The organism is Pseudomonas sp. PS1(2021) (genome assembly GCF_020405165.1).
Lineage (GTDB): Bacteria > Pseudomonadota > Gammaproteobacteria > Pseudomonadales > Pseudomonadaceae > Pseudomonas > Pseudomonas aeruginosa.
The window spans coordinates 7,693,139-7,749,883 of the sequence record NZ_CP084484.1 but is presented as its reverse complement, the minus strand read 5'-3'; the positions used below and the strand labels follow the sequence as shown (position 1 = coordinate 7,749,883).

General features: G+C 65.5%; 45 protein-coding genes and 14 pseudogenes (1 of these 59 running past the window's edge). 20 read left to right on the top strand and 39 right to left on the bottom strand.

Going from position 1 to position 56,745, the window contains the following annotated elements; genetic code table 11:
* The first annotated feature begins 48 nt into the window (after nucleotides 1–48).
* The 7 genes and pseudogenes from LE197_RS36725 to fdxA all read left to right on the top strand — a co-directional run.
* A complete protein-coding gene (locus tag LE197_RS36725) occupies nucleotides 49–357 on the top strand; it encodes a hypothetical protein (protein ID WP_226033845.1) in 309 nt (102 codons plus the stop codon).
* Nucleotides 354–605, top strand: a complete 252-nt coding sequence (locus LE197_RS36720; protein WP_226033844.1) for a hypothetical protein — start codon at nucleotides 354–356, stop codon at nucleotides 603–605. The genes LE197_RS36725 and LE197_RS36720 overlap by 4 nt, the downstream gene beginning before the upstream one ends.
* 523 nt (nucleotides 606–1,128) lie before the next feature.
* Nucleotides 1,129–1,257: a hypothetical protein gene (locus LE197_RS37010; RefSeq protein WP_264086460.1), complete on the top strand. Its 129-nt coding sequence runs from the start codon at nucleotides 1,129–1,131 to the stop codon at nucleotides 1,255–1,257.
* Nucleotides 1,258–1,325: 68 nt separating this feature from the next.
* Nucleotides 1,326–1,457, top strand: a pseudogene (locus tag LE197_RS36715) (hypothetical protein); the annotation flags it as partial.
* A 112-nt stretch (nucleotides 1,458–1,569) separates the two neighbouring features.
* Nucleotides 1,570–1,860, top strand: a complete 291-nt coding sequence (locus LE197_RS36710; RefSeq protein WP_226033843.1) for a hypothetical protein — start codon at nucleotides 1,570–1,572, stop codon at nucleotides 1,858–1,860.
* Nucleotides 1,842–2,222: a MutS-related protein gene (locus LE197_RS36705; RefSeq protein ID WP_226033842.1), complete on the top strand. Its 381-nt coding sequence runs from the start codon at nucleotides 1,842–1,844 to the stop codon at nucleotides 2,220–2,222. The genes LE197_RS36710 and LE197_RS36705 overlap by 19 nt, the downstream gene beginning before the upstream one ends.
* A 390-nt stretch (nucleotides 2,223–2,612) precedes the next feature.
* A pseudogene (gene fdxA / locus LE197_RS36700) lies at nucleotides 2,613–2,932 on the top strand (ferredoxin FdxA); the annotation flags it as partial.
* A gap of 428 nt (nucleotides 2,933–3,360) precedes the next feature.
* Here the strand turns inward: fdxA and LE197_RS37415 are convergent.
* The 9 genes and pseudogenes from LE197_RS37415 to LE197_RS36660 all read right to left on the bottom strand — a co-directional run bounded on the left by LE197_RS37415 (nucleotide 3,361) and on the right by LE197_RS36660 (nucleotide 10,429).
* Nucleotides 3,361–3,849, bottom strand: a complete 489-nt coding sequence (locus LE197_RS37415; protein ID WP_413247419.1) for a sigma-70 family RNA polymerase sigma factor — start codon at nucleotides 3,847–3,849, stop codon at nucleotides 3,361–3,363.
* A 79-nt stretch (nucleotides 3,850–3,928) separates the two neighbouring features.
* Nucleotides 3,929–4,138, bottom strand: a pseudogene (locus LE197_RS37410) (sigma-70 family RNA polymerase sigma factor); the annotation flags it as partial.
* A 328-nt stretch (nucleotides 4,139–4,466) separates the two neighbouring features.
* Nucleotides 4,467–5,342, bottom strand: a pseudogene (locus tag LE197_RS36690) (peptidoglycan DD-metalloendopeptidase family protein).
* A gap of 62 nt (nucleotides 5,343–5,404) precedes the next feature.
* Nucleotides 5,405–6,038: pseudogene (locus LE197_RS36685) on the bottom strand (protein-L-isoaspartate(D-aspartate) O-methyltransferase).
* Nucleotides 6,039–6,070: 32 nt separating this feature from the next.
* Nucleotides 6,071–6,820: a 5'/3'-nucleotidase SurE gene (surE, locus tag LE197_RS36680; RefSeq protein ID WP_226033840.1), complete on the bottom strand. Its 750-nt coding sequence runs from the start codon at nucleotides 6,818–6,820 to the stop codon at nucleotides 6,071–6,073.
* Nucleotides 6,808–7,875 (bottom strand): tRNA pseudouridine(13) synthase TruD, encoded by a 1,068-nt coding sequence (gene truD / locus LE197_RS36675; RefSeq protein WP_226033839.1) that lies wholly within the window; start codon nucleotides 7,873–7,875, stop codon nucleotides 6,808–6,810. The genes surE and truD overlap by 13 nt, the downstream gene beginning before the upstream one ends.
* On the bottom strand, nucleotides 7,872–8,345 hold the full coding sequence (ispF, locus tag LE197_RS36670) for a 2-C-methyl-D-erythritol 2,4-cyclodiphosphate synthase (protein ID WP_003098560.1): 474 nt from the start codon (nucleotides 8,343–8,345) through the stop codon (nucleotides 7,872–7,874). The genes truD and ispF overlap by 4 nt, the downstream gene beginning before the upstream one ends.
* 69 nt (nucleotides 8,346–8,414) lie before the next feature.
* A complete protein-coding gene (gene fghA, locus LE197_RS36665) occupies nucleotides 8,415–9,266 on the bottom strand; it encodes an S-formylglutathione hydrolase (protein ID WP_003113869.1) in 852 nt (283 codons plus the stop codon).
* Nucleotides 9,267–9,319: 53 nt separating this feature from the next.
* Nucleotides 9,320–10,429: pseudogene (locus LE197_RS36660) on the bottom strand (S-(hydroxymethyl)glutathione dehydrogenase/class III alcohol dehydrogenase).
* Between the two features lie 131 nt (nucleotides 10,430–10,560).
* Between LE197_RS36660 and gfnR the strand changes: the two are divergent.
* From gfnR to yedF, 3 genes and pseudogenes are all read left to right on the top strand, one after another.
* Nucleotides 10,561–11,469, top strand: a complete 909-nt coding sequence (gfnR, locus tag LE197_RS36655) for a glutathione-dependent formaldehyde neutralization regulator (protein ID WP_003098564.1) — start codon at nucleotides 10,561–10,563, stop codon at nucleotides 11,467–11,469.
* 75 nt (nucleotides 11,470–11,544) lie between these two features.
* A pseudogene (gene yedE / locus LE197_RS36650) lies at nucleotides 11,545–12,772 on the top strand (selenium metabolism membrane protein YedE/FdhT).
* Nucleotides 12,738–12,986, top strand: coding sequence for a sulfurtransferase-like selenium metabolism protein YedF (yedF, locus tag LE197_RS36645; RefSeq protein WP_003092358.1), 249 nt, complete (start codon nucleotides 12,738–12,740; stop codon nucleotides 12,984–12,986). The pseudogene yedE and the gene yedF overlap by 35 nt, the downstream one beginning before the upstream one ends.
* Nucleotides 12,987–13,046: 60 nt before the next feature.
* On the opposite strand, the pseudogene ispD reads toward yedF, so the two are convergent.
* The 24 genes and pseudogenes from ispD to rpsB all read right to left on the bottom strand — a co-directional run bounded on the left by ispD (nucleotide 13,047) and on the right by rpsB (nucleotide 40,335).
* Nucleotides 13,047–13,746, bottom strand: a pseudogene (gene ispD / locus LE197_RS36640) (2-C-methyl-D-erythritol 4-phosphate cytidylyltransferase).
* Between the two features lie 19 nt (nucleotides 13,747–13,765).
* Nucleotides 13,766–14,049, bottom strand: a pseudogene (ftsB, locus tag LE197_RS36635) (cell division protein FtsB).
* Between the two features lie 64 nt (nucleotides 14,050–14,113).
* A complete protein-coding gene (gene eno / locus LE197_RS36630) occupies nucleotides 14,114–15,403 on the bottom strand; it encodes a phosphopyruvate hydratase (RefSeq protein WP_003092364.1) in 1,290 nt (429 codons plus the stop codon).
* Between the two features lie 45 nt (nucleotides 15,404–15,448).
* Nucleotides 15,449–16,294 (bottom strand): 3-deoxy-8-phosphooctulonate synthase, encoded by an 846-nt coding sequence (gene kdsA, locus LE197_RS36625; RefSeq protein WP_226033838.1) that lies wholly within the window; start codon nucleotides 16,292–16,294, stop codon nucleotides 15,449–15,451.
* A gap of 2 nt (nucleotides 16,295–16,296) precedes the next feature.
* Nucleotides 16,297–17,925 carry a CTP synthase gene (locus LE197_RS36620; protein ID WP_003092366.1) on the bottom strand — a complete coding sequence of 543 codons (1,629 nt, stop codon included), beginning with the start codon at nucleotides 17,923–17,925 and terminating at the stop codon, nucleotides 16,297–16,299.
* A gap of 167 nt (nucleotides 17,926–18,092) precedes the next feature.
* A pseudogene (gene tilS / locus LE197_RS36615) lies at nucleotides 18,093–19,419 on the bottom strand (tRNA lysidine(34) synthetase TilS).
* Between the two features lie 69 nt (nucleotides 19,420–19,488).
* Nucleotides 19,489–20,439 (bottom strand): acetyl-CoA carboxylase carboxyl transferase subunit alpha, encoded by a 951-nt coding sequence (accA, locus tag LE197_RS36610; protein WP_003109333.1) that lies wholly within the window; start codon nucleotides 20,437–20,439, stop codon nucleotides 19,489–19,491.
* A 149-nt stretch (nucleotides 20,440–20,588) separates the two neighbouring features.
* Nucleotides 20,589–24,108, bottom strand: a pseudogene (gene dnaE, locus LE197_RS36605) (DNA polymerase III subunit alpha).
* A 129-nt stretch (nucleotides 24,109–24,237) separates the two neighbouring features.
* Nucleotides 24,238–25,654: pseudogene (locus LE197_RS36600) on the bottom strand (alanine/glycine:cation symporter family protein).
* 215 nt (nucleotides 25,655–25,869) lie between these two features.
* Nucleotides 25,870–26,475 (bottom strand): ribonuclease HII, encoded by a 606-nt coding sequence (rnhB, locus tag LE197_RS36595; protein WP_003098580.1) that lies wholly within the window; start codon nucleotides 26,473–26,475, stop codon nucleotides 25,870–25,872.
* A pseudogene (lpxB, locus tag LE197_RS36590) lies at nucleotides 26,475–27,609 on the bottom strand (lipid-A-disaccharide synthase). Before lpxB ends, rnhB begins: the two are co-directional and overlap by 1 nt.
* Before the next feature lie 3 nt (nucleotides 27,610–27,612).
* Nucleotides 27,613–28,389, bottom strand: a complete 777-nt coding sequence (gene lpxA / locus LE197_RS36585; RefSeq protein ID WP_003092373.1) for an acyl-ACP--UDP-N-acetylglucosamine O-acyltransferase — start codon at nucleotides 28,387–28,389, stop codon at nucleotides 27,613–27,615.
* Nucleotides 28,386–28,826 (bottom strand): 3-hydroxyacyl-ACP dehydratase FabZ, encoded by a 441-nt coding sequence (gene fabZ / locus LE197_RS36580; RefSeq protein WP_003092375.1) that lies wholly within the window; start codon nucleotides 28,824–28,826, stop codon nucleotides 28,386–28,388. Before fabZ ends, lpxA begins: the two co-directional genes overlap by 4 nt.
* A 46-nt stretch (nucleotides 28,827–28,872) precedes the next feature.
* Nucleotides 28,873–29,934, bottom strand: coding sequence for a UDP-3-O-(3-hydroxymyristoyl)glucosamine N-acyltransferase (gene lpxD, locus LE197_RS36575; protein WP_003117487.1), 1,062 nt, complete (start codon nucleotides 29,932–29,934; stop codon nucleotides 28,873–28,875).
* On the bottom strand, nucleotides 29,934–30,440 hold the full coding sequence (locus tag LE197_RS36570; RefSeq protein WP_003098586.1) for an OmpH family outer membrane protein: 507 nt from the start codon (nucleotides 30,438–30,440) through the stop codon (nucleotides 29,934–29,936). The genes lpxD and LE197_RS36570 overlap by 1 nt, the downstream gene beginning before the upstream one ends.
* 50 nt (nucleotides 30,441–30,490) lie before the next feature.
* Nucleotides 30,491–32,844 (bottom strand): annotated as a pseudogene (bamA, locus tag LE197_RS36565) (outer membrane protein assembly factor BamA).
* A 109-nt stretch (nucleotides 32,845–32,953) separates the two neighbouring features.
* Nucleotides 32,954–34,306: a sigma E protease regulator RseP gene (gene rseP / locus LE197_RS36560; RefSeq protein WP_003098594.1), complete on the bottom strand. Its 1,353-nt coding sequence runs from the start codon at nucleotides 34,304–34,306 to the stop codon at nucleotides 32,954–32,956.
* Between the two features lie 25 nt (nucleotides 34,307–34,331).
* On the bottom strand, nucleotides 34,332–35,522 hold the full coding sequence (gene ispC, locus LE197_RS36555) for a 1-deoxy-D-xylulose-5-phosphate reductoisomerase (protein WP_003113864.1): 1,191 nt from the start codon (nucleotides 35,520–35,522) through the stop codon (nucleotides 34,332–34,334).
* Nucleotides 35,519–36,334, bottom strand: coding sequence for a phosphatidate cytidylyltransferase (cdsA, locus tag LE197_RS36550; RefSeq protein ID WP_003092388.1), 816 nt, complete (start codon nucleotides 36,332–36,334; stop codon nucleotides 35,519–35,521). Before cdsA ends, ispC begins: the two co-directional genes overlap by 4 nt.
* Nucleotides 36,328–37,083, bottom strand: a complete 756-nt coding sequence (uppS, locus tag LE197_RS36545; protein WP_003113863.1) for a polyprenyl diphosphate synthase — start codon at nucleotides 37,081–37,083, stop codon at nucleotides 36,328–36,330. The genes cdsA and uppS overlap by 7 nt, the downstream gene beginning before the upstream one ends.
* A 15-nt stretch (nucleotides 37,084–37,098) precedes the next feature.
* Nucleotides 37,099–37,656, bottom strand: a complete 558-nt coding sequence (frr, locus tag LE197_RS36540; RefSeq protein WP_003092390.1) for a ribosome recycling factor — start codon at nucleotides 37,654–37,656, stop codon at nucleotides 37,099–37,101.
* Nucleotides 37,657–37,658: 2 nt separating this feature from the next.
* The gene (pyrH, locus tag LE197_RS36535) at nucleotides 37,659–38,396 is read right to left on the bottom strand and encodes a UMP kinase (RefSeq protein ID WP_003092391.1); all 738 of its coding nucleotides are present in this window, start codon (nucleotides 38,394–38,396) and stop codon (nucleotides 37,659–37,661) included.
* Nucleotides 38,397–38,594: 198 nt separating this feature from the next.
* Nucleotides 38,595–39,464 carry a translation elongation factor Ts gene (gene tsf, locus LE197_RS36530; protein ID WP_003092393.1) on the bottom strand — a complete coding sequence of 290 codons (870 nt, stop codon included), beginning with the start codon at nucleotides 39,462–39,464 and terminating at the stop codon, nucleotides 38,595–38,597.
* 130 nt (nucleotides 39,465–39,594) lie between these two features.
* Entirely contained in the window at nucleotides 39,595–40,335 is a 741-nt protein-coding gene (rpsB, locus tag LE197_RS36525; RefSeq protein WP_003092394.1) for a 30S ribosomal protein S2, read from the bottom strand.
* A gap of 264 nt (nucleotides 40,336–40,599) precedes the next feature.
* Here rpsB and map point away from each other — a divergent pair, with 264 nt between their 5' ends.
* From map to dapC, 3 genes are all read left to right on the top strand, one after another.
* Entirely contained in the window at nucleotides 40,600–41,385 is a 786-nt protein-coding gene (gene map / locus LE197_RS36520) for a type I methionyl aminopeptidase (protein ID WP_003092395.1), read from the top strand.
* Between the two features lie 166 nt (nucleotides 41,386–41,551).
* Nucleotides 41,552–44,254 (top strand): [protein-PII] uridylyltransferase, encoded by a 2,703-nt coding sequence (locus tag LE197_RS36515; RefSeq protein ID WP_003113862.1) that lies wholly within the window; start codon nucleotides 41,552–41,554, stop codon nucleotides 44,252–44,254.
* Between the two features lie 17 nt (nucleotides 44,255–44,271).
* On the top strand, nucleotides 44,272–45,480 hold the full coding sequence (dapC, locus tag LE197_RS36510; protein WP_003092403.1) for a succinyldiaminopimelate transaminase: 1,209 nt from the start codon (nucleotides 44,272–44,274) through the stop codon (nucleotides 45,478–45,480).
* A 49-nt stretch (nucleotides 45,481–45,529) separates the two neighbouring features.
* Here the strand turns inward: dapC and LE197_RS36505 are convergent, their stop codons facing one another.
* Complete coding sequence (locus tag LE197_RS36505; RefSeq protein ID WP_010895659.1) at nucleotides 45,530–47,275, bottom strand: Na+/H+ antiporter; 1,746 nt, start codon at nucleotides 47,273–47,275, stop codon at nucleotides 45,530–45,532.
* Between the two features lie 237 nt (nucleotides 47,276–47,512).
* On the opposite strand from LE197_RS36505, the gene LE197_RS36500 reads away from it, so the two are divergent.
* Nucleotides 47,513–47,872, top strand: coding sequence for a hypothetical protein (locus LE197_RS36500; RefSeq protein WP_003092416.1), 360 nt, complete (start codon nucleotides 47,513–47,515; stop codon nucleotides 47,870–47,872).
* 321 nt (nucleotides 47,873–48,193) lie between these two features.
* Nucleotides 48,194–48,487 (top strand): hypothetical protein, encoded by a 294-nt coding sequence (locus LE197_RS36495; RefSeq protein WP_003098613.1) that lies wholly within the window; start codon nucleotides 48,194–48,196, stop codon nucleotides 48,485–48,487.
* A 14-nt stretch (nucleotides 48,488–48,501) separates the two neighbouring features.
* Here the strand turns inward: LE197_RS36495 and LE197_RS36490 are convergent, their stop codons facing one another.
* Complete coding sequence (locus tag LE197_RS36490; protein ID WP_003098616.1) at nucleotides 48,502–48,855, bottom strand: YkgJ family cysteine cluster protein; 354 nt, start codon at nucleotides 48,853–48,855, stop codon at nucleotides 48,502–48,504.
* A 302-nt stretch (nucleotides 48,856–49,157) separates the two neighbouring features.
* On the opposite strand from LE197_RS36490, the gene LE197_RS36485 reads away from it, so the two are divergent.
* From LE197_RS36485 to LE197_RS36465, 5 genes are all read left to right on the top strand, one after another.
* The gene (locus LE197_RS36485) at nucleotides 49,158–49,505 is read left to right on the top strand and encodes an ArsC family reductase (protein WP_003098619.1); all 348 of its coding nucleotides are present in this window, start codon (nucleotides 49,158–49,160) and stop codon (nucleotides 49,503–49,505) included.
* 12 nt (nucleotides 49,506–49,517) lie between these two features.
* Nucleotides 49,518–50,141: a LysE family translocator gene (locus tag LE197_RS36480; protein WP_004345492.1), complete on the top strand. Its 624-nt coding sequence runs from the start codon at nucleotides 49,518–49,520 to the stop codon at nucleotides 50,139–50,141.
* Between the two features lie 29 nt (nucleotides 50,142–50,170).
* On the top strand, nucleotides 50,171–51,205 hold the full coding sequence (gene dapD / locus LE197_RS36475; RefSeq protein WP_003092431.1) for a 2,3,4,5-tetrahydropyridine-2,6-dicarboxylate N-succinyltransferase: 1,035 nt from the start codon (nucleotides 50,171–50,173) through the stop codon (nucleotides 51,203–51,205).
* Nucleotides 51,206–51,299: 94 nt separating this feature from the next.
* Nucleotides 51,300–52,505, top strand: coding sequence for a cysteine desulfurase (locus LE197_RS36470; RefSeq protein ID WP_034039016.1), 1,206 nt, complete (start codon nucleotides 51,300–51,302; stop codon nucleotides 52,503–52,505).
* Nucleotides 52,502–52,924 (top strand): SufE family protein, encoded by a 423-nt coding sequence (locus LE197_RS36465; protein WP_012613676.1) that lies wholly within the window; start codon nucleotides 52,502–52,504, stop codon nucleotides 52,922–52,924. Before LE197_RS36470 ends, LE197_RS36465 begins: the two co-directional genes overlap by 4 nt.
* A gap of 6 nt (nucleotides 52,925–52,930) precedes the next feature.
* Here LE197_RS36465 and LE197_RS36460 read toward each other — a convergent pair whose 3' ends face one another.
* The 4 genes in view from LE197_RS36460 to LE197_RS36445 are tightly spaced (at most 10 nt apart) and all read right to left on the bottom strand, a layout consistent with a single transcriptional unit that may run on beyond the window.
* Nucleotides 52,931–53,911 (bottom strand): DUF4340 domain-containing protein, encoded by a 981-nt coding sequence (locus LE197_RS36460; protein ID WP_003092443.1) that lies wholly within the window; start codon nucleotides 53,909–53,911, stop codon nucleotides 52,931–52,933.
* 3 nt (nucleotides 53,912–53,914) lie between these two features.
* Nucleotides 53,915–55,762, bottom strand: a complete 1,848-nt coding sequence (locus tag LE197_RS36455; RefSeq protein ID WP_003117480.1) for a GldG family protein — start codon at nucleotides 55,760–55,762, stop codon at nucleotides 53,915–53,917.
* A 10-nt stretch (nucleotides 55,763–55,772) separates the two neighbouring features.
* On the bottom strand, nucleotides 55,773–56,507 hold the full coding sequence (locus LE197_RS36450) for an ABC transporter permease (protein ID WP_003117479.1): 735 nt from the start codon (nucleotides 56,505–56,507) through the stop codon (nucleotides 55,773–55,775).
* Nucleotides 56,504–56,745, bottom strand: partial view of an ABC transporter ATP-binding protein gene (locus LE197_RS36445; RefSeq protein ID WP_003122138.1) — the 3' end only. Its footprint extends 682 nt past the window's final position; only the last 242 of its 924 coding nucleotides appear in the window; its start codon lies off the right edge, out of view; the stop codon is at nucleotides 56,504–56,506. The genes LE197_RS36450 and LE197_RS36445 overlap by 4 nt, the downstream gene beginning before the upstream one ends.

The window sequence follows — 56,745 nt, the reverse complement described above, 5'->3', positions numbered from 1 at the left end:
CCAAAGCCCGCTTCCAGGCCCGTATGACCGACCTCTCAGCACGCCACGATGATGCAGCAGTATCAACCAAGCATCAGCACCGACCAATTGATGTTCTATCGCATGGGCGACTTCTACGAGCTGTTCTACGAGGACGCGAAGAAGGCCGCCAAACTGCTCGACATCACCCCGACCGCACGCGGCCAGTCCGGCGGCAAGGCGATCCTGATGGCAGGCATTCCCTTCCATTCCGCGGAGGGCTACCCGCCGCTGGTCAAGCTCGGCGAGTCGGTGGCGATCTGCGAGCAGATCGGCGATCCGGCCACCAGCAAGGGGCCGGTGGAGCGCCAGGTGCGGATCATCACCCCGGTACGGTGAGCGACGAAGCGCTGCTCGACGAACGCCGCGACAACCTGCTGGCGGCGATCCTCGGCGACGAGCGCCTGTTCGGCCTCGCCGTGCTGGACATCACCAGCGGCCGCTTCAGCGTCCAGGAGATAAAGGCTGGGAAACCCTGCTGGCCGAACTGGAGCGCTCAACCCGGCCGAGCTGATTCCCGACGACTGGCGCCAGGGCCTGCTGGAGCAGGCGCCGCGGCGTACGTCGCCGCGCGCCATGGGACTTGATCGCGACTCGGCGCACAAGAGCCTCTGCCAGCAATTCGGCACCCAGGACCTGAAAGGCTTCGGCTGCCAGAACCTGACCTGGCCATCGGCGCCGCCGGCCGCCTGCTCGCCTACGCCAAGGAAACCCAGCGTACCGCCCTGCCGCACCTGCGCAGCCTGCGCCACGACCGCCTGATGACACGGTGATCTCGACGGCGCCAGCCGCCGCAACCTGAGCTGGATATCAACCTCAGCGGTGGCCGCGAGAACACTCTGCAATCGGTGGTCGACCGCTGCCAGACCGCGGCCAGCCGCCTGATGAGCCGCTGGCTGAACCGTCCGCTGCGTGACCGCGCGGTACTGAAGCCCGCCAGGAGTCCATCGCCTGCTCGCTGGAACGCTACCGCTTCGAGAACCTGCAACCGCAGCTCAAGGAAATCGGCGACCTCGAACGCATCCTCGCCCGCATCGGCCTGCGCAACGCCCGCCCTGCGACCTGGCGCGCCGCGCGACGCGCTGGCGGCGCTGCCGGACCCGGAACGCCATGACCGAACTGGAAGCGCCGCACCTGCAGGCGCTGGCCACCACCATCGGCACTCATCCCGAACTCGCCGAACTGCTGGCCAAGGCGATCATCGACAACCCGCCAGCGGTGATCCGCGACGTGGCGTGATCAAGACTGGCTGATGACGCGGAGCTGGACGAGCTGCAGGCGCTGAGCGAAACGCCGGGCAATTCCTGATGGACCTGGAAGCGCGAGAAGGCCCGCACCGCCTGCCCAACCTGAAGGTCGGCTACAACCGCATCCATGGCTACTTCATCGAGCCGCCACGGGTGCAGGCCGAACAGGCGCCGGCCGACTACATCCGCCGGCAGACCCCAAAGGCGCCGAGCGCTTTCATCACGCCGGAACTGAAGGCCTCGACAAAGCGCTGTCGGCCCAGAGCCGCGCCCTGGCCCGCGAGAAGGCGCGCTACGAAGAGCTGTGGAACGCCTGATCGGCCATCTCGCCCGCTCCAGGACAGCGCCTCGGCGCTGGCGGAGCCGGACGCTGGCGAATCTCGCCGAACGCGCGCTGAACCTCGACCTGAATCGCCCGCGGTTCGTCGAACACACCTGCCTGCACATCGAGCAGGGCCGCCATCCGGTGGTCGAGCAGGTGCTGGAGACGCCGTTCGTGGCCAACGACCTGGCGCTGGATGCCGACACCCGGATGCTGGTGATCACCGGTCCGAACATGGGCGGTAATCCACCTACATGCGGCAAACCGCGCTGATCGTGCTGTTTGCGCATATCGGCAGCTTCGTTCCGGCTGCGCCGCGAGCTGTCCCCGGTGGACCGCATCTTCACCCGCATCGGCTCGTCCGACGACTGGCCGGCGGCCGCTCGACCTTCATGGTGGAGATGAGCGAAACCGCCAACATCCTGCACAACGCCACTGGACAAGAGCTGGTGCTGATGGATGAGGTCGGCCGCGGCACCAGCACCTTCGACGGCCTGTCGCTGCCCGGGCAGCGGCCGAGGACCTGGCCTGACTCGCGCCTTCACACCGTTCGCCACCCACTTTTCGAACTGACCGTACTGCCGGAAAGCCAGCCCGCGGTAGCCAACGCACCTGAACGCGACCGAGCACAATGAACGCATCGTGTTCCTGCACCGATGTATTGCCGGACCGGCGAAGAGCTGGCCTCGCGGTGGCCCAGGTTGGCCGGCGTGCCGGCCCTGCAGGTAATCCAGCGCGCCCGCGAACACCTCAAGCGCCTGAAACCACTGCAGGTAGCCCGCCGCACGAGATGCCGAGCCAGCAGAGCGGCAAGCCCGCCTCGCCGATGCAGAGCGACCTGTTCGCCAGCCTGCCACGCACCCGGTGATCGATGAACTGTCGAGGATCAATCCTGACGATATCAGCCCGCGGCAAGCTTCTCGATCTGTTATATGCACGCTGGAAGATGCGGGTCTGACGGACTACCGCACAAGCTGTTAGAATCGCGCGCGCTTTAGCCGCCCGCCTGAGGAGAGAACTAGAAAATGACCTTCGTCGTCACCGACAACTGCATCAAGTGTAAATACACCGACTGCGTGGAAGTCTGCCCGGTAGGACTGCTTCTACGAAGGACCCAACTTCCCGGTCATCCATCCGGACGAGTGCATCGACTGCGCCCCAGTGCGAGCCCGGGAATGTCCGGCCCAGGCGATTTTCTCCGAAGACGAAGTGCCGGAGAACATGCAGGAATTCATCGAGCTGAACAGCGAGCTGGCGGAAGTCTGGCCGAACATCACCGAGAAGAAGCGATGCCCTGCCCGACGCTGAGGAATGGGACGGCGTCGCCGGCAAGCTCCAGCATCTGAGCGCTGATAGCGCCAAGGCCCGCAAACAGCGGGCCTTTCTTTGGCGACGAGTAAAACGGCAGGCAAAAAGGGGGCGGGTATTACCCGCCCACTCTTCAGTCCCTCGTCATCGTCCTGATGAATCGCCTCCCTGGCGACGTCCCTTCCCCGATCCTTCGGGGTTGCGTGTTCCTGTACGCAGGAGTGATATTAGCGATTCCTGTGCTTCCGCAACCTGCCAGAAAACCCAGCGAAGCTTCTTCGGCAGTCATTTTAGAAAAATATATTCCTTTATTTTCAATAAGTTACTTAAATTCACCGAGCGTTTTTGGCAAACCTCCCGGGCATTTATCTACTTAGGCTCACACGCCGTGTAAGTTAATGCTTACAAGAGCAGACACAAAAAACCCGGCGAACGCCGGGTCTTCAGTGGGTCTAAGGTTTTCCGTCACTGGAACAGCGCGTCACTCGACAGGCCGTTCTTCTCCAGGATCTCCCGCAGGCGCTTCAGCGCCTCGACCTGGATCTGACGAACCCGCTCGCGGGTCAGGCCGATTTCCTGGCCGACCTCTTCCAGCGTGCTGCTTTCGTGCCCGCGCAAGCCGAAGCGGCGAATCACCACCTCACGCTGCTTGTCGGTGAGTTCCGTCAGCCACTGGTCGATGCTTTCGCTGAGATCGTCATCCCGCAGCAGCTCGCACGGGTCGGTGGGGCGATCGTCGGTGAGCGTATCCAGCAGGGTCTTGTCCGAGTCCGACCAAGAGAGATGTCTCACCGAAGTCACCCGTTCGTTCAGGCCGAGCATGCGCTTGACCTCGGCGACCGGCTTCTCCAGCAGGTTGGCGATTTCTTCGCGAAGGTTCGTGGTCGAGCTTGGGGTCAGTTCCCGCGCCGCACGCAGGTAGACGTTGAGCTCCTTGACCACATGGATCGGCAAGCGAATGGTCCGGGTCTGGTCTGGCGATGGCCCGCTCGATGGTCTGGCGGATCCACCAGGTGGCGTAGGTCGAGAACCGGAATCCGCGCTCCGGATCGAACTTCTCCACGGCGCGGATCAGGCCTAGGTTGCCTTCCTCGATCAGGTCGAGCAGGGACAGTCCGCGATTGACATAGCGCCGGGCGATCTTCACCACCAACCGCAGGTTGCTCTCGATCATCCGCTTCCGACCAGCGGGATCGCCCTTCTGCGCCAGACGAGCGAAGTGGACTTCCTCTTCGGGCGTCAACAGGGGCGAGAAACCGATTTCGTTGAGATACAGCTGCGTTGCGTCCAACGCGCGCGTGTAGTCGATGTGCTTGTGTTGTTTGGAAGAGAAGGAAGTGGTGGCTTTTGGAGTTGCCTGGGAGAAGGCTGCTCGTCGGCAGACGACTCGTCCAGCATGATGCCGGGCTCCAGGAGGAGCACTTCATCATCGTGGTCAAACTCCGGCCCTTCTTTTTTGAGTGCCATGTCGTTATCCCTTGCATGAGTTCGACTCAAGCCCGGGCGATTCCTTTCCCGCTGGACACGCCCGGACCCGCTCACCTACATGATGTGGGCGGGCGAACTCCCGGTCAGCGACGTGGCAAATATTGCAGTGGATCGACAGGCTTACCCTGGCGGCGAATCTCGAAGTGCAGCTTCACCCGATCGGTTCCTGTGGAGCCCATCTCGGCAATCGATTGCCCTACCTTGACCTGTTGCCCTTCCCGCACCAGCAGCCTGCGGTTGTGACCGTAGGCACTCACGTAGGTCTCGTTGTGTTTGATGATGACCAACTCGCCGTAGCCCCGCAAACCACTACCGGCGTATACAACGGTCCCACCAGACGCAGCCAGGACAGGCTGGCCCAATTGACCGGCTATATCAATCCCTTTATTCAAACTTCCGTTTGAGGCAAAACGGCCGATCAGAGTACCGCTCGCGGGCCATGCTTCACCCCCACCGCAGGCCCCGCGACGACGGGAGTCGCGCCCGCTGCTGGGTGGGGTCGTGGTCGAGGCCGGAGCCGGTGCGGGCTTGGCAGGTACCGACGTACTAACTGCGGGTGGAACCGGGGTAGGCTTGGTCGCCACGGGCGCAGCGACGACCGGCGTGTTTTTCGCGACGGACGGTTGCGTCGATGCCCGCCCACCAAATTGGATAGCTTGACCGACCTGGATGGTATAGGGCGGCGCGATGCCATTGCGCGCGGCCAGGGCTTTCCAGTCCCAGCCGAAGCGGAAGGCAATGGAATACAGGGTGTCGCCGCGGCGCACGATGTACTGCCCGCTGGTGACCGGCGTACGCCGCGCAGCGGCAGGCGCGGAACCGTTGCGATCGACGACCTTGACTCCGCCGGGAGGCGACGACGAACAGGCGGCGAGAAGGGAACAGACAACGGCCCCGAGCAACAGGTGGCAGCCACCGTAGAGCCGAGTCCATTGCCGCAGGGTCGCTGCTAGCCTCAATCCTTCCCCTTATCCATCTTCTTCGCTTTCGTTCAATCGGGCCGGCGACGCCGGCCGCCGGCTCAGGCGATCGGGCCGTTGAGCAGCGGGACGAAACGTACCGAGTCGAGTACCTGGCGGCTGAACCCGTCCTCGGTGCGGACGATCAGCATCAGTTGCTGGACCTCGCCGCCACCGACCGGGATCACCAGGCGCCCCCGGGGCCAAACTGGTCCAGCAACGACTGCGGGACTTCCGTGGCCGCCGCGGTGACGATGATTCCATTGTAGGGAGCCAACGCCGACCAGCCCTCCCAGCCATCGCCCCAACGAAAGACAACATTACGCAGGTTTAGCTCCGCAAGACGCTCCTTGGCCTTGTCCTGCAACGCCTGGATCCGCTCGACGGAGAAGACCCGCTCGACCAGTTGCGCCAGCACCGCGGTCTGGTAGCCGGACCCGGTACGATCTCCATGACCTTGTCCAGCGGGCCGGCCGCCAGCAGCAACTCGGTCATCCGCGCCACCATGAACGGCTGGGAAATGGTCTGGTTGTGGCCGATCGGCAGGGCGGTGTCTTCGTAGGCGCGATGCGAGAGCGCCTCGTCGACGAACAGATGACGCGGCGTGCGGCGGATCACCTCGAGCACGTGGGCGTTGGACAGGCCTTCTTCGTACAGGCGCTGGATCAGGCGCTCTCGGGTACGCTGGGAGGTCATGCCGATACCCCGGCGATGCAGGTCTTCGGACATCACGTCAGTCCTCCCAGCCACTCGTCGAGGCCGCCGAAGGCTTCGTGGAAGGTACGGTCCAGCTGCAACGGAGTGATCGACACGTAGCCTTGCATGACCGCGTGGAAATCCGTCCCCGGCCCGCCATCCTCGGCATCGCCGGCCGCGGCGATCCAGTAGCCTTCCTTGCCGCGCGGATTGACCACCTTCACCGGTGCGGCGGCACGGGCGCGGTGCCCGAGGCGGGTCAGTTGGATACCACGTACGCGATCCAGCGGCAGGTTCGGGATATTGACGTTGAGCACGGTACGCGGCGGCACGGCCAGGCGCTCGTGGGCGGAGACCAGCAGGCGGGCGAAGTGCATGGCAGTGGGCAGGTTGTCCGTCAACCGCGAGACCAGCGAGAAGGCGAAGGCCGGCCCCTTCAGGAAGCGCCCTTCGATGGCCGCCGCCACGGTATTGGAATAGAGGACGTCATCGCCGAGGTTGGCGCCCAGGTTGATACCCGAGACCACCATGTCCGGCAATTCCTCCAGCAAGCCGTTCAGGCCCAGGTGCACGCAGTCGGTCGGCGTGCCGTTGAGGCTGATGAATCCGTTGTCCAGGCGCTGCGGGTGCAGCGGGCGGTCCAGCGTCAGGGAACTGCTGGCGCCGCTCTTGTCCTGGTCGGGGGCGATCACTACGCAATCGGCATGATCCGCCAGCGCGTCGTAAAGCGCGGCGATACCGGGTGCGGTCACCCCGTCGTCGTTGGCAATCAGTATGCGCATGGGTTTTCCGTCTGCCCTGTCGGTACCAGGTCGAGGATTTCACGCACCACTACGGTGGCGAAACAACCGGCCGGCAGGACGAATTCCAGTTGCAGAACATCAGGTTCGGGATAATGCCACGCCAGCCCCTGGATGGGGAGCCGCAGGATGCGCCGTTCGTGCGCCATGCCCGCCTTCGCCAGCCAGCGGCAGAGCGCCGGCTCGCGCCCGGCCAGGGCCAGCTCGCGTTCGAGGACGCCGGCGCCGCTCGGCGGATCGCCCTCGCCCCAGAGCGGTCCGGTGGGGTGCAGGTCGAGGGCGGCCAGACGGGCATCGCGGCATTCTTCCTCGCCAGCGAGGAAAAAGCTGCGGCTGTCGGTGAAGGCCAGCAGGTCACCGACCGCTGCCCGGTTCCAGCTACCCTCCGCGACCCGCTCGGCGAGCAGGCGATTGAACAGGCAGCTGCGCCCGGCGGAAAGGAAGCGCGAACGCAGGTTGCGGTTCGCCGGCAGCAGGTCCTGTTCCGCGCAACTGCGCGCGTCGACCAGGTTGCCGCCGCCGTGGCCGAAGCGTTGCAGGCCGAAATAATTGGGCACGCCGTCCGCGGCGATACGTTCCAAGCGCGCGTCGAGAAGGGCACGCTCCGCCCGCAGCCCGGTCAGACGCAGGGTGAAGCCGTTGGCGGCATGCGCGCCTCGCTGCAACTTGCGCGAATGACGGGTGCAGCGAAGAATCCGCAGGTCCGCGCCCTCGGCTGCGCCCAGGTCGGGATCGGCCTTGCCCGGCAGGTGCAGGCTGAACCATTGCCGGGTCAGGGCCTGGCGGTCCTTCAACCCGGCGTAGCTGACGTTCTTCTGCTGCACGCCGGCGGCGCGGCCGAGGCGACGGGCCGCCTCCTCGGTGTTCAATCCGCGCTTTTCCACCCACAACCAGAGGTGCTCGCCTTCACCGCTGAGGGGAATGTCCAGCACCTCGTCGACCTGGAAGTCCTCGGCCACGGCCTTGAGCACCGCCTCGCCGCAGGCTGCCCCATGGGCGCGCGGCCCGAGCAGGTCGAGTTCGCCGAGAACGCTCATCGGGCCATCAGCAAAGCGACCGCATGTACAGCAATGCCCTCTTCGCGTCCGGTGAAACCTAGCCGCTCGGTAGTGGTGGCCTTGACGTTGACCTGGTCGACCGCGACGCCGAGGTCCTCGGCGATCAACCCGCGCATGGTCTCGATGTGCGGCGCCATCTTCGGCGCCTGGGCGACGATGGTGGCGTCGACGTTGCCGACCTTCCAGCCCTTCTCGGCGACGATGGCGACCACGTGTCGCAGCAGCGCGCGACTGTCGGCGCCCTTGAACCGCGGGTCGGTGTCCGGGAAGTGCTTGCCGATGTCGCCCAGCGCCGCCGCGCCGAGCAGCGCATCGGACAAGGCGTGCAGCAGCACGTCGCCGTCGGAGTGGGCGACCAGCCCATGTTTGTGGGGAATGCGCACACCGCCGAGGGTGATGAAGTCGCCCTCGCCGAAGCGATGCACGTCGTAGCCATGGCCAATTCGCATGAAAAACGCCCTGGTTGGAATCAGGGCGTGATTCTACCCCGGATCGGGACAGGCTTCAGGTATCGCGGATCAACCGTTGAGAACCCCGGCATGATGGCGCAGGTGATCCTCGATGAAACTGGCGATGAAGTAGTAGCTGTGGTCGTAACCTGGTTGCAGACGCAGCTCCAGCGGGTGGCCGGCCTTGTCCGCCGCATTGCGTAGCGCTTCCGGCTTGAGCTGGACGGCGAGGAAGTCGTCGCGCTCGCCCTGGTCGACCAGGATCGGCAAGCGTTCGGACGCACCCTCGAGCAACGCACAGGCATCCCACTCGCGCCAGGCCGCCGGGTCCTCGCCCAGGTAGCGGGAGAACGCCTTCTGGCCCCAGGGACAATCGCTCGGATGGCAGATCGGCGCGAAGGCCGACAGCGACAGGTAGCGCCCCGGGTTGCGCAGCGCGCAAACCAGCGCGCCATGCCCACCCATCGAGTGCCCGCTGATGCCGCGCCGCCGGGACACCGGGAAATGCGCCTCGATCAGCGCCGGCAACTCGTGCACCACGTAGTCGTGCATGCGGTAGTGCGCGGCCCAGGGCTCCTGCGTGGCGTTCAGGTAGAAGCCTGCGCCCAGGCCGAAGTCCCAGGCGCCGTCGGGATCGCCGGGGACACCGCTGCCGCGCGGGCTGGTATCCGGCGCCACCAGTACCAATCCCAGTTCGGCGGCGACCCGCTGGGCGCCGGCCTTCTGCATGAAGTTCTCGTCGGTACAGGTCAGCCCGGACAGCCAGTACAGGGCCGGCAGCGCCGCCTCCGGCTCGGCCTGGGGCGGCAGGTAGATGGCGAAGACCATCTCGCAGTTCAGGGTCCGGGAAAAATGACGGTAACGCTGGTGCCAGCCGCCGAAGGTCTTCTGGCTGCCGATCAGTTCGAGGGAATCCTTCACGTGACCTCCAGGAAACGGTCGTGGCGAGCCGCAGGGCCCGCCGCGACGGCTTGTCAGTAATGAATGACGGTGCGGATGCTCTTGCCTTCGTGCATCAGCTCGAAGGCCTCGTTGATGTCCTCCAGCCCCATGGTGTGGGTGATGAAGGTATCCAGCGGGATCTCGCCCTTCTGCGCCTTCTCGACATAGCTCGGCAGCTCGCTGCGCCCGCGCACCCCGCCGAACGCCGAACCGCGCCAGACGCGGCCGGTGACCAGTTGGAACGGCCGGGTGCTGATTTCCTGGCCGGCGCCGGCGACACCGATGATCACCGACTCGCCCCAGCCCTTGTGGCAGCATTCCAGCGCGGCGCGCATCAACTGCACGTTGCCGACGCACTCGAAGGAGTAGTCGACGCCGCCATCGGTCAGTTCGACGATGACGTCCTGGATCGGCTTGTCGTAGTCCTTCGGATTGATGAAGTCGGTGGCGCCCAGCTCCCTGGCGATGTCGAACTTGCCCGGGTTGATGTCGACCGCGATGATGCGCGCGGCCTTGGCCATCTTCGCCCCGATGATCGCCGCCAGGCCGATACCGCCCAGGCCGAAGATGGCAACGGTAGCGCCCTCTTCCACCTTGGCGGTATTCAGCACGGCGCCGATCCCGGTGGTGACGCCGCAACCAAGCAGGCAGACCTTCTCCAGCGGCGCGTCCTTGGGAATCTTCGCCAGGAGATTTCCGGCAGCACGGTGTATTCGGAGAAGGTCGAGCAGCCCATGTAGTGGAAGACCGGCTCGCCCTTGTAGGAGAAACGGCTGGTGCCGTCGGGCATCAGGCCCTTGCCCTGCGTGGCGCGCACCGCCTGGCAGAGGTTGGTCTTGCCGGACAGGCAGAATTTGCACTTGCCGCACTCGGCGGTGTAGAGCGGATGACATGGTCGCCCACCTGCAGGGAGGTCACGCCCTCGCCCACCGCTTCGACGATGCCGCCACCTTCGTGGCCCAGGATGCACGGGAACACCCCTCGGAATCCTGGCCGGACAGGGTGTACGCATCGGTATGGCAGACGCCGGTGGCGACGATGCGCACCAGTACCTCGCCCTTCTGCGGCGGCGCCACATCCACCTCGACGATTTCCAACGGCTTGTTGGGGGCGAAGGCGACGGCGGCACGGGACTTGATCATCTGGGAACTCCTGAACGATGGAAGCCGGCGGGCCGCTAAGCGACCCACTGAAACGGAAAGTGTAGAAAACCGCGTTTCAAGGAATAATCAGGCAATAATCAAAACATTATTGCCATACAGGGACAATCCAGATGAATCGCTGGGAAGGACTCGACGAATTCGTCGCTGTCGCCGAAACCGGGCAGTTCACCGCGGCAGCCGAACGCATGGGCGTTTCCTCGTCGCACATCAGCCGCCAGGTCGCCCGCCTGGAGGAGCGCCTGCAGACCCGCCTGCTCTACCGCAGCACCCGGCGAGTATCGCTGAGCGAAGCCGGACAGACCTTCCTGCAACATTGCCAGCGCCTGCAGGACGCCCGCGACGAAGCCCTGCGCGCGGTCAGCGACCTCTCCGCGGAGCCCAAGGGCCTGCTGCGCATGACCTGCGCGGTAGCCTACGGCGAACGTTTCATCGTGCCGCTGGTGAATGCCTTCATGGCCGACTATCCGCAACTGCGGGTCGACATCGAGCTGTCCAACCGCCAGTTGGACCTGCTCCACGAGGGCTTCGACCTGGCCATCCGCCTCGGCCGCCTGAGCGATTCGCGATTGGTCGCCACACGGTTGGCACCACGCGTCATGTACCTCTGCGCCACCCCGGAATACCTGCGCCGCCACGGCACTCCGCAGTCGCCGGCGGAACTCGGCCAGTTCAACTGCCTGATCGGCAGCAGCGACCTGTGGAGCTTCCTCGAGGACGGCCGGGAAACCCAGCACCGGGTCCAGGGCAACTGGCGCTGCAACAGCGGCCAGGCGGTGCTCGACGCCGCCCTGCGCGGCTTCGGCCTGTGCCAGCTGCCCGACTACTATGTGATCGAGCATCTGCGCAGCGGCCGCCTGGTCTCCCTGCTGGAAGGCCACCAGCCGCCGAATACCGCGGTATGGGCGCTGTACCCGCAGCAGCGGCACCTGTCGCCGAAAGTCAGGCAACTGGTGGACTATCTCAAGGAAGGCCTGGCGCAATCCCATCCGGGACTCGCCGGGGAGAAAAACCTGCGCTGAAGCAGTAAGGCGATTCACCGCTGCGATAGACTTGGCGGTTTCCCGTTCCACCCGCTATCGATTCAAGGAAGTCGCATGTCTGCCTTCAATGCGTTTCGCCAACGCTACCTGGTGAGGTTCTGGTCGCCGCTGCCGGCGCTGGTCGCCCTCGGCGTCGCCTCCGCCTACTACTTCGCGCTCACCGGCACCTTCTGGGCGGTGACCGGCGAATTCACCCGCTGGGGCGGCCACGTGCTGTCCTGGTTCGGCTACCAGCCACAGGACTGGAGCTACTTCAGGCTGATCGGCCTTCAAGGCACGCCGCTGGACCGGATCGACGGAGTGATGATCATCGGCATGTTCCTCGGCGCCCTGTGCTGCGCCCTCTGGGCCGGCAACGTCAGCCTGCGCTGGCCGACCAGCAAACGTCGCCTGCTGCAGGGTCTGGTCGGCGGTATCGTCGCCGGCTTCGGCGCGCGCGCCTGGCGATGGGCTGCAACCTGGCGGCGTTCTTCACCGGTATCCCGATGTTTTCCCTGCACGCCTGGGCCTTCATGTTCGCCACCGTCGGCGGCGCCTGGATCGGCGTGAAGATCAGCCTGCTGCCGTTCCTGCGCACACCGCTGAAAGTCGGCGCCACGGCCAGCGCCCTGCCCAGCGCCGAAAGCCTGGCCCGACGCGCACGCCTGCAGGCCCGCCTGGGCCTGGCGGTGCTGGCGCTCGCCGCGCTGTTCGCCGCCTGGCGCTTCGAGGTATCGCTGGTGCTGGGCATGGCCTGCCTGTTCGGCCTGCTGTTCGGCGGCCTGATCGAGCGCGCGCAGATCTGCTTCACCAGTGCCGCACGGGACCTCTGGACCACCGGCCGGACCCGCGCCGCCTTCGGCATCCTGCTCGGCATGGCGGCCGCCTGCATCGGTACCTTCGCCGCGATCCGCCTGGGCGTCGCGCCGAAGATCTTCTGGATGGGCCCGAATGCGATCATCGGCGGCATTCTCTTCGGCATCGGCATCGTCCTCGCCGGCGGTTGCGAGACCGGCTGGATGTACCGCTCGATGGAGGGCCAGGTGCACTTCTGGGTGGTCGGCATCGGCAACGTCATCGGCGGAACCCTGGTGGCGATCTTTGGGACCAGTTGGGCACCCGCCTCGCCCTGCCCTATCCCAAGCTCAACCTGCTGGAAAGCTTCGGGCCCGGCAACGGCCTGCTATTGACCTTCGCCGGCCTGGCCCTGTGCCTGCTGCTGGTGCAACTGAACGCCTCCCGATTCACCCGACCGCGGAAACCGAACCATGAGCCAGACCGACAAACCGACCCTGTCGCTTGACCTGCGCGGCGAACATTGCCCGTACAACGCCATCGCCACCCTGGAAACCCTGGCGACCATGCAGCCGGGCGAACGCCTGGAAGTGGTCACCGACTGCTCGCAATCGGTCCACGGGATTCCCGAAGATACCCAGCGCCAGGGCTACAAATGCCTGGCGGTGGAGCAGCATGGCGCGCTGTTCCGCTTCCTCATAGAGGTGCCGCTGGAAAGCTGAACGAGCGAGCCTGCAACGACAAGAAAGCCGACCCTCGGGTCGGCTTTCTTGTGCCAGGGTTCAGTGCGGAAAACCAGCTGCAGGCGCAGCAGGTCTTCCGGGGTGGTGATCTTCAGGTTGTCGGCGCGCCCTTCCACCAGCTTCGGCGCATAGCCGGCCCACTCCATCGCCGAAGCCTCGTCGGTGATCGCCACGCCGGCCACCAACGCATCGGCCAGCGCCCGGTGCAGGGCGCCGAGGCGGAACATCTGCGGCGTATAGGCCAGCCAGACCACCGAGCGGTCGATGGTTTCGCTGACCCGGCCGTCGCGGTCGGAGCGCTTGAGAGTGTCCTCGCCGGCACCGCCAGCAGCCCGCCGACCGGATCTTCGGCGAGTTCTTCGAGCAGGCGGTCGAGGTCGCCGCGGGTCAGGTTCGGCCGCGCGGCGTCATGCACCAGCACCCAGTCGTCGGCCTGTGCCCCCAACTCCAGCAGGCGCAGCAAGCCGTTCAACACCGAGCCGGCGCGCTCGGCGCCCCCGGCGCGCTGCACATGCCGGCTGGCGGCGCAGTCCAGCCCGGGCCAGTAGGGATCGTCCTCGGCCAGGCAGACCACCAGGCCCCTGAGCATCGGGTGTTCGAGGAAACAATCGAGGGTGCGCTCGATCACGGTGCGACCGGCAAGATCGAGATATTGCTTCGGGCGGTCGGCGCGCATGCGCGAACCCACGCCGGCGGCGGGGATCACCGTCCAGAAGGCGGGAAGGTCGGAAGTCGTCATCGGGAGAAGGGTCGTCAGCTCACTTGGCGAGCTGGTAGAGGGTTTCGCCGTCCTTGACCATGCCGAGCTCGTGCCGCGCACGCCCTCGACGGTCTCGGTGCCTTTCTTCAGCTCGGCGACTTCGGCTTCGAGAATCCGGTTGCGCTCCAGCAGGCGCTCGTTCTCGCCATGCTGGTCGGCGATCTGCTTCTGCAGGTCGCGCACCTGCGCCAGGCTGCCATCGCCGACCCACAGGCGATATTGCAGGCCCGCCAGCGCCAGGATCAGCACCACGAACAGCCAGTAGGGGCTACGTAACCTCAAGCCTCGAACTCCTTGAGAAGAAAAGGGGTGGCTCTTGCCACCCCTTCACCGTACCAGACTAGGCTCAGCCGCGGAATTCCGCGCGACCACGGTACGGCGCCTTGGCGCCCAGTTGCTCTTCGATGCGCAGCAACTGGTTGTACTTGGACACGCGGTCGGAGCGGCACAGCGAACCGGTCTTGATCTGACCGGCGGCGGTACCCACGGCCAGGTCGGCGATGGTCGAGTCCTCGGTTTCGCCGGAGCGGTGCGAGATCACCGCGGTATAGCCGGCGGCCTTGGCCATCTGGATGGCCTCCAGGGTCTCGGTGAGCGAACCGATCTGGTTGAACTTGATCAGGATCGAATTGCCGATGCCCTTCTCGATGCCTTCCTTGAGGATCTTGGTGTTGGTCACGAACAGGTCGTCGCCGACCAGTTGGACCTTGGCGCCGATCTTGTCGGTCAGGCCTTTCCAGCCGGCCCAGTCGGACTCGTCCATGCCGTCCTCGATGGAGATGATCGGGTAGCGCTGGGTCAGGCCGGCCAGGTAGTCGGCGAAACCGGCGGCGTCGAATACCTTGCCTTCGCCTTCCAGGTCGTACTTGCCGTCCTTGAAGAACTCGCTGGAGGCGCAGTCCAGGGCCAGGGTCACGTCGTCGCCCAGCTTGTAGCCGGCCTTCTCGACGGCCTCGGCGATGGCGGCCAGGGCGTCTTCGTTGGACGACAGGTTCGGCGCGAAGCCGCCTTCGTCACCGACGGCGGTGTTCAGGCCACGGGCCTTCAGCACGGCCTTGAGGTGATGGAAGATCTCGGCGCCCATGCGCAGCGCCTCGGCGAAGTTCTTCGCGCCGACCGGCTGGACCATGAATTCCTGGATATCGACGTTGTTGTCCGCATGCTCGCCGCCGTTGATGATGTTCATCATCGGCACCGGCATGGAGTACTGGCCGGGAGTGCCGTTGAGGTCGGCGATGTGCGCGTACAGCGGTACGCCCTTGGCCTGTGCGGCGGCCTTGGCGGCAGCCAGGGACACCGCGAGGATCGCGTTGGCGCCCAGCTTGGCCTTGTTCTCGGTGCCGTCCAGCTCGATCATCGCGTGGTCGAGGGCTTTCTGGTCGGCCGCGTCCTTGCCCAGCAGCAGGTCGCGGATCGGGCCGTTGATGTTGGCCACGGCTTTCAGCACGCCCTTGCCCAGGTAACGGCTCTTGTCGCCATCGCGCAGCTCGAGGGCCTCGCGGGAACCGGTGGAAGCACCGGAAGGCGCGCAGGCGCTGCCGACGATGCCGTTGTCCAGGATCACGTCCGCTTCAACGGTAGGGTTGCCGCGGGAGTCCAGGACCTCACGGCCCTTGATGTCGACGATCTTTGCCATTCTTGTTAACACTCCGAAGTGAATGAACGGGGCGGTCTGAGGAGACTAGGCAGTCTCGATTGCAGGAAAGCTCTTGATCAGCTCGTCCAGTTGCTTGAGCTGGGACAGGAAGGCTTCGAGTTTGTTCAGGCGCAGCGCGCACGGACCGTCGCACTTGGCGTGCTCGGGGTCCGGATGGGCCTCGAGGAACAGCCCGGCGAGCTTCTGGCTGAGCCTGGCCTTGGCCAGGTCGGTGACCTGGGCGCGCCGGCCGCCGGCGGAGTCCGCGCGACCGCCAGGCATCTGCAGGGCGTGGGTGACGTCGAAGAATACCGGGTACTCGAACTGCTTCATGATGCCGAAGCCGAGCATGTCGACCACCAGGTTGTTGTAACCGAAGGAGGAGCCGCGCTCGCAGAGGATCAGGCGGTCGTTACCGGCTTCCTCGCACTTGGTCAGGATGTGCTTCATCTCCTGGGGCGCGAGGAACTGGGCCTTCTTGATATTGATCACCGCGTTGGTCCTGGCCATCGCCACCACCAGGTCGGTCTGTCGCGAGAGGAAGGCCGGCAGCTGGATGATGTCGCAGACCTCGGCCACCGGCTGGGCCTGGAACGGCTCGTGGACATCGGTGATGACCGGTACCTTGAAGGTCTTCTTGATCTCTTCGAAGATCTTCATTCCCTCTTCCAGGCCCGGACCACGGAACGAGTGGATCGAGGAACGGTTGGCCTTGTCGAAGCTGGCCTTGAACACATAGGGGATACCGAGTTTCTCGGTAACCCGTACGTATTCTTCGCAGACCTGCATGGCCAGGTCGCGCGACTCCAGCACGTTCATGCCGCCGAACAGCACGAACGGCAGGTCGTTGCCGATCTGGATATCGCCGACGCGAACGATCTTCTGTGCCATGCTCAGGCCTTCCCGGAATATTTCAGCGCGGCGTTGACGAAACCGCTGAACAGCGGGTGGCCATCACGCGGTGTGGAGGTGAATTCCGGGTGGAACTGGCAGGCAACGAACCACGGATGCTCCGGGGCCTCGACCACTTCCACCAGGGCGCCGTCGCCGGAGCGGCCGGAAATCTTCAGGCCGGCCTGTTCCAGTTGCGGCAGCAGGTTGTTGTTCACTTCGTAGCGATGGCGATGGCGCTCGACGATCACGTCCTTGGCATAGCAGTCGTGCACCAAGGTGCCGGTCTGCAGCTGGCACTCCTGGGCGCCCAGGCGCATGGTGCCGCCCAGGTCGGAAGCTTCGGTGCGGATCTCGGTGGCGCCGGTCGCGTCCTGCCATTCGGTGATCAGGCCGACCACCGGATGGCCGCTGGACTTGTCGAACTCGGTGGAGTTGGCGTCGCTCCAGCCGAGCACGTTGCGGGCGTATTCGATGACCGCGACCTGCATGCCCAGGCAGATGCCCAGGTAGGGGATCTTGTTCTCGCGGGCGTACTGCACGGTGCTGATCTTGCCTTCCACGCCGCGCAGGCCGAAGCCGCCCGGGACCAGGATGGCGTCGACGCCTTCCAGCAGGCTGGTGCCCTGCTGCTCGATGTCTTCGGAGTCGATGTAGCGCAGGTTGACCTTGGTGCGGCTCTGGATGCCGGCGTGGGTCATCGCCTCGATCAGCGACTTGTACGCGTCCAGCAGTTCCATGTACTTGCCGACCATGGCGATGGTGACTTCACGCTCGGGGTTGAGCTTGGCATCGACCACCCGGTCCCATTCGGACAGGTCGGCCTGCCCGCACTCCAGGCCGAAGCGCTCGACGACGATGTCGTCCAGGCCCTGGGCATGCAGCACCGACGGGATGCGGTAGATGGTGTCGACGTCTTCCAGGGCGATCACCGCGCGCTCCTCGACGTTGGTGAAGAGCGCGATCTTGCGCCGCGAGGAGACGTCGATCGGGTGGTCGGAACGGCAGACCAGCACGTCCGGTTGCAGGCCGATGGAGCGCAGCTCCTTGACCGAGTGCTGGGTCGGCTTGGTCTTGGTCTCGCCGGCGGTGGCGATGTACGGCACCAGGGTCAGGTGCATCAGCATCGCGCGCTTGGCGCCGATCTCGACGCGCAGTTGGCGGATCGCCTCGAGGAACGGCTGCGACTCGATGTCGCCGACGGTGCCACCGATCTCCACCAGGGCGACGTCGGCATCGCCGGCGCCCTTGATGATGCGCCGCTTGATCTCGTCGGTGATGTGCGGGATCACCTGCACGGTGGCGCCCAGGTAGTCGCCGCGGCGTTCCTTGCGCAACACGTCCATGTAGACGCGGCCGGTGGTGAAGTTGTTGTTCTGGGTCATGGTGGTACGAACGAAGCGCTCGTAATGGCCCAGGTCCAGGTCGGTCTCGGCGCCGTCCTGGGTCACGAAGACCTCACCGTGCTGGAACGGGCTCATGGTGCCCGGGTCCACGTTGATGTAAGGGTCCAGCTTGAGCATCGTGATCTTCAGGCCACGCGCTTCCAAGATCGCAGCCAGAGAAGCCGAAGCGATGCCTTTCCCCAATGAAGAAACAACACCACCCGTGACGAAGATGTAGCGCGTCATGAAAAACCCTAGAAGTCAGCGTTTAGGCGGGATCAACCGCCGGGGATTCGGAGAAGGAGGCCAGCTCCGCCACGGACAAATCCGTGGGCAAAGCAAACTCCTGCTGATTCCGGAGGAATCGGCGGGAGCAGTACAAGACGGGAGCGTAGTCTACTGGAAACGGCTTACTAGCTCAAACCCGGGTCGTTCGTCGGCGGGCTCCAGGACAGTCGCCAGCCCCCTCGCGGGGACTGTCCAGGCCAGGAATGTTGGCCACCGCGAGCAGTTCGTCGGCTCGGAAGAGCAGCGGCAAACGACCGCGCAGGAAGCTCGGTACGCCCGCTTCGTTGAGCAATCGCTTGAGGTCGCGGCGACCGCGCCCGGCCAGGGCCAGCACCTCCCCACCCCGCCGGTAGTCGACGCGCAACGGCCCCGCCGGAACCTCGCCGAGCAACGCCAGCCGACCATTGCCGGGAAGAAGCAATGGATGAGCGGGACGCTCCCAGACGAACGGTCCCGCCGCCGCCCGCCAGTCCGCCGGCAACCACCAGATCCGCCCCGCGCCGCGACGCAGCTCGCCGCTCTCCAGGCGCCAGATCGGGTCGGCATCGTCGCCGGCATCGCGCAACGACTCCCAGCCGGCCCAATGGTCGCTGTCCGGCAACCGCGTCAGCTGTCCCAGCCAGGCCCGCAGCAGGTTGCGCTGGCGCGCAGCGCTGAGGCGGCGCAGAGGCTCCAGGGCGATCCGGGGCAGATCCAGCCAGTCCGGCCAATCCAGTTCCGAGGGTTGGCGGCAGGCCCGGAGGTCGATGGCGGCCAGTTCAGCCAGCAGGTCTTCGGCCTCGCGCAGATGCGCCGCGCAGCGCGCCATGCCGGCGACGGCCTGCGGCCAGTGGGAGGCGAGACGCGGCATGATCTCCCGGCGCAGGTAGTTGCGCGAGAAGCGCGGATCCTGGTTGGAAGGATCCTCCACCCAGTCCAGCCGGTGCGTCTGCGCATAGGCTTCCAGTTCGGCGCGGGAAACCCCGAGCAAGGGTCGGCACAGGCGGCCGCCGCCCAGCGGCCGGCTCGCCGGCATCGCCGCCAGGCCGCGCAGGCCCGCTCCACGCAACAGGCGGAACAGCAAGGTCTCGGCCTGGTCGTCGAGGTGCTGCGCGGTGAGCAGCACCTGTCCCTCGCCCAGGTTCGCCTGGAATGCGCGATAGCGGGCGTCGCGCGCCGCCTGCTCGATGCTGCCGCCAACGGCGACCTGCACCCGCTCGACCCGCAGCGGGATACCCAGCGATCGGCAGACCGCCTGGCAGTGCGCCGGCCAACCGTCCGCCGCAGCCTGCAAGCCATGGTGGACATGCAGCGCCGACAGCGCCGGCAAGGCTTCGCTCCGGGCCAGTTGGGCGAGCAGATGCAGCAACACCGTGGAATCCAGCCCGCCGGAAAACGCCACGCACCAGCCCCCGCTTCGCGCCAGGGCGCCAGGGCCTGTAACAGACGGGATTCGAGCGGCACCGCCGGCATGCTTGCGCTCCTCATGCGACAAGCCCGGCGAATGCCGGGCTTGTCGATCGTACCAGTGCGCCGGATGGCTTACGGCGCGCCGTAGCTCATCAGGCGGTCGTAACGACGCTCCAGCAACTCACCCATTTCCAGGCCCTGGAGCATCTTCAGTTGCGCCAGCAGTTCGCCACGGATCGATTCGGCCATGCTCGCCGGATCGCGATGGGCGCCGCCCAGCGGTTCGTCGATGACCTTGTCGACGATGCCCAGGCCTTTCAGGCGCTCGGCGGTGATGCCCATGGCCTCGGCGGCTTCCGGCGCCTTCTCGGCGGTCTTCCAGAGGATGGAGGCGCAGCCTTCCGGCGAGATCACCGAATAGGTGGAGTATTGCAGCATGTTCAACTGGTCGCAGACACCGATGGCCAGCGCGCCGCCGGAACCGCCCTCGCCGATCACGGTGGCGATGATCGGCGTCTTCAGTCGCGCCATCACCCGCAGGTTCCAGGCGATCGCCTCGCTCTGGCCGCGTTCCTCGGCATCGATGCCCGGGTAGGCGCCGGGCGTGTCGATGAAGGTGAGGATCGGCATCTTGAAGCGTTCGGCCATTTCCATCAGGCGGCAGGCCTTGCGATAGCCTTCCGGACGCGGCATGCCGAAGTTGCGCCGGACCTTCTCACGGACTTCGCGGCCTTTCTGGTGGCCGATGACCATCACCGGGGAACCGTCGAGGCGGGCAACGCCACCGACGATCGCCGGGTCGTCGGCGAAATGCCGGTCGCCGTGCAGTTCCTCGAAATCGCTGAACAGGTAGCCGATGTAGTCGAGGGTATAGGGACGCTTGGGATGGCGCGCGAGCTGGGCGATCTGCCAACTGGACAGATTGCCGAAGATGTTTTCGGTGAGCGCCTTGCTCTTGTCCTGCAGACGCGAGATTTCGTCGCTGATGTTCAGCGCATTGTCGTTGCCCACCAGGCGCAGCTCTTCGATCTTGGCTTGCAGGTCGGCGATCGGCTGTTCGAAATCAAGAAAGTTCGGGTTCATAGGCTTCCGTCGTGCGCAGATTCTAGTGGGCCGTTTCCGTTTGGCGCCCTACCTTACGGGATCGGGCGCCAGGGGTCGAGCCGGGAGCAAGGGCGATCCGCGTTTTCCCGCCGCAGAGCGCGGAACAACGGCGTTATCGCCCATCGCGATTAACGATAATTGAGGAAGACGTTGTCGCGCCCGAACTGGTCACGCAATGCCTGGATCAGATCGTCCGCCGGATCCACCCGCCAGCTCTCGCCGAACTGCAGCAGGGCCTTGGCGTCGGCGCTGGTGTAGTCCAGGGTGATCGGGCAGGAACCGCGATGGCGGTTGAACAGCTCGCCCAGCCAGCGCAGGCGATCGCCCTTCAACAGGTCGGCGTGCAGCTTCATCCGCAGGCTCTCCGCCAGGCCGGTACGCGCCTCCTCCAGGCTCATCACGCGCTTGGCGCGCAGGCGCAGTCCGCCGGAGAAGTCGTCCTGGCTGACCTCGCCCTCGACCACCACCAGCGCGTCGGTCTGCAGCAGCGACTGGGCCGCGGCGAAGGCTTCGGAGAACAGCGAGGCCTCGATCCGTCCGGAGCGGTCGTCTAGGGTGACGAAGCCCATCTTGTCGCCCTTCTTGTTCTTCATCACCCGCAGGTTGACGATCAGCCCGGCCACCGTCTGGGTATCGCGCGCCGGCTTCAGCTCGACGATGCGCTGGCGGGCGAAGCGCCGCACCTCGCCTTCGTACTCGTCGATCGGATGGCCGGTCAGGTACAGGCCGAGGGTGTCCTTCTCGCCCTTCAGGCGTTCCTTGAGGGTCAGCTCCTTGACCTTGCGGTGGTTGGCGTAGACATCCGCCTCCGGCTCGGCGAAGACTCCGCCGAACAGGTCCATGTGCCCGCTGTCGTGGCTGCGCGCGGTCTGCTCGGCGGCCTGGATCGCTTCCTCCATCGCCGCCAGCAGCACGGCGCGGTTGAGGTCGACGGTAGCCTGGTAGGCCTTTAGCTCGTCGTGGTAGTGCGGCCCCAGGCGATCCAGCGCACCGGCGCGGATCAGCGCTTCCAGGGTGCGCTTGTTGATGCGTTTCAGGTCGACGCGGTCGCAGAAGTCGAACAGGGTGTTGAACGGCCCGCCTTCGGCGCGGCATTCGGTGATCGCCTCCACCGGCCCCTCGCCGACGCCCTTGATCGCGCCCAGGCCATAGACGATCCGGCCATCGTCGTCGACGGTGAAGCGGAACTCGGAGTTGTTCACGTCCGGCGCCACGATGCGCAGCTTCATGTGCCGGCATTCTTCGATCAGCGTCACCACCTTGTCGGTGTTCTGCATATCCGCGGTGAGTACCGCGGCCATGAACGGCGCCGGGAAGTGGGTCTTCAGCCAGGCGGTCTGGTAGGAGACCAGGCCGTAGGCTGCCGAGTGCGACTTGTTGAAGCCGTAGCCGGCGAATTTTTCCACCAGGTCGAAGATGTTGCCCGCGAGATCGGCATCGATGCCGTTGTTCTTGCAACCCTCGATGAAACCGCCGCGCTGCTTGGCCATTTCCTCGGGCTTCTTCTTGCCCATCGCCCGGCGCAGCATGTCCGCGCCACCGAGGGTATAGCCGGCCATGACCTGGGCGATCTGCATCACCTGTTCCTGGTACAGGATGATGCCGTAGGTGGGTTTGAGCACCGGCTCCAGGCCGGCGTACTGGTAATCGGGGTGCGGATAGGACAGCTCGGCGCGACCGTGCTTGCGGTTGATGAAGTCGTCCACCATGCCCGACTGCAGAGGACCCGGGCGGAACAGCGCCACCAGTGCGATGAGGTCTTCCAGGCAGTCCGGCTTGAGCTTCTTGATCAGCTCCTTCATGCCGCGCGATTCGAGCTGGAACACCGCAGTGGTCTCGGCCTTCTGCAGCAGCGAATAGGTCGGCTTGTCGTCCAGCGGGATGAAGTCGATGTTCACCGGCTCCAGGCCCTTCTTGGCCTGCTCGCGGTTGATGATCTCCATCGCCCACTTGATGATGGTCAGGGTCCGCAGACCGAGGAAGTCGAACTTCACCAGGCCGGCCGCCTCCACGTCGTCCTTGTCGAACTGGGTCACCAGGCCGCCGCCTTCCTCGTCGCAGGCGATCGGCGAGAAGTCGGTCAGCTTGGTCGGCGCGATCACCACGCCACCGGCGTGCTTGCCGGTACCGCGGGTGATGCCTTCCAGCTTGAGGGCCATCTCCCAGATCTCGGCGGCTTCCTCGTCGCTCTTGAGGAAGTCGCGGAGCATTTCTTCCTGCTCGTAGGCCTTATCCAGGGTCATGCCGACTTCGAACGGGATCATCTTCGACAGCCGGTCGGCGAGACCGTAGGACTTGCCCTGGACCCGAGCCACGTCGCGTACCACCGCCTTCGCCGCCATGGTGCCGAAGGTGATGATCTGGCTCACCGCGTTGCGCCCGTAGGCGTCGGCCACGTAGTCGATCACCCGGTCGCGGCCCTCCATGCAGAAGTCGACGTCGAAGTCGGGCATGGAGATCCGTTCCGGGTTGAGGAAACGTTCGAACAGCAGGTCGTAGGCCAGCGGATCGAGGTCGGTGATCTTCAGCACGTAGGCCACCAGCGAGCCGGCGCCCGAGCCCCGCCCGGGGCCTACCGGCACGCCGTTGTTCTTCGCCCACTTGATGAAGTCCATCACGATGAGGAAGTAACCGGGGAAACCCATCTGGATGATGATATCGAGTTCGAAGTTCAGACGGTCGACATAGACCTGGCGCTTGGCCTCGTAGTCCGGGGTATCCTTCGGCAACAGCACCTCCAGGCGCTCCTCGAGACCTTCGAAGGAGGCGTGCCGCAGGTAGTCGTCGATGCCCATGCCATTGGGCGTGGGGAAGTCCGGCAGGAAGTACTTGCCCAGCTGCACCTCGATGTTGCAGCGCTTGGCGATCTCGACGGTGTTTTCCAACGCTTCCGGCAGGTCGCTGAACAGCTCGGCCATTTCCGCCGGCGACTTCAGGTATTGCTGGTCCGAATAGGTACGCGGCCGCCGCGGATCGTCGAGGGTCCGCCCTCGCCGATGCAGACGCGGGTCTCGTGGGCCTCGAAGTCGTCCTGCTTGATGAAGCGCACGTCGTTGGTCGCCACCAGCGGCGCGTTGCAGCGTGACGCCAGAGCCACCGCCGCGTGGAGGTGCTCCTCGTCGTTGACCCGGCTGGTACGTTGCACTTCGACGTAGAAGCGCTCGGGGAACACCTCCATCCACTCGCGCAACAGCGCCTCGGCCTTGGCCTCCTCGCCGTCGAGCAGCGCGTGGCCGATCTCGCCTTCCTTGGCCGCGGACAGCGCGATCAGGCCTTCCGCCGCCTCCTTGACCCAGTCGCGCTCGATGATGATCTCGCCATTGCGCTGGCCTTCGCTCCAGCCGCGGGAAATCAGCTCGGTGAGGTTGCGATAGCCCTTCGCGTTCATCGCCAGCAGGCTCAGGCGGCTGAGCGGGCCATCTTCCTCGCGGCTGGCGAGCCAGATGTCGGCCCCGCAGATCGGCTTGATGCCGGCGCCCATGGCGGTCTTGTAGAACTTCACCAGCGAGCACATGTTGCTCTGGTCGGTGACCGCCACCGCCGGCATGCCCAGCCCTGCCACTGCCTTGGCCAGGGCTTGACCCGGACCAGGCCGTCGACCAGGGAGAATTCGGTATGCAGACGCAGGTGAACGAAGGATACGGTCATGAAGGCCCCGGAGCAGAAATAACGCAAAAACGACAAGGCCCGGATTGTACCGGGCCCGGTGGCAAAGCTACAGGTTCAAGAGCGGACGATGCGCCTCGGCTGCGCCGAGAAGCCTCGCCCGCCCCGCGCTCAGGCGCGGCGGTCGTCCCAGATGCCCGGTTCGAGCTTCTGCTGGACTTCCGGGAACTGGCTGGCGTCGAAGGTCGGCAGCTTGCCGGCCTTGCGCTGGGCGTTATAGTCCTTGGCCAGCTTGATCGCGAGGTTGACACAGCAGCAGGATGGCGATCAGATTGGTGATCGCCATCAGGCCCATCGACACGTCGGCGAGGTTCCAGACGAACGGCAGCGAAGCCAGCGCGCCGAACATCACCATCGCCAGCACGATCAGGCGGAAGATCAACAGGCCCGCCAGGTGGTTGTGCTCGAGGAATACCAGGCAGTTCTCGGCATAGAAGTAGTTGGCGACGATCGAGGTGAAGGCGAAGAACAGGATGATCACCGCCAGGAAGTAGCGGCCCCAGTCGCCGACCTGGCTGGTCAGAGCATTCTGCACCAGCATGATGCCCTCGCCTTCCTGCGGTCCGGCCAGCAGGATGATGGCGGCGGAAGCGGTGCAGATCAGCAGGGTATCGATGAACACGCCGGCCATCTGCACATAGCCCTGGGACGCCGGGTGCGGCGGATAGGGCGTGGCCGAGGCGGCGGCGTTGGGCGCCGAGCCCATGCCTGCTTCGTTGGAGAACAGGCCGCGCTTGAAGCCGTTGAGGATCGCCGCGCCGATGCCGCCGGCGGCGGCCTCGTGCCAGCCGAAGGCACTCTTCACCACCATCGCGAGGACGCCCGGCAGTTCGCTGAGGTTGAACAGGATGATGCCCACCGCCAGCAGCAGGTAGGCCACCGCCATGAAGGGTACCGCCAGTTCGGAGAAGCGCGCGATGGAGCGCAGGCCGCCGAAGATGATCAACGCGGTGAGGATCACCACGGCGATGCCGCTGATCCAGGTCGGCACGCCGAAGGCGCCCTGCATGGCACCGGTGATGGTATTGGCCTGCACCGAGTTGAAGACGAAACCGAAGGCGATGATCAGGAAGATCGAGAACAGGATGCCCATCCAGCGCGCGCCCAGGCCCTTCTCCATGTAGTAGGCCGGGCCGCCACGGAACTGGCCCTTGTCGTCGCGAATCTTGAACAACTGGGCCAGGGTCGCCTCGACGAAGCCGGTCGCCATCCCCACCAGGGCGATCGCCCACATCCAGAACACTGCGCCGGGACCGCCGAGCGTGATCGCTACCGCCACGCCGGCGACGTTGCCGGTACCGACCCGCGCCGCCAGAGAGGTGCAGAGCGCCTGGAACGAGGAGATTCCCGAGTCGTCCGACTGGCGGCTGCCCTTGAGCACGCTGAAGGTATGACCGAAGTGGCGGAACTGGATCAGCCCCAGGCGCACGGTGAAGTACAGGCCGCAACCGACCAGCAGCCAGATGAGGATCTTGCCCCAGATAAGGCCGTTGAGCAGGTCGACGACCTGAGTGGCGAATTCTTGCATGGATAACTCCCTGTTCCGCTTGTGGCGGATTGTTGTCAGCCGACCTCCCGGGTAGAAGGCCGCGTGTTTCGGACACACACGGAATGACGTGCGAGCCGAAGGAAATTTCGCTGTGAATGGCACTTGGCAGGAAGGGGCAGGACTTTCCGCTATTGACGTCGCTCGCCGCTTGTCACCAGGCGACAGATACGGTCAGTCACGCGACATCCGTTCAATTATTGAACAGAGACGTCCAGCAATTCGCGAACCGGCGCAAACGAGCGTCGATGGATCGGCGTCGGGCCGAGGCGGGAAAGCGCCTCGAGATGGACCGCGGTCGGATATCCCTTGTGCCCGGCCATGCCATAGCCCGGATAGACCCGGTCCAGCTCGACCATTTCCCGGTCGCGACTGACCTTGGCCAGGATCGACGCCGCAGCGATCGCCGGCACCTGGCTGTCGCCCTTGACCACCGGCGCGCAGGGCACCGCCAGTTTCGGACAACGATTGCCGTCGATCAGGGCCAGCCGCGGAGTCACGCTGAGGCCTTCGACCGCGCGCTGCATGGCGAGCATGGTGGCATGCAGAATGTTCAGCCGGTCGATCTCCTCGACCTCGGCGCGGGCGATGCACCAGGCCAGGGCCTTCTCGCGGATCTCTTCGAACAGCGCCTCGCGGCGGGCTTCGCTGAGCTTCTTCGAGTCGTTCAGGCCGAGGATCGGGCGGCTCGGGTCGAGAATCACCGCGGCGGTGACCACCGGGCCGCACAACGGACCGCGACCGACCTCGTCGACGCCCGCGACCAGATCCTCCACCAGATTGAAATCCAGCCCCAGTTGCATCAGCGGCGCTCCACCAGTTGCAGGACGGCTTCCGCCGCCTGTGCCGAGGCATCCTGGCGCAAGGCCCGATGGATGGCATCGAAGAATTCCACCTGCTGCGAGCCGTCGTCCAGCAGCGGCGAGAGGGTTGCGGCTAGCGCTTGCGGGGTGGCGGCGTCCTGGATCAGTTCCGGCACCAACAGGCGTCCGGCCAACAGGTTCGGCAGGGAGATGTAAGGGCTTTTCACCAGGCGCTTGAGAATCCGGTACGTCAGCCCGGCGACCCGATAAGCCACCACCATCGGCCGCTTGTAGAGCAGCGCCTCGAGAGTCGCGGTGCCGGAGGCGATCAGCACCGCATCGCAGGCGGCAAGCGCTTCATGGGACGCACCGTCGAGCAGCGTCAGCGGCAGAGGCTCGCGGCCCTGGAGCATCTGCTCGATCTGTTCGCGCCGTGCAGCGCTGGCGCAGGGCAGCACGAAACGCAAGCCCGGCCGTTCGACGAGCAGACGCTGGGCGGTGTCGAGGAACAAGGCGCCGAGCTTGCCGACCTCGCCGCCGCGACTGCCCGGCATCAGCGCCAGCACCTGTCCGTCCGCCGGCAATCCGAGCCGCGCGCGGCCGCAGCGCGATCCGCCTGCAGGGGAATGGTGTTGGCCAGGGGTGGCCGACGAAACGCACAGGCACCCCATGCTCTTCGTAGAAACGTGCTTCGAAGGGGAACAATGCCAGCATCAGGTCGCAGGCTTCGCGAATCTTCAGCACCCGTTTCTGCCGCCAGGCCCATACCGAAGGGCTGACGTAATGCACGGTGCGCAGGCCAGCCTGGCGCAGCTTGTGTTCGACGCCGAGGGTGAAGTCGGGAGCATCGATGCCGATCATCACATCCGGCCGGGCCTCGATGAGCGTGCGGATCAGGCGCTTGCGCCGTCGCAACAACTCCGGCAGCCTGCCCAGCACTTCGACCAGGCCCATCACCGACAGGCGCTCCATGGGGAAATAGCTGGACAGCCCTTCGGCCTCCATGCGCGGCCCACCGACGCCGATGAACTCGATATCCGGGTGCCGCGCCCGCAGCGCCTGCATCAGTCCGGACCCGAGGATGTCGCCGGAGGCCTCGCCGGCGACCAGGGCTACGCGTAATCCGTCAGCCATGGCTCAGCGGGTGATGCCGCGGGTTGCGCTCTGGATGGAATCACGGAACACCGCGACCTCGGGGAACTGGGCAGCGCTTTCGGCCAGCTCGGCCAGGGCTTCCTCGACGGTATGTCCCTGGCGATAGACCACCTTGTAGGCACGCCGCAGGGCATGGATGGCCTCGCTGCTGAAGCCGCGCCGACGCATGCCTTCGAAGTTCATGCTGCGGGCTTCGGCCGGGTTGCCGAAGACCGTCACGTAGGCCGGGACGTCCTTGCCGATGGCGCTGCCCATGCCGGAAAAGCTGTGCGCGCCGATCCGGCAGTACTGGTGCACCAGGGTGTAGCCGGACAGGATCGCCCAGTCGTCCACGTGGACATGCCCGGCCAGCGCCGTGTTGTTCACCAGGATGCAATGGTTGCCGATCACGCTGTCATGGCCGATGTGCGCATAGGCCATGATCAGGTTGTGGTCGCCAATGGTGGTTTCCGCGCGATCCTGGACGGTTCCGCGATGGATGGTCACGCCTTCGCGGATCACGTTGTGGTCACCGATCACCAGGCGCGTCGGCTCGCCCTTGTATTTCAGGTCGGGAGTATCCTCGCCGACGCTGGAAAACTGGTAGATGCGGTTGTGCTTGCCGATCTTCGTGGGGCCCTTGAGCACCACGTGCGGACCGATCACCGTCCCTTCACCGATCTCCACTTCCGCCCCGACGATGGACCACGGGCCCACCTGGACGTCAGCCGCCAGCCTGGCGCTCGGATCGATGATGGCGCGAGGATCGATCAAACTCATAGTTTGCGTTCCGCACAGATGATTTCAGCCGAGCATACCGGCTTGTCGTCGACGGTAGCGTGGCAGTCGAATTTCCAGATGCTGCGCTTCACGCTGATGAACTTGGCGTGCAGTTGCAGTTGGTCGCCCGGCAGGACCGGCTGGCGGAAGCGCAGCTTGTCCGAACCGACGAAGTAGTAAAGGGTGCCGTCGGCGGGCTTCACGTCGAGCATCTTGAAACCGAGGATACCGGCCGCCTGGGCCATCGCCTCGATGATCAGCACGCCCGGCATGATCGGGTGCTCGGGGAAATGTCCGTTGAAGAACGGCTCATTGATACTGACATTCTTGTAGGCGCGAATGCGCTTGCCCTCGATGTCCAGCTCTACCACCCGATCCACCAGCAGGAAAGGATAGCGATGAGGCAGGTATTCGCGAATCTCGTTGATGTCCATCATGTTAGGGGGAGCCTGTTCAGAAAAGGGTGACGCAAAAAAACGTCAATTACGCATCAGATGAAGCGTCACCGCTTGAGGTCACGGCAGCCAGGCGTTTTTCCAGCTGCTGAAGTCGACGCGCCATGTCGTCCAGTTGACGAATGCGCGCGGCGCTTTTTTTCCATTCGGCCGCCGGTTGCATGGCGGTACCGGAGGAATACGATCCCGGCTCGGTGATCGAGCGGGTCACCATGGTCATGCCGGTCACGAAAACGTTGTCGCAGATCTCGATATGGCCGACCAGGCCAACGCCGCCGGCGAGCATGCAATGCCTGCCGATCTTGGCGCTGCCGGAAATGCCGACGCAAGCGGCCATGGCGGTATGATCGCCGATCTGCACGTTGTGCGCGATCATGATCTGGTTGTCCAGCTTCACACCGTTGCCGATCAGCGTATCGGACAGTGCTCCACGGTCGATGGTGGTGTTCGCGCCGATCTCGACGTCGTCACCGATGGTCACCCCGCCGATCTGGGCGATCTTCTGCCAGACGCCCTTCTCGTTGGCGAAACCGAAACCTTCGCCGCCGATCACCGCGCCCGACTGGATACTCACCCGCGCGCCGATGGTGACGTCGTGGTAGAGCGTGACCCGCGGCGCCAGCCAGCCGCCTTCGCCGATCACGCTACGGGCTCCGATCACGCAGTGCGCGCCGATGCTGACGCCAGCGCCGATGCGGGCGCCACTCTCGATCACCGCATAGGCGCCGACGCTGGCGCTCGGATCGACCTCGGCGTCCGCCGCGACGATGGCGGTAGGATGGATACCGGCGGCCGCCTTCGGTTTGCGATCGAACAGGTGCGACAGGCTGGCATAGGCCAGGTAGGGGTTGGCCACCACCAGCGCGGTACCGGCGAACCCGTCGGCGTCGGCAGCCGTCAGCAGGACGGCGCCGGCACGGCTTTCGGGCAGGTACTTGCGATACTGCGGGTTGGCCAGGAAGCTCAGCTGAGCCGGTCCGGCCTCCTGCAAGGTCGCCAGGCCCTGGATCGGCAGGTCCGCGTCGCCACGGAGTTCCGCGCCGACATGCGCGGCCAGCTGGCCCAGGGTGTAGGACAAGGTACTCATCATCAACGCAGCTGGTTCATCCGCTCGATCACCTGGCGGGTGATGTCGTATTGCGGCTTGACGTCGACCACGGCGCCACGTTCGATGACCATGTCGTAACCACCTTTCTTGATGGTCTCCTCGACGGCCTGGTCCAGCTTCGGCTTGAGTTTCTTCAGCATGTCGCGGTCGGCGGCGGCCTTCGACTCGTTCAATTCCTTGGACTGGAACTGGAAGTCACGGGCCTTCTGCTTGAAGTCCAGCTCGGCCTTCTCGCGGTCGCCCTGGGACATCTTGCTGCCGTTGGAAACCAGCTTGTCCTGCAGCGCCTTGGCGTCGCGCTCGAGGTTCTTCAGCTTGTTCAGCTGGGGGCCGAACTTCTTCTCGGCATCCACGGCGTATTGCTTGGCGGCATCGGACTCGAGCAGCGCCATCTGGTAGTTGAGCACCGCGATCTTCATTTCAGCGAACGCCGAAGGAGCCGCCATGATGGCTGCGGTGATCAGGACGAACTGGGTGAACTTACGCACGATGCACTCCTGCACAAAGCATGGTTTCGTTACTCGGTACTACGTACAAATCAGAAGGTCTGGCCCAGGGAGAACTGGAAGACCTGGGTTTCCGCGTTGTCCGGCTTCTTGATCGGCGTCGCCAGGCTGAAGCTCAGCGGGCCCAGCGCGGTGATCCAGGTCAGGCCGACGCCCACGGAACTGGCGAGGTTGTCGGTCTTGATGCCGTCGCAGTTGGTGGTGGTCTTGGTCGGGCAGTCGGTATCGAAGGTGCTACCCACGTCCCAGAACAGCACGGTACGCAACTGGCGCTGGTCCTGACGAACGGCAGCGGGAACAGCAGCTCGGCGCCGCCGGTGATCAGGATGTTACCACCGAAGGCTTCGGGATCCTGGTCCGGGTCGGTGTAACGGCCCTTGCTGTCAGGCCCTTGGTTCTTCATAGGCGTACCGTCTGGATTACGAGCCACAGAGGGCGTACTGCGCGGGCCCAGCGTGCTGTCCTTGAAGCCCCGCACCGAGTTGAAGCCGCCGGCGTAGTAGTTCTCGTAGAACGGCAGGCGCTCGGTGGATCCGTAGCCGTCGCCATAGCCCAGCTCGGTGTGGAAGCGCATGGTGTAGTTGTCGGTCAGCGGGGCGAAGACCTGGCCACGGTAGTCGATCTTGTAGAACGACAGGTCGCTGCCCGGCAGGGTGGTTTCAGGGGTCAGGCTCTGCGAGTGACCACGGGTGGCCAGTACGCCCTTGTTCAGGGTCGATTCGGACCAGCCGATGGAAGCCTTGAAGTTGGTGAAGTTGTCGCCTTCCTTGTCGAGGAAGTCGTAGATCTCGTCCACGGTGTAGCGGCCGGTGTCGATCTGGTCGCGCTGCACGCTCAGGCCATAGGTCAGGCGCGAGGTCTCGCTGATCGGGTAGCCGATGCTCATGCCGGCGCCCAGGCTGTTCACCGAGTAGCTGGCGACGTCGACGTCGAGTTCGTCGTAGTCGGTCTTCCGGTAGAAGGCATTGTAGCCGAGGCTGACGCCGTCGACGGTCCAGTAGGGGTCGACGAAGCCGAAGTTGTAGCGGGTTTGGTATTCGCTGCGGGTCAGGCCGATGCTGACCTTGTTGCCGGTACCCAGGAAGTTGTTCTGGCTGATCGAGCCGCCGAGGATCAGGCCGGCGCTCTGGGCGAAGCCGACGCTGGCGGTGATCGAGCCGGACGGTTGCTCTTCGACGCTGTAGTTGACGTCGACCTGGTCGTCGGTGCCGGGAACCGCCGGGGTCTCGACGTTGACTTCCTTGAAGTAGCCGAGGCGCTCCAGACGGGCCTTGGACTGGTCGATCAGGTAGGTGGAGGCCCAACCGCCTTCCATCTGGCGCATTTCGCGGCGCAGCACTTCGTCTTCGGTCTTGGTGTTGCCGCGGAAGTTGATGCGGTTGACGTAGGCGCGCTTGCCCGGGTCGACGACGAAGGTCACCGAGACGGTCTTGTCGTCGTCATGGGCTTCCGGCACGCCGTTGACGTTGGCGAAGGTGTAGCCCTCGTTGCCCAGGCGACGGGTGATTAGGTCGGAGGTGGTGGTCATCACCTTGCGCGAGAACACCTGGCCCTTCTGTACCAGCAGCAGGCGCTTCACTTCCTCTTCCGGCACCTTCAGGTCGCCGGTCAGCTTCACGTCGCGGATGGTGTACTTCTCACCCTCGTTGATGTTGACGGTGATGTAGACGTGCTTCTTGTCCGGGGTGATGGATACCTGGGTGGAGGCGATATCCATGTTGATGTAGCCGCGGTCCAGGTAATAGGAGCGCAGGCGCTCGAGGTCGCCGGAGAGCTTTTCGCGGGCGTACTTGTCGTCGTTCTTGAAGAACGACAGCCAGTTGGTGGTCTTCAGTTCGAACAGGTCGGTCAGGTCTTCTTCGGAGAAGACGGTGTTGCCCACCACGTTGATGTGGGAAATCGCGGCGACCGTGCCTTCGTTGATGTTGATCTTCAGCGCGACGCGGTTGCGCGGCTGCGGGATCACTTCCGCGTTGATCTCGGCCGAGTAGCGGCCCTGGGCCACGTACTGGCGTTGCAGCTCGTTGCGCACGCCTTCGAGGGTGGCGCGCTGGAAGATCTCGCCCTCGGCCAGGCCGGACTGTTTCAGGCCCTTGAGCAGGTCTTCCTTGGAGATCGCCTTGTTGCCCTCGATCTCGATGCTGGAGATCGACGGGCGCTCGACTACAGTGACTACCAGCACGTTGCCATCACGGCCGAGCTGGATGTCCTGGAAGAAGCCGGTCTTGAACAGGGAGCGGGTGGCCTGGACCAGGGCCTGGTCGTCGATGGTCTCGCCGACGTTCAGCGGCAGGGCGGCGAACACGCTACCGGCGGACACGCGCTGCAGGCCATTGACCCGGATATCGGAAACAGTGAAGGACTCGGCGTGAACCTCGGCGATCATCAGCGCTGACAGCAGCGCGGGTAGCAGAAAGCGTTTCATGGAGTCCTTTTTTTCCAACTGACAAATAGAGAATCTGCCGCAAAGGGCGGCAGATTCGAATTCAACATGACTACAGACGACTCAGATCGTTGACCAGAGCGAGCAACATCACGCCAACGACCAGACTGATGCCGATCTGCATCCCCCAAGCCTGTACCCGTTCGGATAATGGGCGCCCGCGCACCCACTCAACCAGATAGAACAGCAGATGCCCGCCATCGAGGACAGGGATCGGCAGCAGGTTGAGAACCCCCAAGCTAATGCTCAGATAGGCCAGGAAATTGAGAAAATCCCCCACGCCAGACTGGGCTGAAGCGCCCGCCACTTTAGCAATGGTTATCGGCCCGCTCAAGTTTTTTACCGAGAGCTCGCCGAGCAACATTTTCTTTATGGAGTCGAGCGTTAGCAGGCTCATGGTCCAGGTTCGGGAAAGCGCCTGACCCACCGCCTCCAGCGGTCCGTAGCTCACTTCGCGGAGCATTTCCGCCGGCCATTCGGTACCGGCGACCCCCGCCCCCATGTAGCCGCTCCGGGCCTTGCCCTCGCCGCGCACCGCCAGTTCCAGGGCAACATCCAGCACTTCGCCGTCGCGCAGCACCTTGAGCTGGACGCGCTGCCCGGGACGGGCACGGACGCTGTCCACCACCTGCTGCCAGTCGTCGACGGCGATGCCATCGATGCTCTGCAAGCGGTCGCCGAGCTTCAGCCCGGCGGCCTGCGCCGGCCCCTTGGGGTCGAGTTCGGCCAGCACCGGCGGCAAGGCCGGCCGCCAGGGCCGGATGCCCAGCGAGGCGATGGGATCGGGATTGTCCTCGCCCTTCAGCCAGCCATCCAGACGCACCTGGTGGGTGGAATCGACATTCGAGCCTTTTTCCTGCACCCGCACTTCCAGCGTACCGCTCTCGCCGAGACGGCGAACCAGCTGCAGGTTGACCCCGTTCCAGCCGGTGACGGGCTCGCCATCCACCGCCAGCAGCTCCTGCCCGGCCTCCAGGCCGGCCTGGGCGGCCAGGCTCTCCGGCGCCACGGAACCGATGACCGGGCGTACCTGCTGGCTACCGAGCAGGGCGACGACCCAGAAGAACAGAATCGCCAGTAGGAAATTGGCGATGGGACCAGCCGCGACGATGGCGATCCGCTGACGGACCGTCTTACGATTGAAGGACTGTTCGAGCAGATGGGCCGGTACTTCCGCCTCGCGCTCGTCGAGCATCTTGACGTAGCCGCCCAGCGGAATGGCCGCCACCACGAACTCGGTGCCGTGCCGGTCGTGCCAGCGCACCAGCGGCGTGCCGAAGCCGACGGAGAAGCGCAGGACCTTCACCCCGCAGCGTCGCGCGACCCAGAAGTGGCCGAATTCGTGGAACGTCACCAGCACACCCAGGGCTACCAGGGTGCCGACGATCATGTAAAGCGCACTCATCTCCTACCTCCAGGCCGTCCGAAGACTAGCCGGCGTGCCGGGTCAACCATTGCCCGGCGACCGAACGCGCGCGGCGATCGGCAGCCAGGACCTGATCGAGCGATTCGACTGCGGTCACCGCCTCGCGGTTCAGCACGTCCTCGATGATAACCGCGATGTCGCTGAAGCGGATGTGCCGCTCGAGAAATGCGGCCACGGCCACCTCGTTCGCGGCATTCAGCATGGCCGGGGCGCTGCCGCCGGTTTCCGCGGCCTGGCTCGCCAGGCGCAGGCAGGGGAAGCGCTGCTCGTCGGGGCGCTGGAAATCCAGGCGACCGACGGCGAACATATCCAGCGGCGAAACGCCGGAATCGATTCGCTCCGGCCAGGCCATGGCATAGGAAATCGGCGTGCGCATGTCCGGATTGCCGAGCTGGGCGATCACCGAACCGTCGACGTAGTCCACCATCGAGTGGATCACGCTCTGCGGGTGGATCACCACCTCGACCTGGCTCGGCTGGGCGTCGAACAGCCAGCACGCCTCGATCAGTTCGAGCCCCTTGTTCATCATGCTGGCGGAGTCGACGGAAATCTTACGCCCCATCGACCAGTTCGGGTGCGCACAAGCCTGCTCCGGCGTCACCGAAGCGAGTTGCTCCAGCGGCGTCTCGCGGAACGGGCCGCCGGAGGCGGTCAAGAGGATCCGGCGCACGCCGACCCGCTCCAGGCCATCGGCATAATTGCGCGGCAGCGACTGGAAGATCGCGTTGTGCTCGCTGTCGATCGGCAGGAGCACCGCGCCGCTGCGCTTGACCGCCTGCATGAACAGCGCGCCGGACATCACCAGCGCCTCCTTGTTGGCCAGCAGTACGCGCTTGCCGGCCTCGACGGCCGCCAGGGTCGACGGCAGCCCGGCGGCGCCGACGATGGCCGCCATTACCATGTCCACTTCGGGCGCGCTGGCCACTTCGCACAACGCCTGCTCGCCGAACAGCACCCGGGTGCGGATACCCGCCGCGGCGAGCGAGCCCTGCAAGGCAATCGCCGCGGCCTGCTCCGGCACCACCGCATAGACGGGGCGGTGCCTGAGGCACAGCGCCTCGAGTTCGGCCAGGCGGCTGAAGCCAGTCAGGGCGAAGGCTTCGTAACGATCGGGATGACGCTGGACGACGTCCAGGGTGCTCAGGCCGATCGAGCCGGTCGCGCCGAGCACGCTGATCCGCTGCGGTCGACTCATGGCGCACCCCAGCCGGCGGCCCAGAGCAGGGCCGCGAACACCGGGATGGCTGCCGTCAGGCTGTCGATGCGATCCAGCACGCCACCGTGGCCGGGCAGCAGGTTGCTGCTGTCCTTGATTCCGGACTGGCGCTTGAACATGCTTTCGGTGAGGTCGCCGACGATCGAGACGAACACCACCAGCGCCGCACCGAGCAGGGCCAGGAGCAGCGCGCCGAGGGACCAGCCGCGGTAGAGGCCGACCGCCAGGGTGATCGCCAGGCTGGCCGCCAGGCCGCCGTAAACGCCTTCCCAGCTCTTGCCGGGGCTGACCCGCGGCGCCAGCTTGCGCTTGCCGAAGGCCTTGCCGGAGAAGTAGGCGCCGATATCCGCGCCCCAGACCAGCACCATCACGGCGATGATCAGGCCATTGGCCAGCGGCCACTGCTTGAGCAGGACCAGCCCCTGCCAGGCCGGCAACAGGATCAGCAGGCCCATGCCCAGGCGGCGCCAGCGGCCGCCCCAGTAGCCGACGCTTTCCGGGTAGGTGAGCACCAGCACGGTGGCCAGCGTCCACCAGACCAGCGCCAGCAGCAGCACGGCTCCGGCAAGCTGCGGCAGATGGTAGAGAGCGACCATCAGCACGGCGACCGTCGCCGCGTAGGCAACGCGGCCGAACTGTTGTTCATAGCCGGCCAGGCGCGCCCATTCCCAGGCCCCCAGGCTCACCACCGCGCCGATGAACAGGGCGAAGAACGCCCCTTCGAGAAGGAAAAAACCACCCAGCGCGATGGGCAAAAGCACCAGCGCCGTGATGATCCGTTGTTTCAGCATGACGGACGGGCCTCGGCCTCGACTTGCTCGCTGGTCTTGCCGAAGCGGCGCTGGCGCTTGGAGAAATCCGCCAGGGCAGCCCGCATCGCCGCGTGCTTGAAGTCGGGCCAGAACAGGTCGGAGAAATACAGCTCGGCGTAGGCCAGCTGCCAGAGAAGGAAATTGCTGATGCGATGCTCGCCGCCGGTGCGGATGCACAGGTCGGGCAGCGGCTGGTCGCCGGTCACCAGGCAGCCCTGGAGCAGCTCGGCGGAGATATCGTCCGCCGCCAGGTGCCCGCCCTGGACCTCGCGCGCCAGGCGCTGTGCGGCCTGGACGATGTCCCACTGGCCGCCGTAGTTGGCGGCGACCTGGAGGAGGAAACGGGTATTGCCGGCAGTGGCGGCTTCCGCTTCGCGCATGGCCGCCTGCAACTCCGGATGGAAACGCGTGCGATCGCCGATGATGCGCAGGCGGATGCCGTTCTCGTCGAGCTTGCGCACCTCGCGGCGCAGGGCCACGAGAAACAGCTCCATCAGCGCGCTGACTTCGTCCGCCGGACGCTGCCAGTTCTCGCTGGAGAACGCGAACAGGGTGAGGACCTCGACCCCTGCCTCGGCGCAGACCTCGATCACCGCCCTGACGGCATCGACACCGGCCTTGTGGCCGGCGACGCCGGGCAGAAGACGCTTCTTCGCCCAGCGATTGTTACCGTCCATGATAATGGCCACGTGGCGTGGCACGCACACATCCTTCCGGGTCTTTTCCATGACGTCAGCCCGGCCTCAGACAGCCATGAGGTCCGCTTCTTTGGCTTCCAGTGCCTTCTCGATCTCACCGATGAACTTGTCGGTCAGCTTCTGCACGTCGTCGCCGGCGCGGCGCTCTTCGTCCTCGCTGATTTCCTTTTCCTTCTGCAGGTCCTTCAACTGGGCCAGCGCATCGCGACGGATGTTGCGCACGGAAACCCGCGCCTGCTCGGCCTCGGCACGCGCCTGCTTGGTGTAGCCCTTGCGGGTCTCCTCGGTCAGGGCCGGCATCGGTACGCGGATGGTGGTGCCGGCGGTGGCCGGGTTGAGCCCCAGGTCGGAGGTCATGATGGCCTTCTCGACCGCCTGGATCATGCTCTTGTCGAACACGGCCAGGGCCAGGGTACGGGAGTCTTCCACGGTGACGTTGGCGACCTGGCGCAGCGGCGTATCGGCCCCGTAATAGGAAACCATCACGCTATCCAGGATGCTCGGATGCGCGCGACCGGTACGAATCTTCGCGAAGGCATGGCCCAGCGCTTCCAGGGTCTTGCCCATGCGCTCCTGCGCTTCCTTCTTGATCTCGTTGATCATTCTCAACCCTCCTCGATCAGGGTGCCTTCGGCACCACCAACAACAATATTCAGCAATGCGCCCGGCTTGTTCATGTTGAACACCCGCAGCGGCATGTTCTGGTCACGGCACAGGCAGATGGCGGTCAGGTCCATCACGCCGAGCTTGCGGTCGAGCACTTCATCATAGGTCAGGCGCTCGAACTTCTCGGCATTCGGGTCCTTGAACGGGTCGGCAGTGTACACGCCATCGACCTTGGTAGCCTTAAGGACCACGTCGGCGTCGATCTCGATGGCGCGCAGGCAAGCCGCCGAGTCGGTGGTGAAGAACGGGTTGCCGGTACCGGCGGAGAAGATCACCACCTCGCCACCGCCGAGGTGGCGCATGGCCTTGCGGCGGTCGTAGTGGTCGGTCACACCGACCATGGAGATCGCCGACATCACCAGCGCGGGGATGTTCGAGCGCTCCAGCGCATCGCGCATCGCCAGGCCGTTCATCACGGTGGCCAGCATCCCCATGTGGTCGCCGGTCACCCGGTCCATGCCGGCCGCGGACAGGGCCGCGCCGCGGAACAGGTTGCCGCCGCCGATGACCAGGCCGACCTGCACGCCGATCCCGACCAACTGGCCGATTTCCAGCGCCATGCGGTCCAGCACCTTGGGATCAATGCCGAACTCCTCCGAGCCCATCAGGGCTTCGCCGCTCAACTTTAGAAGAATGCGTTTATAGCGAGGTTGACGAGCGCTCAGTTGCTGAGCCATGACCTTTTCTCCTGCGGCGATAAAAATACGTGACGGCCGGGCCGTCGTGGGCGGAGACGACTTTGCGCCTGCGTTGCGTGCAAGCCCGCCGAGCGGGCCGGCAACGCGGAAGCTGCCCCGAACGCTTCCCCATTTGACGAAGAGGCCGCACGCATCAGCGGGCAGCCTCTTCCGGGGCGACAGTCGAAACCGTCTTTGTTACTGCTTGGTGGCGGCTACTTGAGCGGCAACTTCGGCAGCGAAGTCCACTTCGGCCTTCTCGATGCCTTCACCCACTTCGTAACGAACGAAGGAAACGATTTCGGCACCGGCCTGCTTGGCCAGGTCGCCGACCTTCACTTCCGGGTTCTTCACGAAAGGCTGCTCGACCAGGCTCGCTTCGGCGAGGAACTTGCTGATGCGGCCCTTGACCATGTTCTCGACGATGTTCTCCGGCTTGCCGGCGATCTTGTCGGCGTTCAGCGCCAGGAAGATTTCCTTCTCTTTCGCGATCGCTTCTTCGGAAACTTCCGAAGCGCTCAGGAACTGCGGGTTGCTGGCGGCGACATGCATGGCGATGTCCTTGGCCAGTTCCGGGTTGCCGCCTTTCAGGTTGACCACGACACCGATGCGGTGGCCGTGCAGGTAGGCGCCGACCACGTCGCCCTCGACGCGGGTCAGGCGGCGGATGTTGACGTTCTCGCCGGTCTTGGCGACCAGGGCCAGACGAGCTTCCTCACGTGCTTCGACCAGCGGAGCGGCGTCGGTCAGCTTCTCGTTGAAGGCCTTTTCCAGGCTCTCGGCGACGAAGCCCTTGAAGTCGTCCTGGAGGGCCAGGAAGTCGGTCTGGGAGTTGACTTCGATGATCACGGCGGCCTTGTTGTCGGCAGCGATCTTGACGGCGATCGAGCCTTCGGCGGCAATGTTGCCGGCCTTCTTGGCAGCCTTGATCGCACCGGCAGCGCGCATGTCGTCGATGGCCTTCTCGATGTCGCCGCCAGCGGCGGTCAGCGCCTTCTTGCACTCCATCATGCCCAAGCCGGTACGCTCGCGCAGTTCTTTAACCATGGCTGCAGTAATTTCTGCCATTTCGAAATCCTCTTGAGTGGTAGCTCTCAAAAAACCTTTGTGCCCGGCCTGCCGGACAGAAACTCAAAGGTGGCAAAAAGGGGGCCTAGCCCCCTTCCTGCGCACCGTCGGACGTCTGAACGTCCCGGAATCAGCCTTCGGCGGATTCGGCCGGCGCTTCCTCGACGAACTCGTCGGCGCTGGTGGCAGCGCCCTGCTTGCCGCGGATTACCGCTTCGGCCATCGAGTTCAGGTAGAGTTGCACGGCGCGGATGGCATCATCGTTACCGGGAATTACATAGTCGACGCCTTCCGGGCTGCTGTTGGTATCGACAACGCCGATGACCGGGATGCCCAGCTTGTTGGCTTCGGTGATGGCGATGCGCTCGTGGTCGACGTCGATCACGAACAGAGCGTCCGGCAGGCCGCCCATGTCCTTGATGCCGCCCAGGCTGCGCTCGAGCTTCTCGAGGTCACGGCTGCGCATCAGGGCTTCTTTCTTGGTCAGCTTGTCGAAGGTGCCGTCCTGGGACTGGGTTTCCAGGTCGCGCAGGCGCTTGATCGACTGACGGATGGTCTTGTAGTTGGTGAGCATGCCGCCCAGCCAGCGATGGTCGACGTACGGCATACCGCAACGAGCGGCTTCCTCGCGAACGATCTTGCCGGCGGAACGCTTGGTGCCGACGAACAGGATCTTGTTCTTGCCAGCGGCCAGGCGCTCAACGAAGGTCAGGGCCTCGTTGAACATCGGCAGGGTCTTTTCGAGGTTGATGATATGGATCTTGTTGCGCGCGCCGAAAATGAACTTGCCCATTTTCGGGTTCCAGTAACGGGTCTGGTGGCCGAAGTGCACACCGGCCTTCAGCATATCGCGCATGTTGACTTGGGACATGATAGTTCCTCGATAAGTCGGGTTAGGCCTCCACGCATCCCAATGACCAACCCTTGCGGGCACCCAGGCCATCGTGTCGATGCATGTGTGGGTTTGTGCTCCGGAAAAGGCCGCAGCCTCGGAGCGGGGCGCTTTATACCATAACCGTGGACGCAGTGAAACCCGCCGCGGATGGCCGGGCGGGAGTAGATCGGTCGGCCAGGTCTGCTAGAATCGCGTATTCCTTATTATTCATGCGTGCTTGCACGCCCGAAGAGAATTCGCATGACCGTCACCATCAAGACGCCCGACGATATCGAGAAGATGCGCATCGCCGGCCGCCTGGCCGCCGAAGTGCTGGAAATGATCGGCGAACACATCAAGCCCGGCGTGACCACCGAGGAGCTGGATCGCATCTGCCACGACTATATCGTCAACGAGCAGAAGGCGATTCCCGCCCCGCTGAACTACAAGGGCTTTCCCAAGTCGATCTGCACCTCGATCAACCATGTGGTCTGCCATGGCATCCCCAACGAGAAGCCACTGAAGGAAGGCGACATCCTCAACGTCGACATCACCGTCATCAAGGACGGCTACCACGGCGACACCAGCAAGATGTTCCTGGTCGGCAAGACCCCGGAATGGGCCGACCGCCTCTGCCAGATCACCCAGGAATGCATGTACAAGGGCATTTCCGTGGTGCGTCCGGGCGCGCACCTGGGCGATATCGGCGAAATCATCCAGAAGCACGCGGAAAAGAACGGCTTCTCGGTGGTCCGCGAATACTGCGGCCATGGCATCGGCAAGGTGTTCCACGAGGAGCCGCAGGTCCTCCACTACGGTCGTGCGGGTACCGGCATCGAGCTGAAGGAAGGCATGATCTTCACCATCGAGCCGATGATCAACCAGGGCCGCCCGGAGACCCGCCTGCTCGGCGACGGCTGGACCGCGATCACCAAGGACCGCAAGCTGTCCGCGCAATGGGAGCACACCGTGCTGGTCACCGCCGATGGCTACGAGATCCTCACCCTGCGCAACGACGAAACCTTCCCGCGCACCTCGGCAGCCTGATCCGGCCCGGCTTTTGCTGCCAGCCGTGCGCCTCGACGCCCCGCCCCATTCCGGCGGGGCCGACGCCCCGATTCGGCGCAACGCGCGCACCAATACAGCGCAAAAACGCACCAAGACGGGGCGCTCGCGTATCGAACCCAACCGCTAGCAGATAAAGGAAGGCCGCATGCCGCAGGTGGATCCCGAATTGTTCGATCGCGGGCAGTTCCAGGCGGAACTGGCCTTGAAGTCCAGCCCGATCGCCGCCTTCAAGAAGGCCATCCGGCAATTCCGCGAAGTGCTCGACAACCGCTTCAACAGCGGCCGCGACATCCGCCGCCTGATCGAAGATCGCGCCTGGTGCGTCGACCAGATCCTGCAACAGGCCTGGCAGCGCTTCGACTGGGGAGACGACGCCGACATCGCCCTGGTCGCCGTGGGCGGCTACGGCCGCGGCGAACTCCACCCCTACTCCGACGTCGACCTGCTGATCCTCCTCGACAGCGAGGACCAGGAGAGCTTCCGCGAACCGATCGAAGGCTTCCTCACCCTGCTCTGGGACATCGGCCTGGAAGTCGGCCAGAGCGTGCGCTCGGTGCAGCAGTGCGCGGAGGAAGCACGCGCCGACCTGACGGTGATCACCACCCTCATGGAATGCCGCACCATCTGCGGCCCTGACAGCCTGCGCCAGCGCATGCTGCAGGTTACCGGCAGCGCGCACATGTGGCCGAGCAAGGAGTTCTTCCTGGCCAAACGCCACGAACAGCAGCGCCGCCACGCCAAGTACAACGACACCGAGTACAACCTCGAGCCCAACGTCAAGGGCTCCCCCGGCGGCCTGCGCGACATCCAGACCATCCTCTGGATGGCCCGCCGCCAGTTCGGCAGCCTCAACCTGCACGCCCTGGTGCGCGAAGGCTTCCTGGTGGAAAGCGAGTGCAGCATGCTGGCTTCCAGCCAGGAGTTCCTCTGGCGGGTCCGCTATGCCCTGCACATGCTCGCCGGGCGCGCCGAGGATCGCCTGCTGTTCGATCACCAGCGCAGCATCGCCCGTCTGTTCGGCTACGAAGACAACGACGTCAAACTGGCGGTCGAACGCTTCATGCAGAAGTACTACCGGGTGGTGATGGCGATCTCCGAGCTGAACGACCTGATCATCCAGCACTTCGAGGAAGTCATCCTGCCCTGCGAGCAGCCGGTGCAGATCCAGCCGCTGAACAGTCGCTTCCAGTTGCGCGACGGCTACATCGAGGTGACGCACCCGAACGTCTTCAAGCGCACCCCGTTCGCCCTCCTGGAAATCTTCGTGCTGATGGCCCAGCACCCGGAAATCAAGGGCGTGCGCGCCGACACCATTCGCCTGCTGCGCGACAGCCGACACCTGATCGACGACGAGTTCCGCCACGACATCCGCAACACCAGCCTGTTCATCGAGCTGTTCAAGAGCAGCCAGGGTATCCACCGCAACCTGCGGCGGATGAACCGCTACGGCATCCTCGGCCGCTACCTGCCGGAGTTCGGCCATATCATCGGGCAGATGCAGCACGACCTGTTCCATATCTATACGGTGGACGCCCACACCCTCAACCTGATCAAGCACCTGCGCAAGCTGAATCGGCCGGAGATGGCCGAGAAATATCCGCTGGCGAGCAAGATCATCGATCGTCTGCCCAAGCCGGAACTGATCTACATCGCCGGTCTCTACCACGACATCGCCAAGGGCCGTGGCGGCGACCACTCGGAACTCGGCGCGGTGGACGCCGAGGCCTTCTGCCAGAGCCACCAGTTGCCGCTCTGGGACACCCAACTGGTGTCCTGGCTGGTGCAGAACCACCTGGTGATGTCGACCACCGCGCAACGCAAGGACCTCTCCGACCCGCAGGTGATCTTCGATTTCGCCCAACTGGTCGGCGACCAGACCCACCTCGACTACCTGTACGTGCTCACCGTGGCCGACATCAACGCCACCAACCCGACGCTCTGGAACTCCTGGCGCGCCAGCCTGCTCCGGCAGCTCTACACCGAGACCAAGCGCGCCCTGCGCCGCGGCCTGGAGAACCCGGTGGACCGCGAGGAGCAGATCCGCCAGACGCAGACCGCGGCCCTCGACCAACTGGTACGCAACGGCATCGACCAGGACGATGCCGAGCAGTTATGGAGCCAGCTCGGCGACGACTACTTCCTGCGCCACACCGCCGGCGACGTGGCCTGGCACACCGAGGCGATCCTCCAGCACCCGGACGACGGCACGCCGCTGGTGCTGATCAAGGAAACCACCCAGCGCGAGTTCGAGAGCGGTTCGCAGATCTTCATCTACGCCGCCGACCAGCACGATTTCTTCGCGGTCACCGTGGCCGCCATGGACCAGCTCAACCTGAGCATCCAGGACGCGCGGATCATCACCTCCACCAGCCAGTTCACCCTCGATACCTATATCGTGCTCGACGCCGACGGCGACTCCATCGGCAACAACCCGGAGCGCATCGCCGAGATCCGCGAGGGGCTTATCGACGCATTGAAGAACCCCGACGACTACCCGACCATCATCCAGCGCCGGGTGCCGCGCCAGCTCAAGCACTTCGCCTTCGCCCCGCAGGTGACCATCTCCACCGACGCGCTGCGCCAGGTCTCGGTGCTCGAAGTCATCGCCCCCGACCGCCCCGGCCTGCTGGCGCGGATCGGCGGCATCTTCCTGGATTTCGACCTGTCGGTGCAGAACGCCAAGATCGCCACCCTCGGCGAGCGCGTGGAGGACGTCTTCTACATCACCGATGCGCGCAACCAGCCGCTCGCCGACCCCGACCTGTGCAAACGCCTGCAGGCCGCCCTGGTCGAGCAGCTGTCACAAGACAACGGACGGGACACCCTGCCTACCCGGATAAACTTCTGAGAAGCCTTGCCAACGCCATGAATACCGCACTCGACAACCTGCAACCCTACCCCTTCGAGAAGCTCCGCGCCCTGCTCGGCGGCGCCCGGCCGCCCGCGACGCTGAAGCCGATCGCACTGTCCATCGGCGAGCCCAAGCACCGCTCGCCGAGCTTCGTCGCCGAAACCCTGGCGGAGAACCTGGACCAGCTCGCGGTCTACCCGACCACCCTCGGCCTGCCAGCCCTGCGCGAAGCCATCGCGCGCTGGTGCGAGCGGCGCTTCTCGGTGCCGGCCGGCTGGCTGGATGCGGCGCGCCACGTACTGCCGGTGAACGGTACCCGCGAGGCGCTGTTCGCCTTCACCCAGACCGTGGTCCGCCGCAGCGAGCCCGGCGAGGCGCCCGGCCTGGTGGTCAGCCCGAACCCGTTCTACCAGATCTACGAAGGCGCGGCGCTGCTCGCCGGAGCCGTGCCGCACTACCTGCCCTGCCGCGAGGAAAACGGCTTCAACCCCGATTTCGACGCGGTCGACGAGGCGACCTGGCAGCGCTGCCAGATTCTCTTCCTCTGCTCGCCGGGCAACCCCACCGGGGCCCTGGTACCGCTGGAGACCCTGAAGAAGCTGATCGCCCTGGCCGACCGCTACGACTTCGTGATCGCCGCCGACGAGTGCTACAGCGAACTCTACTTCGACGAAAACGCCCCGCCGCCCGGCCTGCTCAACGCTTGCGCCGAGCTGGGCCGCACGGACTTCAGCCGCTGCGTGGTGTTCCACAGCCTGTCCAAGCGCTCCAACCTGCCCGGCCTGCGCTCGGGCTTCGTCGCCGGCGACGCGGAGATCCTGAAGAAATTCCTCCTCTACCGCACCTACCACGGCTGCGCCATGCCGGTGCAGACCCAGTTGGCGAGCATCGCCGCCTGGAACGACGAGGTCCATGTGCGCGCCAACCGCAGCCTCTACCGCGAGAAATTCGACGCCGTGCTGGCGATCCTCGACGGCGTGCTCGACGTACAGCGCCCGGACGGCAGTTTCTACCTGTGGGCACGTACCCCGGTGGACGACACCGTATTCACCCGCGAACTGTTCGAGCAGCAGCACGTGACGGTGGTGCCGGGTTCCTACCTGTCGCGCGAGGTGGACGGCGAGAACCCCGGCGCCAACCGCGTGCGCATGGCCCTGGTGGCACCACTGGCCGAGTGCGTCGAAGCCGCCGAGCGCATCCGCGACTACCTGCGGGCGCGCTGAAGCCTGCGCGGAGAAACGAAAAGGGATCGCCGCGGCGATCCCTTTTCGTTCACACCCAGCGGGCGAAGCGATTGGTCAGCCAGCTTTCCTGCTGGTCCAGCTCGCGCAGGATATCGCCCAGGGTCTCGTCGTCGATCTCGTTGTTACGCCGCTGCCGGTACAGTTCCAGGCGCTGCGCGCGCAACGCCTTCAGGCGCAAGGCCTTGTCGGCGATCTCCAGGGCTTGGGCCTGGTCGCGGGCCTCATCGGTGGTCGGTGCGGTATCCAGCGACTGGCGGTATTCGGCCATGATCTGCGCACGCGCCTCGGCGACCCGCGAAGTATTCGCCGCATCGTTGCCTTCCACCTGCGGCAATTCCTCGCTCTCCAGGGCCCGGATCGCCGCCTCCGCGGTCTTGCGCCAGGCCTCGCGCCGCTCGCGCTCGTGGGCGCCATTGTTGCTCGCCGGCAGCCCGCGCAGCAGCAGCGGCAGGCCGATGGTCGCGCCGATCAGGGAAATCAGGATCACGCTGGTGGCGATGAAGATGATCAGATCGCGCTGCGGGAAGGCGCTGCCATCCATCAGGCTCATCGGTACCGACAGCACCGCCGCCAGGGTCACCGCACCACGCACGCCGCTCAATGCACTGAGGGCGGAGAGACGGCGCAGGGAGATGCCGCTCAGCCCGGGCGGGCTCTTGCCGCGCCAGCGATCGATGCGCAGCGACAGCTTCCAGTAGCCATAGACCCAGCCGTAGCGGATCAGCATCAGTACGGCGGTGATCGCCGCCACGTAGGCCAGCAGCAGCGAGGAACGCCAGAGCAGGTCGCCGTGGTGGTTGGCCACCGACTTCATGATGTCCGGCAACTGCAGGCCGAGCAGCAGGAACACCACGCCGTTGAAGGCGAACTCCAGCATCGACCAGACGCTGCGGTTGAGCAGGCGCGTGGAAGTCTGCCGCGGCAGCAGGTCGACCCAGCTCTGCATCATGCCGGCCGCCACCGCCGAGAGAATCCCGGAGACGCCCAGGTGTTCCGCCACCATGTAGGAGGCGAACGGCAGCAACAGCATCAGTACCACGTGGGTCGCCGGGTCGTCCCAGCCACGGGAGATCATCCAGGCGCGGATGCGGCCCAGCGACCAGCTGAGGAACACCCCGATGGCCAGGCCGCCGACCGCGACCACGAGGAAGTTGAGGCTGGCGTCCACCAGCGAGAACACGCCGGTCATCGCCGCGGCGATGGCGAACTTGAATGCCACCAGGCCAGAGGCATCGTTCATCAGCGCCTCGCCCTCCAGCAGGTGCATCAGGCGCTTGGGCAGCCGCCCCTGGGTGATCGCCGAGACCGCCAGGGCGTCCGTGGGCGACAGCACGGCGGCGAGGGCGAAGGAAGCCGCCAGGGGAATTTCCGGGATCAGCAGATGGATGAAATAGCCGGCGCCGACCACGGTGAAGAACACCAGGCCGAACGCCATCATCAGGATCGGCCAGCGCATCCGCCAGACTTCCCGCTTGGGAATACGCCAGCCATCGACGAACAGCAGCGGCGGAATGAACAGGAAGAGGAACAGCTCCGGGTCGAGGGCAATGTGCAGCCCGAGGGAGGGCAAGGCCAGCAGGGCCCCGGCGGCGATCTGGATCAATGGTAGCGGCAAGGGCAGCAACTGGGCAGCCAGGCGGGTGGCGCCGACGACCAGCAGCAGGGTCAGAACGGTGTACACGGTTTGCATGAGGGCGGGGATCTCCGGCTTCGTCCCTGGACGATGCGACTGCGCCGATTGCACCATCGCGATCGGTAGGCAGCTATCCGACATTCGCACAATCCGTACGGTCTTTCCTAGCCCCGCCGCTCTACCCCGCGCGTCCGCCCCCTCCGCGGCGACGACCGGGGCGCCCGGCCAAGGTTCCCGCACTAGTACATCCGAGCTATTTCATAGCGGTGCGAGACGCTCCTACACTCCCCTTCAGTCCAGGCCCGCCGTAGCGTCGGCCAGGACGACGCCCCGAAGGAGTACGGGGTGCAGCGCCCACTCAGACAAAGGAATGCCGCCATGACAAGCAAGGGACTTACTTCCGCACTGCTGCTCGCCTCGATGTTCGCCGCCACCTCCGGCTGCCTCCAGCAGAACGCACTGACCCAGGGCTACCGCACCACCCAGCCCGGGCAACCCGGCCAGGCTCAGGTCGCCTCCGCCAACACCCCTTGCACCCCCAGCGCCACCAATGACCTGATCGCTACCGGTCGCAGCCTGCTGGACATCACCACCAACCTGATCAAGACCCGCAACCAGATGAGCGACGGCGGCAGCATCATGCGCGACGTCGACGACGTGCAGAAGGTCGGCAAGGGCCATGCCGTACTGGACAGCGTCGAGAGCATGACCGGCGGTCCGCAGCAGCCCTGCGGCTAAGCGCACCACGACGATTCATCCCGGACAGCGAGCCCCCGCACGCTGTTCTCCCCCTGAGCCTCGCCTACCCGGCGGGGCTTTTTTTGTCCTGCGCCAAACAGCCGCCGCCCCGCATCAAGGAACTCGCCCATCACCCGGCCATGCAGACCAGGCCGCTTCGAGTCCCGTTCGTCACCTGTGCAAGGCGTCTGGAACGCGACTATTGTCCGACGATCGAAGTGATGGCAATGTAGAATTACACCTTTGGATGTAGTCGTTTCGGGTAGGTCGCGAGATGGAACGAGCTTTTTCCCCTACCGCGGAATCGCGGAGCAGCGGCCCATGAGGCGCGCCGAGATGCTGTTGCTGAAGAGCCTGGCTGAGACACTGATGGCCGACCGGGACAACCGCCACGACGACTTGCAGGCGACCATGCGGCTGGCGCACCTGAGTTCGCCGGAGATGATCCTGTACATGGTCAACCGGGTGCTCGAGCTCGAAGAGAGCATCGAGCGGATCGCCGCGGTTCTCCAGAAACTCTCTGCGGACGAGCCGATGCCCCTAGAGGAAACGCCGCCCGAACCAGCCTTCGAACCGGCCCTGCAGTCCCGCGCCACCGAGACCGCGGAAACCTAGCGGCGGGCAGGCCGCTACACCAGCACCTGGCGAGTGCTGGCGATCAGCGCATGCACCTGTCGCTCCACCTGCTCCGCCACCGGCACTTCGGGCCCCCGCCCCTCCGGGCAGGGCAGGTTCGGCGTGGTGCCGAACAGCCGGCAGATCAGCGGACGTTCCTCATAGGCCTCGCAGCCGTTCGGTCCGAGATGGACGCAGTTCCACTCGGCCAGGGCGGCGTCGTGTTCGGCCTCGCTCTTCACCGGCAGGCGGGCCATCTCTTCCGACGAGGCGGTAACCGGCCCGCAGCAATCGTGGCAGCCGGGCTTGCAGGCGAAGCCCGGTATCTGCAGGCGTAATTGGTCTATCTGGCGACCGATGCAACTCATGGGAAATCTCCTCGGCGGGGGAAGGATTGTACAGCGCGGACCGGAGCATTCCGAAAGTACCGGTAAGGATGCTCTCCAGCGAGCCGAATCGACCTGTTCAACCTGCGCTCTCTCCGTTCCCGGCCAGGGAAACAGCCCGGCTCCCTGTCCGCCCGCCCGTCCACGGCTATCTGCCGTCACGCCGCTCCCGAGCGCGGTAGCCCCGAGACCGCACAGGGGCGGAACGACGTGGCATAATCCGGCGATCACCTTTCGGCGACCTATCGGCAGGGCCCGGGAAGACCCGGGCCTCGGGAGAAGCAATGACCTACGTTCTCTACGGCATCAAAGCCTGCGACACCATGAAGAAGGCTCGGACCTGGCTCGACGAGCACAAGGTCGCCTACGACTTCCACGACTACAAGGCCGTCGGCATCGACCGCGAACACCTGCGGCGCTGGTGCGCGGAGCACGGCTGGCAAACCGTCCTCAACCGCGCCGGCACCACCTTCCGCAAGCTCGACGAAGCGCAGAAGGCCGATCTCGACGAAGCCAAGGCGATCGAGCTGATGCTGGCCCAGCCGTCGATGATCAAGCGCCCGGTGCTGGAGCTGGGCGGCAGGACGCTGGTCGGCTTCAAGCCCGACGCCTACGCCGCCGCCCTGGCCTGAGCGGGAGGCCGCATGAGTGTCGCCTGGGCCCTGTTCGTACCCGCCTGCTTCGCCCTCAACCTGGCGCCGGGGCCGAACAACCTGCTGTCGCTGAACAACGCCGCCCGGCACGGTTTCGCCACCGCCTCGCTGGCCGGCGGCGGGCGCCTGCTGGCATTCGCCGGCATGCTCGCCCTGGCCGCCTCCGGGCTGGCGCTGGTGCTGCACACCTCGGCCTGGCTGTTCCTGGCGATCAAGGTGCTCGGCGCTGCCTACCTGTTGTGGCTTGCGGTGCAATTGTGGCGGACCGATGCGCAGCCACTGGCGAACGAAGCCAGCCCGGCGCGTCCCAGCCTCTGGCGCCTGGGGCGCCAGGAGTTCCTGGTGGCGGCGGGCAACCCGAAAGCGATCCTGATCTTCACCGCCTTCCTGCCGCAGTTCGTCGATCCCGGCCAACCGCTGGGCGCCCAGTTCGCCCAGCTCGGAGCGGCATTCCTGCTGCTCGAATGGCTGGCCATCGCTCTTTATTCCTATGCCGGGCTCCACCTCGGCCGGCTGCTCGCCGGCCAGCGGGCCCGGCGTCTGTTCAACCGCGGTTGCGCCGCGCTGCTCGGCAGCGCGGGACTGGGCCTGCTGCTCAGCCGCCGTCCGGCCTGACCGTTCCACTCCGTTTCGAGGAAACCCACATGTCGCAATCCCTGTTCAGCCTGGCCTTCGGCGTCGGCACCCAGAACCGCCAGGAAGCCTGGCTGGAAGTGTTCTACGCGCTGCCGCTGCTCAAGCCTTCGAGCGAAATCGTCGCCGCCGTCGCACCGATCCTTGGCTACGCAGCCGGCAACCAGGCGCTGACCTTCACTTCGCAGCAGGCCTACCAGTTGGCCGACGCCCTGAAGGGTATCGACGCCGCTCAGTCGGCCCTGCTCTCGCGCCTGGCGGAAAGCCAGAAGCCGCTGGTCGCCACCCTGTTGGCGGAAGACGCCGCGCCGTCCTCCACCCCGGAGGCCTACCTCAAGCTGCACCTGCTCTCCCACCGCCTGGTCAAGCCGCACGCTGTGAACCTGAGCGGCATCTTCCCGCTCCTGCCGAACGTGGCCTGGACCAACATCGGCGCGGTGGACCTGGCCGAACTGGCCGAACTGCAACTGGAAGCGCGACTGAAGGGCAAGCTGCTGGAAGTCTTCTCCGTCGACAAGTTCCCGAAGATGACCGACTACGTGGTCCCGGCCGGCGTACGCATCGCCGACACCGCCCGCGTGCGCCTGGGCGCCTACATCGGTGAAGGCACCACGGTGATGCACGAAGGTTTCGTCAACTTCAACGCCGGCACCGAAGGCCCGGGCATGATCGAAGGCCGCGTATCCGCCGGCGTGTTCGTCGGCAAGGGGTCGGACCTGGGCGGCGGCTGCTCGACCATGGGCACCCTTTCCGGTGGCGGCAACATCGTCATCAGCGTCGGCGAAGGCTGCCTGATCGGCGCCAACGCCGGCATCGGCATCCCGCTGGGCGATCGCAACATCGTCGAGGCCGGCCTGTACATCACCGCCGGCACCAAGGTCGCCCTGCTCGACGAGCAGAACGCCCTGGTGAAAGTGGTCAAGGCCCGCGACCTGGCCGGTCAGCCCGACCTGCTGTTCCGCCGCAACTCGCAGAACGGTGCGGTGGAGTGCAAGACCAACAAGACCGCCATCGAGCTGAACGAAGCGCTGCACGCGCACAACTGAGCCCAGCTCGCCTCCCCGCTCGCCCGACGGTGCTCGCCAGCGCCGCCGGGTGCGCTACCCTTTCCCCTGTAACCGTCCTCGCACAGTGTCCGCCATGTCCCTGCCGTCTCCCTGGCGCGCCGACTTTCCGGCCTTTTCCGCCTTCGCCGCGGAAGGCCTGACCTACCTCGACAGCGCCGCCACCGCCCAGAAGCCACAGGCCGTACTCGACGCCCTGAACGGCTACTACCTCGGCGGCGCCGCCAACGTCCACCGCGCCCAACATGTCCCCGGCGAGCGTGCCACCCGGGCCTTCGAGGCCGCGCGCAGCCGCGTCGCCCACTGGCTGCACGCCGGCAACCCGGCCGAGGTACTGTTCACCCGCGGCACCACAGAGGCGATCAACCTGGTGGCCTATGGCCTGGAGCGGCATTTCCGGCCTGGCGACGAACTGCTGGTCAGTGCCCTGGAACACCATGCCAACCTGCTTCCCTGGCAGCAGTTGGCCCTGCGCCGCGGCCTGGTCCTGCGCGTGTTGCCGCTGGACGAGCGCGGGGTGATCGACCTGGAGCAGGCCCGCCATATCATCGGCGAGCGTACCCGCCTGCTGGCGATCAGCCAGTTGTCCAACGTTCTCGGCACCTGGCAACCGGTGGTGGAGTTGATCCAGCTGGCCCGCGAGCGCGGTGCCTGGACCCTGGTCGACGGCGCCCAGGGCAGCGTCCACGGACGCCACGACCTGCCGGGCCTGGGCTGCGACTTCTACGCATTCTCCAGCCACAAGCTCTACGGCCCCGACGGCATCGGCGTGCTCTGGGGTCGCCCACAGGCCCTGGAGCAACTGGCGCACTGGCAGTTCGGCGGCGAGATGGTACGCCACACCGGCTTCCACGAAGCCAGCTTCCATGCCGCTCCGCTCGGCTTCGAGGCGGGCACCCCGGCGGTTTCCGCGGCGATCGGCCTGGGCGCGACCATCGACTGGCTGGCCACCCTGGACGAAGCCGAAGTCGCCGCCCACGAAGGCGCCCTCCACGCCCGCCTGCTCGCCGGCCTGCTGGCGCGCGACGGCGTCAGCCTGCTCGGCGAACCGCAGGCGGCGCTGGCCAGCTTCTGCGTCGACGGCGTGCACGTCGCCGATCTCGCCCACCTGCTCGGCGAACAGGGCATCGCGGTGCGCGCCGGCCACCATTGCGCGATGCCGCTGCTGCAACGCCTCGAGGTACCCGGCGCCCTGCGTGTCTCGCTGGGCTTGTACAACGATGCCGACGACCTGGAGCGCTTCTTCCTGGCCCTCGACCGCTCACTGGAGTTGCTGCGATGAACCCGGTTCTCCCCGAACAGGCCCAGGAGGCACTGGACGCCTTCGGTCACACCGCCAGTTGGGAACAGCGTGCGCGTCTGCTGCTGCAATGGGGCGAGCGCCTGGCGCCGCTCACGGAACACGAACGCCAGGAAGAGCATCGCGTGCACGGTTGCGAAAGCCTGGTCTGGCTGCTCGGCGAGCAGCGCGACGGCCACTGGCGCTTCCGTGCCGGCAGCGACGCGCGCCTGATCCGCGGCCTGCTGGCGGTGCTGCTGGCACGGGTCGACGGCATCGAGACCCGCGAACTGGCGCGCCTGGACCTCAACGACTGGTTCACCTGCCTGGGTCTTTCCCGCCAACTGTCGCCCTCGCGCAGCAACGGCCTGAACGCCGTGCTGCAACGCATGCGCGAACTGGCCGGCCAGACCGCCGGCTGAGCCCGCTCAGCGCGCCAGCAGCTCCGGCAGGTGCCGGGCCAGGGCGCGGTAGCGGTCCTCTTCGATCCGATAGGCCCAGTCAGGATGGGCGGCGACCTCGCCCTCGGCGAAGCCCTCGACGCTCTTCGGCAACAACCAGTATTGCTCGCCCTGGCGCCGAATCTCGCCATCCAGGCGCGCGCCGGAAAACGTCCGCAGGCTGAACGCCAGGAGCAATGGCGCCTGCCTGAATCCCACCTGCGCCAGCGGCGCTACATCGGCGAAACGCAGGTCGGCGAACAGCGTCGCCGCGCCGTTGGCCGCTGCCTCATAGGCCAGCTTGCGCCCTGTGGGCAATTGCCGAACCTGCAGGTTCGGCTGCCCGGCGTCGTCGCGATAGAGATCCAGGCGCTCGCCCTTCGGATAGCGCAGTTGCAGTTCGCGCACCCGGGCGAAGGGCAGCGTGGCGATCCGCCGGTCGAGCCACTCCAGCTCGTTGTTCGGCAACGGCAGGCGCTTGTCGATCAGCCAGGCCTGCGGGTCGCCCAGTCGTCGTACGAAGCTACCGCCATGCTGCGCATCCTTGCCCACCAGCAGCACCAGAGGCTCGCCGGACTGCCAATGCAGGCTCAGGCGTAGCGCCTGCCCCTCGCCACGCTCCGCCAGGCCAAGCAGCGCGTGGTTCTTCGGGTTGGCGCTCTTCGCCTCGACCTTGCGCGCCTCTGCCAGTGCCTCGAGCAGCGCCGACAAGCGTAGCCGGTCGGCCGGATAGTCGGCCTTGGCCGGCAGGACCCACGCGCCCGCACGCCGCTCGACCCGGATATCCGGCGAACCGTCGGCAAACTGCATGTGCAGGCCACTCAGCGTCGCGCTGTCCAGCTCCGGCAGCCAGCGCTCTGCCGCCGGCAAGGCAGGTACCTCGGCTGCGCGCTCGCGCTGCAGCCAGGCGAAGGTTCCGGCCAGCGCCGCCACCAGCGCCAGCAGGACGATCAGTGTATTGCGCCGCATGCGTCAATGCCCTCCCCGGGCCATGCGCCGGCGCCGCCAGAGCCAGCCGAGCAGCACGCCGACCGTGAGCAACGAGGGAACCAGGGCGATATTGACCAGCTTCAGGGTGCGGCCCAGTGCGTCGATATCGGCGTTCAACTGGTACTGCACCTCGCGCAGCTCCTTGCGGATGCGCAGCTTCTCCTGCATGTACTGGCGCACCGTGGCCTGCTGTTCGGGCGTCAGTTCGACGGCCTTCTCCGGGTCGGCACCCTGCTGGAGGGCGGCGAGTTGCTGCTCGGTATCGGCGAGGCGCTGCTTGAGCTGCTCCTCCTTCTGCCGGAAGCTCGTCTCGGCCTCGCGCTGCAGGCGCTCGACCACCACGAACGGCCGGCTGAACCGGCCGCGGGAGCGCACGCTGATCAGCGCGTCGGTGCCCGACAGGTTGTCCAGCGCGTTGACCACCAGCGCGCCGTTGTCGGCCCAGGGCTGCGGCACGCGCTGGCCGAAGAAGTCCTGCACCTGGACCCACATGCGATCGCTGAGCAGGTCGGTATCGGCCACGACGATGACATTGATGTTGCGCGCCTCCTTCAGGCCTTCCCGATGCCCCTCGATGCCCTCCGCGAAGGCACTCTTCGCCGGCCCCTGGATACGGGCGGCGAGAGTATGCCGTCGGCCGCTCGGGCGCAGCTCGCGCATCAGATCGCCGGGGTCGCGCAGCAGGCCGAAGCGCGAGGCGTCGAATGGCATCGCCTGGGTCGAGCTTTGCAGCAAAGGCGTGAAGCTGGTGCTCGCTCCGGGGAGCCTTTCGAGGATACCGGGCGTCGCCAGGGTCAGGCTTTCCAGGCCAGCAGTGGCGATGTCGTCCTGATCCAGCGCCTCGCGCGGCAAGCTGAGCCAGGCCGGATGCCGGGCCGGACGCTGGTCCCGGCCAAGACTGATGGACATCGCATAGGCGCCGTCGCCGAGCACCTTGCCCGGCAGCAGCCGCAGCCCCCAGGCCTCGAACAGCGGCGCGAGGTCGGACGACTTGTCGCCATCCAGCGTAGCGGCGAAATCGCTGCCGCTGTCGGCCTCGCTGAAGGGGTCGACGAACGCCAGCAGCTTGCCCCCGCGCAGGACGAACTGGTCGATGGCGTATAGCGTCTGCTCGGGTAACTGCTTGGGATGCACCAGCAGCAGCACCGAGACCTCCGGCGGGATTTCCGTGGCATCGCTCTTGAGGCTGCGCAGGTCGAATTGCTGGCGGATTTCCTCCATGACCATCCACGGCGAGGTCGGCTGCCGGCTGGCCATGTCGAAGCCGCCATTGAGCGGCAGCGACGACATCAGGCCGACCACCGGCCGCTGCGGCTGGGCCAGGGTCTGCACCAGGCGACTGATGTCGTATTCGAGGAACTCCTCCTGATCGAGCGGGAAGAAGGGTATGACCTGGACTCCGTCCAGGGCGTTGCTGCCGGCCAGGCCGAAGTACAGGTTGTCGCCGCCCTGCTGCAGGGGAATTCCTTGCAGGCCGAACTCGGTGGCCTTGTCCTCGTTCTCGGAGAACGGCTCGGGATCGATCACCTGCAGGCGAATCCTGCCGTTCGCCTCGCGCTCGTAGGCGCGCAGCAGTTCCTCGACGCGCCTGGCGTAGTTGCGCAGCGGCACCAGTTCCCGGGCACCGCTATCCGAATAGAAGAAGTACAGGTTGATCGGCTCGTCGAGGCCGGCCAGGATCCGCTTGGTGCCGGGGCTGATGGTGTAGAGCTTCTGCTCGGTCAGGTCGAGCCGCGCGCCGCTGAACAGCAGGCCGGAGACCATGTTGAAGGCCAGGAACGCCAGCGCGATCAGCAACAGCCCGGCGCCAGAGGACAACACGCGTTTCATCGACTCCCCCTCATTCGGCTTTCTTCAGCTCGACCGCCACCGCCGTGGCGGCCAGCCAGGCGACGATCAGGCTGACGAAATACAGCAGGTCGCGCAGGTCGATGACGCCCTTGCTGACGGCATCGAAGCGGGTCAGCAGGCTCAGCGAGGCCACCGCATCGAGCAACCACTGCGGCGCCCACTGGCTGAACGCATCGAGCACCAGCGGAAAGCCGCTGAGCATGAACAGGAAGCAGGCGGCCACGGCGAGGATGAAAGCGATCACCTGGTTCTTCGCCAGGGCCGACATGCACGAACCGATGGCCAGGTAGCCGCCGGCCAGCAGCCAACTGCCCAGGTAGCCGGCGAGAATCGCACCGTTGTCCGGCTCGCCCAGGTAGTTCACCGTGAGCACCATGGGGAAGGTCAGCAGCAGTGCGATTCCGGCGAACGCCCAGGCGGCCAGGAACTTGCCGGCCACGGCTTCGAAGCGGGTCAGCGGCAGGGTCATCAGCAGCTCGATCGAGCCGGACTTGCGCTCCTCCGCCCACAGGCGCATGGCCAGCGCGGGAACCAGGAACAGGTAGAGCCAGGGATGGAAGGCGAAGAAGGAGGCCAGGTCGGCCTGGTTGCGTTCGTAGAAGTTGCCCAGGTAGAAGGTGAACACGCCCGCCAGGACCAGGAAGATCACGATGAACACATAGGCCAGCGGCGTGGCGAAATAACTCGCCAGCTCGCGCTTGAAGATCACCGGCAGTTGCTTCATGCCTCCGTCCCCCGGGTCAGGTTGCGGAATACCTCGTCGAGCCGGCCGCGCTCCACGTCCAGTTCGCGGATCCGCCAGCCGCGCTCGGCGACCAGCCCGCTGACCTGGGGGAAGATCACCGCGCCCGGCTGCGCCAGGACGGTCAGGCTGCCTTCGGCGGGGTTCTCCTCGATGCCCGCCACGCCCGGCAGCACCGCCAGCGCCACGGCATCCAGGGGCTCGTCGCTGTAGAGCGTCA

Excerpts from the sequence above, each read along its gene's own strand:
- LE197_RS36725 (WP_226033845.1), top strand. The coding sequence starts at position 49 with ATGATGCAGCAGTATCAACCAAGCATCAGCACCGACCAATTGATGTTC.
- LE197_RS37010 (WP_264086460.1), top strand. The coding sequence starts at position 1,129 with ATGACCGAACTGGAAGCGCCGCACCTGCAGGCGCTGGCCACCACCATC.
- LE197_RS36705 (WP_226033842.1), top strand. The coding sequence starts at position 1,842 with ATGCGGCAAACCGCGCTGATCGTGCTGTTTGCGCATATCGGCAGCTTC.
- surE (WP_226033840.1), bottom strand. The coding sequence starts at position 6,820 with ATGCGCATACTGATTGCCAACGACGACGGGGTGACCGCACCCGGTATC.
- truD (WP_226033839.1), bottom strand. The coding sequence starts at position 7,875 with ATGAGCGTTCTCGGCGAACTCGACCTGCTCGGGCCGCGCGCCCATGGG.
- ispF (WP_003098560.1), bottom strand. The coding sequence starts at position 8,345 with ATGCGAATTGGCCATGGCTACGACGTGCATCGCTTCGGCGAGGGCGAC.
- gfnR (WP_003098564.1), top strand. The coding sequence starts at position 10,561 with ATGAATCGCTGGGAAGGACTCGACGAATTCGTCGCTGTCGCCGAAACC.
- yedF (WP_003092358.1), top strand. The coding sequence starts at position 12,738 with ATGAGCCAGACCGACAAACCGACCCTGTCGCTTGACCTGCGCGGCGAA.
- eno (WP_003092364.1), bottom strand. The coding sequence starts at position 15,403 with ATGGCAAAGATCGTCGACATCAAGGGCCGTGAGGTCCTGGACTCCCGC.
- kdsA (WP_226033838.1), bottom strand. The coding sequence starts at position 16,294 with ATGGCACAGAAGATCGTTCGCGTCGGCGATATCCAGATCGGCAACGAC.
- LE197_RS36620 (WP_003092366.1), bottom strand. The coding sequence starts at position 17,925 with ATGACGCGCTACATCTTCGTCACGGGTGGTGTTGTTTCTTCATTGGGG.
- accA (WP_003109333.1), bottom strand. The coding sequence starts at position 20,439 with ATGAACCCGAACTTTCTTGATTTCGAACAGCCGATCGCCGACCTGCAA.
- rnhB (WP_003098580.1), bottom strand. The coding sequence starts at position 26,475 with ATGCAACTGGGGCTGGATTTCAATCTGGTGGAGGATCTGGTCGCGGGC.
- lpxA (WP_003092373.1), bottom strand. The coding sequence starts at position 28,389 with ATGAGTTTGATCGATCCTCGCGCCATCATCGATCCGAGCGCCAGGCTG.
- fabZ (WP_003092375.1), bottom strand. The coding sequence starts at position 28,826 with ATGATGGACATCAACGAGATTCGCGAATACCTGCCTCATCGCTATCCT.
- lpxD (WP_003117487.1), bottom strand. The coding sequence starts at position 29,934 with ATGATGAGTACCTTGTCCTACACCCTGGGCCAGCTGGCCGCGCATGTC.
- rseP (WP_003098594.1), bottom strand. The coding sequence starts at position 34,306 with ATGAGTGCGCTTTACATGATCGTCGGCACCCTGGTAGCCCTGGGTGTG.
- ispC (WP_003113864.1), bottom strand. The coding sequence starts at position 35,522 with ATGAGTCGACCGCAGCGGATCAGCGTGCTCGGCGCGACCGGCTCGATC.
- cdsA (WP_003092388.1), bottom strand. The coding sequence starts at position 36,334 with ATGCTGAAACAACGGATCATCACGGCGCTGGTGCTTTTGCCCATCGCG.
- uppS (WP_003113863.1), bottom strand. The coding sequence starts at position 37,083 with ATGGAAAAGACCCGGAAGGATGTGTGCGTGCCACGCCACGTGGCCATT.
- frr (WP_003092390.1), bottom strand. The coding sequence starts at position 37,656 with ATGATCAACGAGATCAAGAAGGAAGCGCAGGAGCGCATGGGCAAGACC.
- pyrH (WP_003092391.1), bottom strand. The coding sequence starts at position 38,396 with ATGGCTCAGCAACTGAGCGCTCGTCAACCTCGCTATAAACGCATTCTT.
- tsf (WP_003092393.1), bottom strand. The coding sequence starts at position 39,464 with ATGGCAGAAATTACTGCAGCCATGGTTAAAGAACTGCGCGAGCGTACC.
- rpsB (WP_003092394.1), bottom strand. The coding sequence starts at position 40,335 with ATGTCCCAAGTCAACATGCGCGATATGCTGAAGGCCGGTGTGCACTTC.
- map (WP_003092395.1), top strand. The coding sequence starts at position 40,600 with ATGACCGTCACCATCAAGACGCCCGACGATATCGAGAAGATGCGCATC.
- LE197_RS36515 (WP_003113862.1), top strand. The coding sequence starts at position 41,552 with ATGCCGCAGGTGGATCCCGAATTGTTCGATCGCGGGCAGTTCCAGGCG.
- dapC (WP_003092403.1), top strand. The coding sequence starts at position 44,272 with ATGAATACCGCACTCGACAACCTGCAACCCTACCCCTTCGAGAAGCTC.
- LE197_RS36505 (WP_010895659.1), bottom strand. The coding sequence starts at position 47,275 with ATGTCGGATAGCTGCCTACCGATCGCGATGGTGCAATCGGCGCAGTCG.
- LE197_RS36500 (WP_003092416.1), top strand. The coding sequence starts at position 47,513 with ATGACAAGCAAGGGACTTACTTCCGCACTGCTGCTCGCCTCGATGTTC.
- LE197_RS36495 (WP_003098613.1), top strand. The coding sequence starts at position 48,194 with ATGAGGCGCGCCGAGATGCTGTTGCTGAAGAGCCTGGCTGAGACACTG.
- LE197_RS36490 (WP_003098616.1), bottom strand. The coding sequence starts at position 48,855 with ATGAGTTGCATCGGTCGCCAGATAGACCAATTACGCCTGCAGATACCG.
- LE197_RS36485 (WP_003098619.1), top strand. The coding sequence starts at position 49,158 with ATGACCTACGTTCTCTACGGCATCAAAGCCTGCGACACCATGAAGAAG.
- LE197_RS36480 (WP_004345492.1), top strand. The coding sequence starts at position 49,518 with ATGAGTGTCGCCTGGGCCCTGTTCGTACCCGCCTGCTTCGCCCTCAAC.
- dapD (WP_003092431.1), top strand. The coding sequence starts at position 50,171 with ATGTCGCAATCCCTGTTCAGCCTGGCCTTCGGCGTCGGCACCCAGAAC.
- LE197_RS36470 (WP_034039016.1), top strand. The coding sequence starts at position 51,300 with ATGTCCCTGCCGTCTCCCTGGCGCGCCGACTTTCCGGCCTTTTCCGCC.
- LE197_RS36465 (WP_012613676.1), top strand. The coding sequence starts at position 52,502 with ATGAACCCGGTTCTCCCCGAACAGGCCCAGGAGGCACTGGACGCCTTC.
- LE197_RS36460 (WP_003092443.1), bottom strand. The coding sequence starts at position 53,911 with ATGCGGCGCAATACACTGATCGTCCTGCTGGCGCTGGTGGCGGCGCTG.
- LE197_RS36455 (WP_003117480.1), bottom strand. The coding sequence starts at position 55,762 with ATGAAACGCGTGTTGTCCTCTGGCGCCGGGCTGTTGCTGATCGCGCTG.
- LE197_RS36450 (WP_003117479.1), bottom strand. The coding sequence starts at position 56,507 with ATGAAGCAACTGCCGGTGATCTTCAAGCGCGAGCTGGCGAGTTATTTC.